The sequence below is a fragment of the Paenibacillus sp. P4_E11 genome (genome assembly GCF_056401635.1).
Genome location: NZ_JBFUIX010000032.1, coordinates 1 through 57671, shown reverse-complemented (window position 1 = coordinate 57671; position 57671 = coordinate 1). Strand labels below are relative to the sequence as shown.

Sequence of the window (57671 nt, the reverse complement as noted above, 5' to 3'; positions counted from 1 at the left end):
AGGAGCTCAAGAACCGGATGAAGCAGTACGGCTGGGAAACCGATGGCAGGCAATATATTGTAGTCAATGTGCAACTAGCCGGATTTTCTCAACCGGACGGCAAGTTTACTCATGATGAAAGAGAACTTGCAACGTTTGCGGCGGCCAATATGATTCAGGAACTGGCGGCATCACGCTTGAAGGAATCCAGTGTCATTAACCTTCACGATTCGTTCGGCCTGCTCGTATTCGCCTCCGATGCGGTGACGGAGAGAAGTGAACTACTCGGTATGAGCAGAGAGCTGACGCAACTGATCAACCTGATTCTTCATGTCCGTGTGACGATTACGATTTGCAAGCCGACGGACGTGGTGCGGGATATCCCGCTTATGTTCGAAGAGGCCAATCAGGTTTCATGGGCACGGATGATGAAAGACGCGAATCAGATCATCGACATGGAGCAGCCGGATGTTCAGCTTGAACCGGGTGCGTTCCAATACCCTTATGCATTGGAAAGGGACATTTTGCAAGCGTTACGAATGGGACAAAAGAAGGAAGTCGATCATCTGATCGCTGAGTTTCTGGACGAAGTGGCGGACAGGGGCAGTAAAGAAGCCGATGTGAAACAAAGCCTTCTTCTACTGGTGGGCAGTATGCAGCATATGATTATGCTATCGGGTATTCAATTGAAACCTCCGTTAGAGGGCTCTGGTGTAATCGGCAACCTGCTGCAAATTCGTGATCGAGATCGGATCGTTCAACTAATCTGCACAAAAGTTGTCCATCCGTTTATCGAGGCGATGATGGAGAGATCGAATTCGCAGGTGCAGAAGATCATCGAACAAGCTATAATCTATATAGAAACAAACTATACCAAAGATATTTCGCTGGACAGTTGTGCTGACCACTTAGGTACGACTCCGATTACCTTGAGCAAATCTTTTAAACAAGTAACGGGAATCAATTTTATTGACTATGTGACCGACTTGCGGTTGAACAAGGCCAAGGAACTGCTGCGGGAAACGGATAGGAAAATGAATGACATCGCAGAAGCGGTGGGGTACCAACAAACGTATTTCAATCGCATCTTTAAAAAGCAGGTAGGAGTCACGCCAAGTCAGTATCGTGACCGGTATTTGTCAGACTAGTTGTCGCGAAACTCTCCAAACTTGATAACAGCCCTCGACGCCTATTAAATTGGGTGGTTGAGGGCTTTTTGTATAGAAATTAAAAGTCTAATCACGGTGAAAAAGTGCAAAGCCGGCTATTGCAGAGGCGTTCGTACCTTCGGAAAAAATGTATAATTGCCTGCAAAGTTAGGCTGCCTTATGCTTCAGATAGAAATGTTGCAATTCAAACCACGGTTAAAGGGGGAAGATCCGAAAGGAGGTCACAATGGATAAAATGTCTGTACACACGAAGCCGATCGGCCAAGTCGAGTCCAAGTGGATCCGTCAGGTGAAGAGAGACAAATGGTTGTATGTGCTGCTGCTGCCGGGGGTTTTGTATTTTCTTGTTTTCAAGTATGTCCCTATGTGGGGCTTGCTTATTGCGTTTCAGAATTATCAGCCGTTTTTAGGTTTCTGGCATAGCAAGTGGGTCGGGATGGAACAGTTCACGATTTTTTTTCAAAACCCCGATTTCATGAAGCTGCTTCGCAACACGCTGCTGCTTTCGTTATACAATATCGTCTTCTATTTTCCTGTCCCTATTATTCTTGCGCTTATGCTAAATGAGGTTCGAGTTGCCGTTTTCAAACGATCGGTCCAAACCCTGATTTACGTACCGCACTTCATTTCGATGGTTATCGTAGTAAGCATTACCTACGTGTTCCTGACGACCGAAAGCGGGATCGTTAATGAACTGCTGCAGAAATATGCGGGCCATAAGATTGCTTTCTTGACCGATCCCGATTGGTTCAGGCCGTTGATCATTTTGCAAACGATCTGGAAAGAAGCCGGCTGGGGGACGATTATCATTTTGGCTGCGCTGGCGGGTGTCAGCCTGGAGCAGTACGAAGCCGCGATCGTCGACGGTGCAGGAAGATGGCGTCAATTATGGCACGTTACCCTTCCAGCCATCCGAAGCACAATTGTCATTTTGCTCATTCTTAGGATGGGGCACGTTCTAGATATCGGATTCGAGCAAATTTATTTGATGATGAATGCGCTGAATCGGGACGTGGCGGATGTATTCGATACCTATGTGTATGACGTGGGAATCAGACAAGGCGCGTTCAGCTACAGCACGGCCGTCGGTTTGTTTAAATCCGTTGTGGGCGTCATACTCGTATTATCCACCAATTACCTGGCGAAGAAGTTCGGGGAAGAGGGCATTTATTGATTTTGATTTAGGGTTGGAGGAAAAAACATGGAAAAACGGCACAATACCATATCCGTCAAAGTGTTCGACGTATTCAATTACTTCTTGCTGGCGTTGTTCGCCCTTTGCTCCATCGTACCTTTTCTGTACATTATTGGCGGATCGTTCGCTACAGAGGCGGAATTGACCGCGAGAGGATTTTTTCTGATTCCGACGGAGTATTCCTTGAATGCATATAAGTATATTTTCACATCCAATACCTTACTTCGCAGCATTATGGTTTCGGTCTATATAACGGCAGCAGGCACCTTGGTAAACTTGTTTTTTACGATCACGATGGCGTACCCACTAGCGCGCAAAACGCTGAATGGAAGGAAAACGGTTCTTAACCTGGTGATCTTCTCCATGCTGTTCAGCGGCGGAATCATCCCCACCTTCCTCTTAGTGAAAAACTTGGGTTTGCTGGACTCCTATTGGGCTTTAATGCTACCGGGGGCGATCAGCGCCTTCAACTTGATCATCGTAAAAAATTTCTTCCAAGAGCTTCCTCCGGGGCTGGAGGAATCCGCCAGGATAGACGGCTGTACGGAAGTAGGCGTATTGTGGAAAATTGTTCTGCCGCTATCCAAACCGGTGCTGGCTACATTCGGCATGTTTTACGCGGTAGGGCACTGGAACAACTTCTTCACAGCGCTGCTTTATATGAACGATTCCGAGAAGTGGCCCTTGCAAGTATTGCTGCGCCAAATCATCTTACTGTCGCAGGGGAGCCTCGGGGATTCGGGTCAATTAGACCCCATGTTCGTTCAGCCCCCTGAGCAGGCGGTTAAAATGGCGGCCATCGTGGTTGGCACGATTCCGATTTTGCTCGTGTACCCGTTCCTGCAAAAGCATTTTGCCAAAGGGGTCCTGCTTGGTTCCGTCAAAGGCTAAAGGTCCAAAATCTAATTATGAGGAGAATGAATCCAATATGGTAAAAAGAATGAAAACCTTACAACGCGGTTCCGCTCTGTTAATCGTTTCGGCATTAGGTTTCACGGGGTTGATAGGATGTTCAAGCGATTCGGATAGCAAGGAGCCTGCGGTAAGCAGCTCCGAGCCAACCGCGCAGCCGCCGCTTGCTCTCGATATTATGCTTCCTTCCTTTGCAACCGAGACCCCGAAGGATGACAGCCCGGTCGTTCAGGCCATCGAAAAGGCGACCAATACCAAAATCCATCTGGAGTGGGCGCCCAACTCGTCTTATTCGGATAAGTACAATATTACCTTAGCATCCGGCAAAATGCCTGCGATTATGGTCGTGCAGAGCAAAACGGCAAGCTTCGTGAATGCAGCGAGAACGGGCGCTTTCTGGGAGCTTGGGCCTTACCTGAAGGACTATCCGAACTTGAGCAAAGCCAACCCAATCGTTCTGAAGAACTCTTCCGTGGACGGGAAGGTGTATGGTCTTTATCGCACGCGGGCACTGGCCAGAAACGGGATGATTATCCGCAAGGACTGGCTTGAAAACCTAGGTCTGCAGGCTCCCAAAACGATTGACGAATTTTACAATATGCTGAAAGCATTTTCAACGCAAGATCCGGATAAGAATGGGAAGGCCGATACGTACGGCATGGTCATTTCCAAATACAATCTTCCTTGGGAAATGATGCAAACCTGGTTTGGGGCTCCAAACAAATGGGGTACGGATGCCGGCGGTAAACTGATTCCGGTACACACTACCCCCGAATATATGGAAGCGCTTCGCTTTTTCAAAAAGCTGTATGACGAGAAGTTGATTAATCAGGATTTTGCCGTCTTGGATTCGGCGAAATGGGGAGATCCCGTCGTCAACAATCAATCCGGTGTCTTGCTTGCCGAAGGGGACACTGTCTCTGGCTTCGATAGCCGAACACTGGAAGCGATGAAAAAGCTTGGCAAGGAAGAACGGCAATATCTCGATGTATTCGGCGACGTTTCCGGGCCTAAGGGGGTCAGGAACTTGCCGACAGAGGGCTATGCAGGGATGGTCCATATTTCCAAGGCGACCGTAAAAACGGAAGCGGAGTTGAAACGTGTATTGGCGTTCCTGGATAAGCTGAGCGATGCCGATATGCAAAACTTGTTGAACTATGGGATTGAAGGCAGACAGTATACGAAAACGCCGAATGGGACCGAAGTTACGAAGGATACGGCGCTGCTCGCGGAAAAAAATGATTTGGCCCAAATCATGACGTATATTCCGGAAAATCGGATTCTGCCTACTGTGATAACACCGCTTAGAACTAAAGTGGCTCAGCTGCAGAAGGAGAGCGAAAAGTTCGTCGTTCCGAATCCGGCTACTCCGCTGGTATCGACCGTTTATGCACAAAAAGGTTCTCAATTGGATAATATTGTGAACGACGCCAGAACCAAATTCATTGTAGGGCAAATTGACGAAGCCGGCTTGAAAGCGGCCAACGAGCTGTGGATGAAGAGCGGCGGCGAAGACTTAATTAAAGAAATGAGTGAGTTGTACGCGGCGAATGGGAAGTAACCATTGAAGTGGCTGAGGCCGTTCAGCTTAAGATCGAGAAGTAGAAGATATACTAAATCCTTGATATTGGACATACAGGAAAAGCAGCAAGCGCATAATGGACTCGAAGAACTTGATATAAACGTATGCGTAACCAAGGCCCTCCGGCACCCGGAGGGCCCTCTATCTTTCTTATGCTTTTCTTCAATAATTTATTGAGTCTAGTGATCGAAGGGTATTACGGAAGCCCTGACGCAGGAGGGAACAAGGAAGGCAAGTTGTGGGAAATGCTTGGTTTTCGCCCCGGATCGGTATCCGGCGGCCAAGAGTCGGCTCCTGAAACCGATTTACCGCATAAAACCTTCGATCAGCTGCGGGATCGGTACGATGTGATCATCGTAGGAGCGGGGGCGGGCGGTTCGGTTGCGGCAGAAGTATTGGCGAAGCCGGCCTCCAAGTGCTAGCACCGATCAACGATCGTTTGGCGGACTGTTTTATTTGCTTTGCGATGGAGTCGGTACCATCGACTGGGCGGATGCCCTGCAGCAACTGGTCGATTTAATCACGGAAATCGCTACGAAAACCGGAAAGAAGATTTCAACTCTCATTCAGCGTCAACTCCAGCATGGTTTACTGGTCTGCCCAACTATATCAAGGCCTACCTGCCGATTTCATACTGCGAAAGTTGAGTTAATAAGACATGTCGGATAAATCCTAGAATTTATTCGTTCTATTTCTGGCAAGTCTTTGCTTGAAAAAATAATTTCCGGCAATGTTTTGCTTGAATTAAGATAACATTATAATGAAATCACTCTCATATTGGCCTGTTTCCGGCATAGAGATGGTTGAATAAGCGGCAAAGTTTTGGTTTAAATGATAGTGTCCTTTTTGTATTGGGTGGTGAATTAGGGGAGGCGAACCMCTGCAAGGGGTTCAGTCCCGCGCGCAGGTAGCGAAGTGGACGAGCACGGCATCGAAATCCACCGCTAAGAACGTCATCCGCGAATAGGCTTCGTCAGCAAGTTAAATCGAGATATCGATACTCCCCTCGCCTCCACCATCAGAAACCCGACCGCATGAGGTCGGGTTTTTGCATGTGGGCGAACTTGGGGAGGCGAACCCCTGAAAGGGGTTCAGTCCCGCGCGCAGGGAACGAAGTGGACGAGCACGGCATCGAAATCCACCGCTAAGAACGTCATCCGCGAGTAGGCTTCGTTAGCAAGTTAAATCAAGATATCGATACTCCCCTCGCCTCCAACATGTAAATCCACAACCGCATGAGGTTGTGGATTTTTGCATTTTCCTCGACTCTGTAGAGCTTTTTATTGTTTCATTGTAAGATTAGCAATAATGACATTTATATTCGAGAATTCGATATTTGAAATTGGAGTATGGTATTATGATGAGGTGTTTCGTAAATTTCAAGGAGGTTTCATCATGACAATTGAAAACAGAGAGTTGTCAGCAGAACAATGTAAAGAACTACTTAGAGTATTGAAAGCCCGTTTTGATAAAAACATGAACCGCCACATAGGTTTTGAATGGACTAAAGTACAAGCAAGGCTTGAAGCTAATATTGAAAAACTGTGGTCACTCCATGAAATGGAAAGAACCGGCGGTGAACCGGATGTTGTTGGTTATGATGAAAAGACGGGTGAATACATTTATTATGACTGTTCAGCGGAAAGTCCTAAAGGCCGCAGAAGTGTTTGTTACGACGGTGAAGCTCTGGAGTCTAGGAAAGCACATAGACCGGAAAATAGCGCTATTGATATGGCGGGTGCCATGGGTATTGAACTTTTAACGGAAGAACAGTATCGGGAACTTCAAAAACTTGGAAATTTCGATACGAAAACATCGAGTTGGGTGAAAACACCTTCTGATATTAGAAAACTTGGTGGTGCTATCTTTTCTGATTTCCGCTACGGCAATGTCTTCGTGTATCATAACGGTGCGGAATCTTATTATGGTGCTAGGGGATTCCGTGGCTCGCTCAGGGTCTAAATTTTGCACAGACAGTGAAGTGCATTAACTGATATTAGTTAGTGGAAAAATCGCTGTGTGTCGGGCGGTTTTATTCTTAGTTATTTCGCCACACTCGGCACTCAACACATGTGGAGTGTGTAATATAGATGGTTCGAAATATGCAGATCCCATTCTCAATTGGTGTGTAGGTTTAACTAGATGAGGAGCATGAATGATATAGCAACGGACAAAAATAGCCGGCCGATAAGTGACGATTTCACTTCGGCCGGCTTTTTTTCGTATACCTGATAAAGTTTTAGTAGCAAACCCGTTAAAACAAATCCCGGATGCTCTTGGCTCAAGGATAATAATTGAAGCGTACGCAGTTTGTAGAGCATGGGGTGGGGCTTTGCCCCATGCTTTACTTATTTTCGATACGAGGCAATCCCCAGCGCACAATTGACGGAACGGAGAGACGCAAGGGAATCATGGATGCGAGGGGCAGTTCATTGCAAGAACGAGCGGCTCCGGCGAATTGTGGTTTTGCACTGCCACGGTTGGCCTCCATCATGAAAAACCCGACCGCATGAGGTCGGGTTTTTGCATGTGTGGCGAACATGGGGAGGCGAACCCCTGCAAGGGGTTCAGTCCCGCGCGCAGGGAACGATTAGTTGGGGTAGAACAACGAGAACGGCATCGAAATCAATCGCTAAGGTAGTCATCCGCGAGTAGGCTTCGTTAGAAAGATGTCTTGCATCCTTTTGCAATATATGGATCCTGCGTTCAGGCTTATATGTTACAATAAAAGTAACTGTAAATCGTTATTCGGAGGTGACGAGGATGCGATGGGAAGAGGTTCGTGAGCAGTTTCCTGATGAGTGGGTGGTCTGTGAGGCGTTAAAGTCCCGTTCAGAGGGAGGGTTCTGGCTCATTGATGAAGTAGCTCTCATTGATCGTTTTGACGATTCCGCTGTTGCCATGAAACGATATTATGAATTGCATCGGGAGCAACCTTATCGAGAGTATGGTTTTTTTCACACATCCCGTGAAACGCTTAAGCTTTGTGAAAAATGGGCGGGGGTTCGAGGACCCAGATGAACATTGACGTGAGGTACGGACTACCTTTTATCGAAGTTACTATTTGTTACCATTGTAATGAAGTTGTGGTGATGGGGTTTAAATTCATGTTAAAGCTCTAAAGCTTCTTTTGTAATCCTTTTGATGTCAATAGGACAATTGGAGCTTTCCTTAACAATGTCAGGTAAAATGTTATTTAAAAAATAGTCTACGCAATGTAGCTTTATTTTTTTGATTTTAATGAGTGCATCGCGATACATAATCACAAATTCCTTCTCTGTGTTGCCTCTTTGCAATTCAGTAAGGGCCTCATAGACTTGATCAAGTTTATCGGCCAATTCAAGAATTAGACCTTCGACGGAATAGTCCTTGCCCTCGCGCAGTTGTCTGCGGAAAATAGGCTTGAACTCCTCTGGAATATTCTCCTCTATAAAAAGAGCAATCATTCCTTCCTCTACCTGCTGCAGCATGCCGCGCAGTTCTAGTGAGTAATGCTTAACGGGTGTTTTAATATCTCCAATAAATATTTCACCATAATCATGGCTGCTAGTTATCTCGTAAAGCTTCTTCCAATCTATCGTGACGCCATTACTTTCCTCAATGTCTGCCAATGTTTTTGCGTATTGTACAACCTTCCATGAATGAGCGGATACGCTGTGCTCTTCAAATTTAAATTTTCCAGGACAACGGATAATACGTTCGAGATCGTTAAGTGATTGAAAGTACTTATGAATTCCCATAACATGCAATTCCTTTCTATATTTAATGTATAATGTGAATCGTTATAGTTAGTTTAATGCTTATTTGTTAATGGACGATTAAATCAAATGGGCAATATATGGAAACAAAATAGTCAGGATATATCATTACCTTTATTCTGCTATTAGTAATATATGTACAAGGGGTTTCTTCTATTTACTGGGTTTAACTGAGAATGGCTCTTTATTAACATCTTAGGTCTATTCCTTTGCCAAGGTGAACTCAACTCAATGGCTCTCCAGCATTAAATATTGCAGGGAACGAAGTGGACGAGCACGGCATCGAAATCAACCGCTAGATAAAGTTTCTTTAATTGTAACGAGGAAAGGGTTTTGAAAGCGGGTAGAGGGATATTATGGTAATGAGACGAAATCAGGAATTTTCAACCGGGATTAAGCCGTGGTTACACTTATGCTATAATTTAAATAAAGCGCATCAGTGCTTTCAGAAAAAATTGGACAAAGGGTGCATCGACCAATCATGAATGAGTATCAGACTTCCATGCATCACAAGCTGTTTATTATCGGCGCAGGCGCTGCAGGACTAATGGCCGCCGTTACCGCGCGAGATCTGGGTATCGATACCGCCATTCTGGAGAGCAACGATCGGATTGGAAAGAAGATATTAATGACAGGCGATGGCCGCTGCAACATTACGAATGAATCTACTGCGACAGGTACGGATGAAGCGCTCGCCTTATCGCACAAGTATCACAGCAATCAGGCTGGATTTCCGCTGACTGTGCTGCAGCAATTTGGTATCCGTCAAACTATCGATTTCTTCTCCATGCTCGGGCTTCCGCTTACAAGATTGAAGGATGGCTTGATGTATCCGATGTCGCTGCAGGCTGCTGCGGTGTTGGATATTTTTCAGCTTGCTCTGGAGGACCGGAATGTTCCCGTATACTTCAAGAACAAAGTGCTGGATGTTACCGTTTCGACGGATCATCCGCGCTTCACGATCATATGCCAAACGGAGACAGAGGAGCAGGTTGTTTATACCAGCGAATACCTATTTCTATGTGCGGGTGGCCTTACCGGTCCGAATACGGGAAAAGATGATCCAGGTTATACGCTTGCCCAACGTCTGGGGCACACCCTGATCGAACCTGTGCCGGCCATTGTGCAATTGAAGCTGCAATATCCGCATATGAAGGCGCTGTCCACCATCAAACTCCAGGGACAGGCCCATATCATCGTGAACGGTGAAGTCATCCGCAGCGAATATGGTGAAATTCATTTCACGGACTATGGCATCGCCGGCCCGACAGTTCTCCAGATAAGCAGGATGGCTGCGTATCATCTCGCAAGAGGAGAATCTGTGACTGTAGCGGTTGATCTGATGCCGGGCCGCACGAAGGAAGAGGTAGTTGAGTTTCTGGAAATGCAATGGGGGATCTTTGGATACCGGACTGTTGCGGATTCCCTCGTCGGCATCTTCAACAAGAGGTTGGTTCCCGTCCTGCTGAAGGAGGCAAACATCGATAATCAGCCGGACCTGCTTTGCCAGGATCTATCGTGGAAAACCAAGGAAATATTTTATCGCATATTGAAGCGTTGGGAATTTAAAGTGACCGATACCAATGGCTTCGCGAATGCGCAAGTGACAGCTGGCGGCATCGATACAACTGAGTTAATCGAAGGAACGCTGGAATCCAAGCTAGTACCTGGGCTTTATTTGGCCGGCGAGGTGACGGATGTGGACGGGGATTACGGCGGCTATAACCTGCAATGGGCCTGGAGTTCCGGCTATGTGGCCGCGATGGCGCTTGCTAAGCAACTATAATGAATCCATTGGAAAAAGGATGCATCGACCAAACATGTATGAGTATCAGAATTCTAAGCACCACGAACTGTTCATTATCGGTGCAGGCGCTGCAGGACTAATGGCTGCCGTTACTGCGCGGGATCTAGGTATCGATACCGCTATTATTGAAAGCAACGACCGAGTGGGGAAGAAGATATTAACGACGGGCAATGGGCGCTGCAACATTACGAACGAATCCACTGCGACGGGTGCGGATGAAGCCGTCGCTTTATCACGCAAGTATCACAGCAATCAGGCTGGATTTCCACTGCCTGTGCTGCAGCAATTTGGTATCCGTCAAACCATCGATTTCTTCTTCACGCTTGGGCTACCGCTTATAAGCTTGGAGGATGGCCGGATGTATCCGATGTCGTTGCAAGCTGCATCCGTGTTGGATATTTTTCGGCTTGCGCTGGAGGATCGAAATGTTCCGGTATACTTCAAGAACAAAGTGCTGGATGTTACCGTTTCGACGGATCATCCGCGCTTCACAATTATATGCCAGACGGAGACAGAGGAGCAGGTTGTTTATACCAGCGAATACCTATTTCTATGTGCGGGTGGTCTTACCGCTCCCAAAACGGGAACGGATGGCTCCGGTTATACGCTTGCCCAACGTCTGGGACATACCCTGGTCGATCCCGTGCCGGGCATTGTGCAATTAAAGCTAGACTATCCGCATTTGAAGGAACTGTCCGGCATCAAATTCGAGGGACAGGCCCATATTATCGTAAACAATGAAGTCATCCGCAGCGAATATGGCGAAATTCTTTTTACGGACTATGGTATGTCTGGCCCGCCAATACTCCAGCTAAGCAGGAAGGCTGCGTATAATCTCGGAAGAGGAGAATCTGTGACACTATCGGTTGAATTGATGCCGGGTCGCACGGAGGAAGAGGTAGTTGAATTTCTGGAAATACACTGGGCGATCTTCGGACACCGGACTGTTGCGGATTCCCTTATCGGTATTATCAACAAGAAGCTGATTCCCATCCTACTGAAAGAGGCAGGAATTGATCAACAGCTTCACCTGCTTTGTCAGGATCTATCGTGGAAAACCAAAAAAATATTGTATCGCATTATGAAGCGTTGGGAATTTAAAGTGACCGATACTAATAGCTTCACGAACGCGCAAACAACAGCCGGCGGTATCGATACGACTGAATTAATAGAAGGGACGCTTGAATCCAAGCTAGTACCTGGGCTCTATTTGGCCGGCGAGGTGATGGATGTGGATGGAGATTGCGGCGGCTATAACCTGCAATGGGCCTGGAGCTCCGGCTATGCCGCCGCGATGGCGCTTGCTAATCGACGTACCGGCACCACATAAGGTGATTGATGGTTGTTGACTCCTGGCATGCAGAGAACACATGTGCGATTTTTTGATCCCATTCCAGAATCTGAATGATCTGCCGCACGCTCCGTTTCGGTACTTCCCGGCGCAGCAGAATGGCTTCCTCCAGCACCTCGGCCGGGATGGTGTCCAGCAGCGGCTTTCGGCCTTTAGGTTTGGGCTTTAGCCCCTCAAAACCTCCCTCGCGGTACTGGGCCTTCGGCAAAAAACGGACAAGAGGGAGCTACGGTACAGCGCCTTGATTTATTCGACAAGATGGTCATTCTGTGATATGGTAAAAGCATCCCATAGGCATTCTACTCTTCGGAGTGGAGTGCCTTCGTATATTATTACGGAGATTTTACATTAAATGTATGCTATTGCATTCATCCGGACTTCGGGGTTTGCGCAAATCCGGGCGTCTGTCTGGCATTGTTTGCGTTAGAGGTTACGGTCATTTCAGAGGATAATGAGGGCACGATATTTTGTCCAGCTTGGCTCATAGCCGGCATTATTCCTATGCGCTTTAAGTGGTTTCTTTGTTTACATATTTAATAAATGATGGGGGTAATTAACTTGGACAAGATTAAAGTAGGTATAGTGGGTTACGGAAATTTGGGCCGTGGCGTTGAATCGGCCATTCGGCAAAATCCGGATATGGAGCTTGCAGCCATTTTTACTAGACGTCAACCCGAAAGCATGCCTTCAACTGCAAAAATGGTACACATGTCTGAAATCGATCATTATATAGGGAAAATCGATGTGATGATATTATGCGGTGGTTCGGCAACGGATTTACCGGAGCAAGGCCCATATATCGCCTCCATGTTCCATACCGTGGACAGCTTTGACAGGCACGCTAAAATTAATGAATATTTTGATTCGGTAGATGCTTCGGCAAAGAAAAGCGGACATGCCAGTGTAATTTCAACAGGTTGGGATCCGGGACTGTTTTCGCTAAACCGTTTGCTGGCTGAAGCCGTATTGCCTGAAGGAAAGGAATATACGTTCTGGGGCAAAGGGGTCAGTCAAGGGCATTCGGATGCGATTCGTCGAATTCAAGGCGTGAAGAACGCGGTGCAGTATACGGTTCCAAATGAGGAAGCGGTTAACCTGGTAAGAAAGGGAGAGAATCCGGTATTATCCGCAAGAGATAAGCACCTGAGAGAATGCTTCGTTGTAGCGGAGCCTGGTGAAGATCTGTCTCGCATCGAAAAAGAGATTACAACGATGCCGGACTATTTTGCCGATTACGAAACTCAAGTCCATTTTATTAGTGCCGAAGAATTGCAGGAGAACCATTCTTTAATGCCTCACGGAGGACTTGTTCTTAGAAGCGGGATAACAGGAGCCGATAGCAAGCAAATTATAGAATTTGGACTTAATCTGGCCAGCAACCCTGAATTTACCGGCAGTGTACTGGTCGCTTATGCTAGAGCAATCAGTAGATTTGCGAAGGAAGGCTTTGTAGGGGCGAAAACGGTATTCGACATTCCTTTTGGGTACTTGTCTCCCAAATCGGCCGAACAGCTTAGAAGAGAGTTGTTATAACGTTCTCAAGTCTCGTAAAAAAGGGAATTATCCACAGGGTTATACACAATGCTCACAAGCAAAAGGACCTTGGTGTGCATAACTCTTTGGCAACATATAAACATATCCACAGCATCGCATATTCACACAGCTGTTCCAATGACATAAGAAAGGAGCTGGAACCTTCGGTAAACGGGTCCGGCTCCTTTTTAAATGGTTGGAATTTCCGGGCCTGTTGACGAGCCCAATCGACGATCACCGTAAAAATTCCCCGCAGTTCAAGAAGCGTACTTTTGAAAACCTTGCTAAAGTCCACTAACGCTTCGGCCGATAATGTAGAAGAAGTTTCACAATTACATTACTATAACTGAGGGTGACACTATGAAATGGTTCATGAACTTAAAGACGTCGGTAAAGTTAATATCTTCTTTTGTATTAGTTGCGATTATCGTGGCAATTGTCGGATTGTATGCAATTTCCAATCTTAGCATGATGGATAAAAATATTACTAATATGTACAACAACAATCTTTTATCGATTCAAAGATTGTCGGAAGGGCTTAACAGCTACCAAAATGTGCGGGTCGCCGTACGCGACATTGGCTTGAGCACTACGAAGGCGAGTAGGGACGAGCTGGCTGCCGATATTCAAATGTACTTGAAAGAAATGCAGGAAAAGATCGGACTTTATCGCGGTGTCGCCTTTACCCAGCCGGAGAAGGATCAACTCAAAGCTTTTGATACGATCTTGCCGACGTACATTAAAACTCTCGAGCAGGCGCTGGGATTGGCACAAAAAGATGATAAGGCCGAATATTTTAATTTTCAGCAAAATGAATTGGTTCCGGTGGGAAGCAAGATCAGAGAATCCTTGGGTAAGCTGATCGATATTAATGTGGAAATTGCTGAAAAGTCAGATACAGAGTCTTCTGAAGCCTATACGACTGCCCGCAACACGACCATAGTTATAGTGGTAATTGCTTTAGCTTTCAGCATTTTGTTAGGTTATGGAATCGCTCGAACGATATCGAATCCATTAACGAGTATGGTCGAATTGGTGGCGAAGGTGGCGCATGGCGATTTGCGGGAGAAGGCGGCTATTAACAGCAAGGACGAGGTAGGGCAGCTGGCAGCATCAATCAATCAGATGATTGAAAGCCTACAGCGGACCATAGGCGGGGTTATCCTATCTTCGCAAAGCGTGGCTGCGGCATCGGAACAAATTTCCGCGAGTACACAAGAAATTGCCGGTAGCAGTTCAGATCAAGCACACGCGGCTCAAAAAATTACGGAATTGTTTAAAGAGTTAAGCGTAGCGATTGATTCTGTGGCCGTAAGTGCAGAGCAGGCTGCTGAATTATCGAACAGGACTGTAGAAACGGCCAGTGAAGGTGAAAAAGTGGTTCGGGCTTCTGTAGAAGGGATGCAGGCCGTAAATAAAATGATGTCCCGTTTGGAGGAGGATTCCTTGAAAATTGGCAACATCATCGAAGTTATAGGTGATATAGCCGATCAAACGAATCTTCTTGCATTAAATGCCGCGATCGAGGCAGCCAGAGCAGGCGACCAGGGTAGAGGTTTTGCGGTAGTAGCCGATGAAGTCCGTAAGCTTGCAGAGAGAAGCAGTGAGGCGACTAAGGAGATTTCATCGATTATTCAAGTGATGCAAGCGAATACCAAACAAAGTGTAGATGCGGTCACAGATAGTGTGTCCCAATCCTCTCAAACCGGGAAGGCGTTCCAAAGCATCATTCGCATGGTCAATGACTCTTCTCAGAAAGTCAATGAGATCGCGGTGGCCTGCGAGGAAGAAGCGGCTCAAGCATCGGAAGTGATGCAATCCGTTGAAGCCATATCCTCTTCCAGTGGGGAATCGGCAGCGGCATCGGAAGAAACGGCGGCAACTTGCCAGTCTCTTGCGCAGCTGGCCGATGGACTTAATACTTCCGTCGCTGTTTTCAAAATTTAGCCGTCCTCGCTCGTGGAATTGGTCTGCAATCACAACTCCGGATTCCACTTCCTGCATAACCTTGGCGATCGTATTTCGACTGATCTGGAAGGTTCGCGCGACGAGCGTTGTTCCACCTCTGCCCACCTTTCTGTATGTAAGACTTACGGATCGGCGATTATATAGCAGGGGATTCGATTTCCTTTATTTTCATTGTACCCTATCGGTGACGAAAACCTGTGACGAGGGAGGAAAATGCACCAACCCAGCCGATGGGCTGGGTTGGTGTGCCATGTATGCTGCTTTTTACCGGTGCTGCACGATCGTCAAGGCTGTTTTTGGGCTTCGCGAATTTTTTCTTCGTAATATCGGATGATGGATTCGCCACCATAGACGGACAGCACTTCGTTCCGATACTCCGGCCAGCGGTATCCCGATCGATCGGAAAAAATCATCCTCACCTGAAGCTCGGTTTGGCGCGCCCGCATTTTCTCCACACTAACCCCGAGAGGCGGTGTCAAGGTCGCGCCCAATCCGGGATGCACTGGGATGGACGTCAACATGCGCTCGATCTTCTGATCTCGCTCCGTCACTCGTGCATCCAGGACGGAAAGCCCCAGGATCCCAGGTGTCTCGGGAGTGAAAAAGCTCCATATTTTCAAAAAGTCGCCCTTCGCCTGAATGTCTCTCTCTACGACGTCCGGCTTCAACGTAATCGTATGGCCCGCTCGCGTATAGTGCTTGCCCTCCACGCCGTAATGCGTGAGCAAAAAACCTTCCTCCCCGGCCAACCAATCCAATATTTGTGCGGTTTTTTTCAGCTTCTCGGGCCGCAAGCCCGCCGCATTGTTCGAGAAAACAAACGGATAGCTCGGTGAAACCGCGGTACGAAGAGCCTGACGCCCAAACGGATTGAACGGAACCCAGTCGGCGAGCGGGTTAATCGCTTTGCTCCTCGACTGCAGGCTGTCCGGATTGGAGTCGAAGGCAAAATCGCGCGTCTCGCCTAGCAGCACCCCAGCCTTGCCCTGCACCGCTTTGTCCATATGCTGATTCCCCTGATTCAAAAACCAATCGGGGTCGACCCATCCAACCTGCATAAGCTGTACGATCCGATCGGCGACTTGCCCGACCCGCACATCCATCTGCATGTCGATCAATTTCCCATTCTCCAGGTATGCCGGGTAGATCAACCCGGCATGGACATACTCCGGCCAGTCCAAGGAAATGCTAGTCCCGTTGCCGGAGGCGGTGAAGCCGTATGTGTCCGGTTTCCCATTGCCATCCGGATCCCGAATCGTAAACGCTTTGAGAACTTGAAGATACTCTTCATAGTTCCCCGGTATTTCCAGGCCAAGGCGCGTCAGCCAGTCTTTCCGGATGTAGTAGGCCCGGTACGATTGCGGGTCATAGGGAATCGGAGCGCGGGCGAACTTATTGTGAACCTGGTATCCGCGAAGCTCCTTTTCATTCATCCAGTATGTAAAATAGTTGGGCATCGTCTCCTTCGTCACAAAATAGGTCATATCGGCCAACACGTTGTCGAGCGTATATTTTGCCCCACCGTCGGGACTTATATTGAGCCACATGTCCGGCGGATCATTGGCGGCGAGCATGGCGGCGATCGTCTCGTTATATTCGTCCCCAGGCGGCATAGCCGTTACTTTCAATTTGACGTTGAACTTCCGCTCGATCGTCAGCTTGACGAAATCGTCCTTCGCCTCGGGCAATCGGGCGGTTGGAGGACCGCTAATCAAAAAATGCAAGGAAAGAGGTTCGGCAGAGCCGTCCCGCGCTGAGACTGACGGGTCGGGGCGATCCCTACCGGTCGTGCTCATCCAGTCGTACCCGATTCCTGCGATCGCAAAGAGCACGAAGCTCGCTATCCCGATTTTGATCCATTTCACTTGGCGCCTCACCTCGGCATGTACCCGTTTTCTTCCCATCATACTGGATCGGATCGGCAAAGGGAAGATGTTTGTCCGATCCCGCATCCCATAGTGGAAGTAATAAAATATCGTCTATCCACGTACAAAATCGATGATTTACATACCGCCCCCCGTTCCCGTATATGTGGGATAAGGAGGCTGATCGTCATGGACTATGAGCGCTTCGTCTTGCAAGACGTGGTGTCCGTTCGCAATCTCATCTCGATGCTATACAAGGAGACGTCGAGCCAGCACTATTTTGAGGGAGAGAGCCACAATTACTGGGAAGTGCTCTATATGGACAAGGGGGAGTGGGAAGTCACGACCGACGGACGGGTGTTTTCACTCGAGCAGGGAGACCTGCTCGTCTTCCCACCGAATGTGTTTCACTCGGGGAGGGCCCTGCACGGAACGTCGCCCAACCTGCTCTTGATCTCTTTCGATTGCGATTCTCCGGCGTTGGAGGCGTTTGCCACGATGCCTAAATTCCGCTTGAGCGAGCTCGAAAAAAGCATCCTCTCGCGGTTGATAAAGGAAGGGGGAGAGGCGTTTGCCCCCCCCATCCATTCTGTACATACCCGAACACTGGTGCCCAGCAAGCTGGCCAGATTCGGCAGCGGGCAATGGATCAAAAATGACTTGGAGCTTTTTCTGATCACCTTAATCCGAAGAATGGCCGATGCGTCTGCGATGGAAGCAACCGTCTCCGTTCAGAGGAAAAGCCGGGATACCGCAACCGTGACTCGCATCATCCGTTACCTGGAGCGTAGTCTATCGAGCCCTGTCGCGATCGAGGAGATCTGCAAAAGGTTCTGCATCGGCAGAACCGCGCTCAAGACTTCCTTCAAGCATTCGACGGGCTGTAGTGTAATCGAATATGTCACTCGCATGAGAGTGGAAAAAGCCAAGACCTTGATTTGCGAAGATCGGCATACCTATACGGAAATTTCGGTAATGCTGGGCTTCAGCAGCATTCATTACTTCTCCAAAACGTTCAAGAGAATAACCCGGATGACGCCAACCGAATATGCAAGGTCGGTGCAGTCGGTGCAGCTAGCCGCGATCCGAGATCGCACATACTGCTACGGGTTCACTTAATTGCGATCAAGCTGTAACATCCTGAAGCCCCAGGCCGCGCAGATCGGCCATCGTATGGTTGCGCTCTGCCTCATACAGCCGCCATATGACACGGAGTCCCTGCAGACTGGTCCGTCCGTCGGTCAAGGGATGGGTGCCGCCGATTATGCAATCTATAAAGTGCGAGATCTCAAAATGGGTAAATTTTCCGATGGTGTCGATGTCCATCAGCACTTCCACATGGGACTCGGTATCCAGATTCGATTTTTCTTCTTTGATATTCGTGCGGGCGTAGAGCTTCTTTTCCCCTAGGTGGATCTCCAGCATGCCCTCCGTGCAATGGGCTTGCAGACTCCAGCCCAATCGAGTTCCCCGCGCGCCCCAGGTGCCGAAGTGATAGCCCAGCGCGCCGTTTTCGAACTCGATCGTCACGTTGCTGGTGCCTTCCTGTTCCATCCAGGGGGTTCCGAAGGAAGTGCCGATATGCGTCCCTCTCACGGGCCGTCCCATCAACCATAGCAGCAGGTCCACATAGTGGCACCCATGGCTGAAAAATTGACCGCCGCCCAGCCGTTCAGCCGACAGCCCCCAGTGGCCGGCCTTGTAATGGGTGTATTGCTCGGTCCAGATCGACATTTGGAAGCATTCCCCGTAAGCTTTGGAATCGAGCAGCTCCTTCAACTTCAAAATGACCGGCCAAAATCGCACGGGATATGCCGTCATCAGCACTTTCCCGCTCTTCTCGGCCTGCGCGATCAGCTCCAGGCATTCTTGTTCGGTATTGGCCATTGGTTTTTCCATCAGCACATGTTTGCCTGCCTGCAAGCAAGTCATGCCTACTTCGTAATGAAGATCGTGCGGCAGTACGATCAATACCGCGTCGACGGCGTCCAGCAAGTCCCGATAGTCGGCTACCGCCAGCTTGGCGCCAATGTTCTGGGCAGCCTGCTCCGCGCGCTCCAGTACAATATCGCAGGTGGCCGTCACCTCCAAGCGGTCAGCCAGTTCTTGGAACCCGGCCGCGTGGCTGCCGGCCATGTTTCCGCATCCGATGATGCCTAGGCGAATGATATTCATTGTTGACGTTCTCCTTTTCCTCTCGCTTAGCGATTATGATTTTTATACAATTGTATTGTATAGGCAAAACCCGCTGCAATCTTTGTAGGATTGGGCTATTATTTTGTTAATACTGACCGCTCTATCGTTTCGTGGGAGGACTATCATGCGCAAAAATGGATTTTATCGGCTGTTATTTTCTTACTTGCCTGTTTTTTTCGTAGTCAGCCTCAGTTTGCTGCTCATCACGTATTTGACGCTGAACGAAATGTCCAAAAAGTCTTCCATCCGCGCAAACGAGCTGCTGTCGCAAAGCATCGCCCAATCGATTGATAGCGTTCTCAAAAGCATAGACGACCGGATGATCAAGGATATTTTGGGGAACGAGCAATTGAAAACCTTCTTCCAGCCGACCAACCCCGAGGACACTCGATATATGGACTACCAGACTACGGCGGCGCTCCGAGACATGCTCAGCAGCAACCGGTCTATCCACTCCGTGTATCTGTACCGAGTCACAGGTCGGATGGTATTGACTCCGTCGATGTTTTCCGGGATCGACCAATTCGGGGACAAGGAGTTCGTCGGCAAGCACCTCACCAGTCTGACCCCCCACCGCTGGATCGGGACAAGAGTGTATCGGGAGCAGCCGTATATGCCGCCTGTCCGTGTGATCAGCCTTGTGAAATTCGCCAATCTGGCGGACAGGAGTATGATGGTAGTCAATGTAAGGACCGACAGCCTAAGCGAGCTGATCCGCACCATGTCGGATTCGAAGCTGAACTTCGTCGACCTCATAGATGCGCAGGGAGGAAGGATCGCTTCCAAGGACAGTGAGACGGACTCGACCGGGATCGGCAAACCGTTGTCCACCGCATACTCGGACTATACAGGGTGGACGGTGCGCAGCGGCATCTATCAAGAACATATAGTCGATTGGGTCTCTTCCCTGTTCTATGTGTGGATCGCAATCGGCTTTCTCGTCATCGTACTGGGGATCGTCTGGCTGATCTACGTCACCCGGCGCAACTACATGCCTATCCGCAGCATCACCGAACGAATCGAAGCCTATGCCCGGCAAAAGCAGCAAGTCCTGCAGTTGGAACGGAAATCCGACGAATACAAGTATATCGAGATGGCGATCGAAAATTTGCTCCATCAATCGAGCCTGCTGCTGGAGGAAAACAAAGAGAACTTGACCTATCGGAGCCGTCATGCGTTTCTTACCATGCTCGAAGGGGGCGCTCCGGGTCAGACCGATGTTTGGAGAGACGAGCTTCTTCGCCGGGCCCCAGGCCTCTTTGGCGGACTCGTCGCGGTTCTGATCGAGATCGATCGATACTCCGACTTCACGGATCGATATAGCCGCAGGGATCAGATCTTGCTGAAGCACGTTCTCAGTAGCGGGATTCAGGACGCAGCCGCTCAAGGGCCGGCGCAGCTCTGGTCGGAGTGGGTGGACCATCGGCGTATGGCGGTGGTGCATATCCTGTCCGCGTCTGCCTTGGACGGCGACGGGGATGTGATCTCGATTGCAGAGCGGTTCCGCGAATGGGTGGAGGTCAATCTGACCTTTACGATTACGATCGGGATCGGCACCTTCGAGCTCGAGCCCGAGCGTGTGTCCGACTCCTATCGGAGCGCTCTGTACGGGCTCGCCTGCAAAGCATCGCTGGGCTCCAACCGTCTGATCGTCCCTGTCGATCTTGCGTCGAGACCCCGGGACGAGATGTTCCGGCATCTGCAGCACATCCGCGCGATCTGTCAATCCTACCGGTCCGGCGACACGGAATGGGAGCAGTTGCTGCAAGACCTGCACCATCTGTTGCTCGGCTATCTGCTCACCCGTGACGAGCTGGCCAGTCTGCTGAACTACCTCGTCCAGCATTTGCACAAGGACATGCTCGAGCTCCCCGACGAGCTGCTCGCCATTTGGAATAACGGCGTGATCGGCCGCCTGCAGGCGCTGATCGAAACGTCGGAGAGCCTGGACGAAGTTTGGCCTCAGATCCACCAAGTCTTATCGGAAGCCGCCGAGCGCATGCGGGATGTCCGCGCCGGCCGTCATCACCATTCGTTGATCCATCAGGTTAAAAAGTATATCTCCGAAAATTATACGAATGCCGAGCTGTCGCTTGCGCATCTGAGCGACGCCTTCAACGTCAACGCCAGCTACCTCAGCCGCCTGTTCAAAGAGGAGTTCGGCGAAAAATTCAACGACTACGTCGCCCAAGTCCGAATAGAAAAAGCGGTCGAGCTCCTAAAGGAAACGGAGGGCACCGTCAACGAGATCGCCGCCGCCGTCGGCTACACGCATACCCTGACCTTTATCCGTGTATTCAAAAAAAGGACCGGCTATACACCAGGCCATTACCGCAAAGAAATGGCCTGAGGCGGTCGAGAAAAAATATGGATATCCCCTGATAAAATCGTCGATAGGCAGACATTCGTCGGTCATGATAAGGTACACATCGAACCGGTTATCTAAACCGTCAATCCAATATGTAGGAGGGTTAGCATTGCCAAGCAAACGGAAGTCAAGCTTGAGAGCAGTCGCAGCGATCGCCAGCTGCATGATGTTGTCTGTCTCGTTGCTGGGATGTACGAAAGAAGGAGGGAACCAGCCTGCCGTAACCGCCAAGCCTGCCGCCAGTCCCGCGGCGGAATCAAACGCATATGCGGAGAACGGGCTGCCCAAGGATCAGAAAGTGACGCTGAAAATCGGGTTTCACGAAGCGGGAATGGGTCGGGAATGGGTCGACTACGCCATGGACAGCTTCAAGAAAAAATTCCCGAACGTCAACTTCGAGGTCGTCTACTCACCGAAGATCGCGGACATCACCGGCACCAAAATCTCGGCAGGCAATGATAGCGATATGTTCGATATGTTCTCGACGGCGCTGCCCGGCGGGAACGCCGCCCAAATCCCGTTGGTCGAGAGCGGCAAACTCGAATCGCAAGAGGACCTGTGGGACCGTAAAGGCTACGACGGCAATGGCAAGACGATTAAGGAGCTGGCGATCGCGGGCGAATATGAAGGCGCCCCGCGTATTTTGGGCAAAATGTACGCGCTGCCGAATGCAGGCACGACGGCGGGCCTGTTTTTCAACAAAAACCTGTTTGAGAAAAACGGCTGGAATCAAAATCCCCAAACTTGGGGCGAATTTGTCAAGCTAGGCGAAACGATCAAGGCAGCCGGCTTGATTCCCATCTCGACCCCCGGCATGGTTCCGGACTATATCGGACATGCCTTCGGTCCTTGGAAGCGCTTCGAATTGGCCGAGATCAAGGGGGATTTGAAGCCATTCGACGATGACTTCCGGCAATTCCGCAAGGAGTACACGAGTCCGGAAAGCATAGAGCTCTGGACCCGCATCTACGAGCTAGGCAAAAAAGGCTTTTTCCCGGAGGGCCTCGCCGCCCTCAATCATACTCAATCCCAGATGCAAGTCCTGCAAGGTAAAGCGGCTATGGTCTCCACAGGAGCTTGGGTGCAAAACGAGATGAAGGATTCCACGCCGCCCGACTTCAAATGGGGCTTCATGGCTGTCCCGATGGGAGATAAGCCGGACAGTGTCAAGTATATCCGCGGCTCCGTCAGCAATGGGTTTTTCATCTGGGCGGCCAAGCCGGAGCTGAACAAGAAGTGGGCCAAAGAATTTGCCGTCTGGCTGTGGAATCTGGACGTCCAGACCGTCATCGCCGACAAAGGCGGGCAGCTGTCGGTCCGCAAGGATTTCGCTGACGATCCGGCTCGCGCGAATAAAATCCAGGATGCGTCCAAGGCGGTCGCCGAGTATATCAAGCGCAATCCGGTCAAGATGGAGAGCGCCTTCCGCAACGTCACCCTGACCGATCCCGCCTATGCGCAGGCGATCAAGCTGATCAACGAAGCGACCAGCCAAATCGCGGCCGGCAAGCAAGACCCTATCCCCAAGCTGCAAGAAGCCCAGGAGCTGATCGATAAAGCGATTGCCGCACAAAAGAAATAAGCTCATAGCTCATCTACATAGGGAGGAAGGCGGCCTCCTCCCTTTTCCGAGAAAGGAGCCGCAAATTGAAATCGAACATAAGAAGAGCTGCGCAGCCTGGCACCCCGACTTCTAAAGGGTGGATGCAAAAATCGCGAACCCAGAAGCGGCTGTTCCTGATTTTCTCCATCACGCCGGCATTTGGCGGGTATTTATTGTTCACGCTGTACCCCAATCTGCTATCAGTCTATTACTCTCTGCTCAATTGGAACGGGATCTCCAAGCCTCAATTCGTAGGCTTGCAAAATTATGTCACTTTGATCCAGGATCGCTACGTCTGGCGGGCACTCTCTCACAATCTGATTTACATGATTTTCGTTCCGGCGCTGGTCATTCTGATCTCCTTGCTGCTGGCCCATCTGTTAACCCATAAGCAGTACAAGGGTACTCCGCTTTTCAAAGTGCTCTATTTCTTCCCGAATGTGCTCTCCAGCGTCGTCGTCGCGCTGCTGTGGGCGTTCGTCTACGATGGCAGCTTCGGTCTGCTCAACGCCGCGCTTCGCCTGATCGGCATCGACATCGGCGATTATTATTGGCTGGGCGAGACTCGGACTGCGCTGTGGGCGATCATGCCCCCCTATATCTGGGCGGGCGTCGGATTTTACGTCATTATTTTCATGAACGCAATGATCACGATTCCGAAGTCGCTCTACGAGTCGGCTATCTTGGATGGAGCCTCTCCCTCGACCCGACTGTTTCGCATCACGATTCCGCTTATTATGCCGATCATTCGCGTTGGCGCCCTATTCCTCGTACTCGGCTCCCTGAAGGGCTTCGAACATGTGTTGATTTTGACAAACGGAGGCCCATCCGGCTCTACCGACGTCATCGGATTGTACATGTTCAACTTGGCGTTCGGCGCGGAATACCACAATTACGGCTATGCTTCCGCCGTAGGCATGTTTTTGTTCGTCGTGCTGGTCGCGGCCAAATTCATAACAGACAAGTACATGCCGAACCGCTCTGTCGAGTATTAGGCTGGAGAAAGGATGAACACCTATGACGGAAAGACGATCGGGGATAGACGTATTCTGGTGGCTCGTGCTAGCGGCCTGTGCTTTGGCGGTCTTGTTTCCGCTGATCTGGATTGTATACCAATCTCTGAAAACGAATCGGGAATTTTTCCAAGATGTGTGGTCCCTGCCGGAAACGATCCGATGGATCAACTACAAGTCGGCCTGGGAGAAGTACCGATTGGGCTCCGCGTTGCTGAACACGCTGTATTACGTAGGCGTCAGCCTCGTGATCGGCACATTCCTGACTACTGTGAACGCCTACGCGTTGACCAGACTGGAATTCAAAGGCCGATCCCTCATCTGGGGCACCATCATGCTCTCCTTGTTTTTACCGGGGATCAATGCGCTGATCCCCCAGTATGTGCTGATGCGGGAATTGCATCTGACGAACAGCTTGACCGGGCTGATTATTTTGGACAGCTTCGGCGAAAACGTCTTTTTCCTGCTCTTGTTAGGCGGATTCATGCAATCGCTGCCAAAGGAAGTGGAGGAAAGCGCGTTTCTGGATGGGGCCTCCCTTTTTCAGCTGTTTCTGCGCATCATCGTCCCCTTGGCTATGCCGGGGATCGTGACGGTGGCCATTTTCAAATTTCTTAGCTTGTACAACAACTTCCTAGGTCCGTTCATCTACCTAAGCGATCAGTCCAAGTACACGATCGGGGTAAATATGTACCAGGCCAACCAACTGATGCAGTATACCTCGGACTGGGTGACATTATTCGCAGGCGTGACCATAGCCATGATTCCGTCCGTCTTCATATTCATCTTCTTCCAGCGATGGATCATGGAAGGCGCCACACTAGGAGCCGTCAAGGGATAAACCATATATCAGGAGGAGATCCAAATGAGTCAAGATTCCCGCGAATACGAAACGGACGTAAATGAGACCCTGGAGGCGCCAATAAGCAGAAGGAAGCTGCTCTCGACCCTCGGCGTTGCCGGAGCCGCCCTCGCGGCAGGCGGCCTCTGGAGCGGCCCCTTGCATGCCGCTTTTGGAGAAGGAACAACTGTCACGGGAGCGGTCTATGGAGGGGGCCCAGGTACCGGGGAAGTCCCCTGTGTCACGGTCGTCACCCTGGCTGAAATGCGTACTTCGCTTACACCCGACCCGGCACAAGTGATCTTCGTAAAAGACCGCGGGCAGGAAGGCATCTTTTACTACGACTCGACGGACACCACGACGCCAGACGACAACGGCCTTACCATCGTATCGACGGGAGGGGCGAGGTTCAAGCGGTCGGTCGCGGAAGCGTTGAACGTAAAGTGGTTCGGCGCCAAAGGAGACGATAGCGCGGACGATACGCTAGCGGTGCAGACCGCGGTCACGGTTGCGCAGCATACGGGCAAGTCCGTCTACGCACCAGCCGGCATCTATTTGATCTCCTCTCCCATCGTCTTGGACTCCGGTGCTCGGCCGATCCGTCTCTCCGGAGACGGCTTGTATACGACTTTCTTCAAGCCTCACCCGACGTTTACAGAGTCCAATCCGCTCGAAGCGATATTCAAATTCAACGATACGTCCGTAGGCGCTCGATATGAATTTGCGGAGTTCGGCATCGTAAGCGGTCAACGGCTCGATCCGAAACGGCTGCGGTACGGGATCTACACCACAAAGCTGGCGCATTCGGCTTTCCGAAGGTTATGTATTCAGGGCACGCAGACGGCGGCGCTCGGGATCGGCTATGGCTGGTGCAACGATATCGAGACTTGTGAATTTTCGTTCAATAGCGGCGACGGACTGCTGTTCACCGCCGGCCAGCTGAACGCTTTGAATGTGGTAAACACCAAAATTTTTGCCAATACCGGCATCGGCATTCATATGGCTTACGAGAGTCTGGAGGTTCGGATCCAGGGCTGTACGATTGAGAAAAACGCCGCATGCGGCATTTATGTCAAAAAGGGCATCTTCAACATGAGCGTCTGCAACTGCTATTTCGAAGGAAACGCCGATACAGGCATTACACTCACGAATCCGGCGATGACTGTCAAAGCCTCTATTGTCCTAAACGGCAATGTGTCAGCCGCCGAGCCCCAAGCCATTCAGAGCAGCTATCCGTCCCGGAACGTTACGATTGCGGATAATTTCGTTTCGGTCGGCAACGAAGACTATTTGGTGGCGGGCTATGCTGTGGAGATCGGCTTGGAAATCCGGAAAAACACCCTCCTCCATTCGGGTACGAGCCGGGAATACACCTTGCTGCGGACCGGGACGAATAAAACCGGCCTGGGCTCGATCTGCCGGGGGATCGTGATCCGCGACAACGATGTGCCCGCCGCCTACAAGCCTTATTTGACCGTCAAGACATTAGCCGTAGACAACATACCGCTATCTGACAACACCGCTTTTCACACTGCCCAGATCCGCCATATTCCACGCGTCAATTATTGCCCGGACTTCAGCTCCTTTGTAAAAATACGCGATTTCGGCAGACCTGGATCATTCGCAAGCGCCGCACAGCAGTACCGCAAAAAAGAAGTATACGCCTACACCGGCGAAAGCGTGCCTGACCAATGGGGATTTTCTATCGATCTGGCCCAATATCCGGAGCTTGCCGGCGCTTACATGTACTTTGGGCTATATGTCAAGCAATCCGCGTCCAATATGAATGCGCAGCTGTTCATCACCGGCACCGGTGCGAATACACAGGGCTATACCGGCAATACGACTTGGAGGATCGTATCCAGCATCGCTAAGCTGCCGGATACCGGGATCGTGAATTTTAGTGTGGGCATGATCTCGGACAGCGCAGCCAAAACCCTCTATCTCGCGCATCCTGTCCTAAGCGAAATAGGCGTGCCGTACGATTATTACTTCTAAACCCCTTCCGCTAGTCTGATATGCGGAATATGGGTCCTAAATAACAGCGAACCGCTCGATTCCTGCTAGGCTGAGCAGGATCGGGCGGTTCGCTGTTAGTCGGGATTACAACGTAGCTTGGCCGGGCTTCCCGGTCAGGCGCATGGGAGGGTAGACAGATGGGTTCTGAACATCATTAATTGAAAAGTGCGCTGATTTCAGCGGCGCTCAAGGCTCGCTGATGAATTTGCACATCATCTATGCTCCCGGTAGAGTAGGTGGTTAAATAAGTATAGTTGGTGAATTTGCATATCGTTAACGGCTGTGTATTACTGTCATTGTAGCTCCATGTGATTGCGCCCGTTTCTACCAGTTGGCCATCCACATACAACTTATGACTGGACGCCCCTTCATTGACGAAGGCAACAAAATGCCATGTATTGTCATTGATGCTGACTCCGTCTGAATCATAAACGAGATCATTCTGATCGGGGGACTGATGCCATCGCCTAAATTGCAACTTTCCGGCAATAAGTTCAAGTGTATAGTCCATGGGTCTGTTGCGTAAGCCGACTCTTCGAGACAATGGGGCCTGAAGCGGCTGAGGTCTTGATCCAGGCTGTAATCGTTAATGGATTCCCGGGAGCGCCGAAATTCAAACTTGCCGCATGCGGAATATTCACATAAGCATTGATCCCGTTTAAGCTGATGGCTTGGCCGTCTATCCCCGTTACGTACGTACCGTTATTGTTGGTCCCCTGATTATTCTGGCCTGATGAATCATTTGCATTGCCTTCAAGATTCCAAGTGCGGATTCCAGAGTGGCTGCAAGGGCCGGATTGCTCTCACTCGAAAGATTGTCAGCGGCATCGTAGGCGATAATCGTGTAGCTGTAGATGGTGGATACCGTCAATCCCGTATCGCTGTATGAAGTCGTCGCTGACGTACCCACTTCCACATCATCCCGGTAGATCTTGTAACAGGCACCCCCAACGTTATCCGTGGATGCCGTCCAGCTTAAGTCAATCCGCGAACTGGATACGCCGATTCCCATAAGATTTGTTGGCGCGCTTGGATCCTCATGGCAGAATGGCTGTTCCAGGGAGATCTGCTTATCCTGTTCCCGAGCATAGTGTCTATGTACAAATTGAATATTTGCAACCGTCCTCAGCGGAATCCAGAAGAATCCAGCACGGAAATTTCCATTAAAGGACCTAAGGATGGCTTTGTGGAGGATCTGGTCGGTAATGTGGCCTTGATTCGCAAACGAATCCGAAGCAACTCCTTATGTTATGAAACTTCTACGCTGGGGAGGAGGACGAAAGCGAGTGTAGGGCTGCTGTATATCGATGACCTGATTGCTTCCGATATATTGGCCGAAGTGAGGAAACGATTGAAGCGGATCGATGTGGATGGTGTCTTCAGCATTGGCCAACTGGAGGAGATGCTCTCCGACAGCAAGTATTCCTTGTTACCTCTGCTTGATTCTACAGGGCGCCCGGACTACGTTGTGAACAGTCTATTGTCCGAACCTCAGCTCGCCTCCACCAAGAAAAACCCGACCGCATGCCGCATGAGGTCGGGTTTTTGTGTGAGTTAAACCATATCTTTGCCGCAACGGCAAGCATTTGCTTTAATATACTCGCGGCAAACACTTGCTTTAAATATAGATTTTTCTGACTCGGGGCCGTTATGGATTCGACGGGAATAGTTTGATCATGAGTAGCGAGTAGTTGTGCCCCATGGGGGCATGGGTGGCTAACAGGCACGATAGTGAAGGAGCTGCTGCCGAGCCTCATTCGGGAATCAAGGGCATTAAACATTTTGAAATCACAATCGAATGCGGTAAAGTAGTACTAACTAGTGGAATTCAAAAGGGTGGATGAAGATGGATTTTTCAAAACACATTAGAACATTGAATATAGAGCATGCGATTAAAAGCGAAGTGAAAACGAAGCTAAACGATATCCTTCAGCTTCTTTCCAAGACTCGCTTGCTTGCGTTAGCAACGAACTTCAATCTTCCAGGGCGATCCAAGATGAATAAGCAGGAGCTTGTGAATGTGCTGTACGAACAGATTCCAGATGTTCGTGAATTAGAAATGGCGCTAGTCATTATGGATGCAATAGGGTGGGGTTTATTTCTTAAGCTAATCAAAGTCCCGTATGTCCAAGAGGAGACGTTTAATCCAGGGATGTACTTGTTTTTGATGGATCGAGGTTTGCTGTTTTCTTTTTATCATGAGGACAAGCTGTACTATGCCATTCCTGAGGAAATCAAGAGAGCGTACAGGCAATTGCCGCAGAAATCGTTTCTTGAAGCTCGTGACCGCTATCAATTAGTGAATCAGTATATAAAAGCATTGGCGAATTTGTATGGGGTTTGTAAGCTGGACAAAGTAATCGAAATCTTTAACGCTCAGAATGAAAGGGAATTAGACGAGAACGAGATTGTTGATGTTTACGATTTGACTTCCAACAGAGAGAAAGAATGGTATTTGAATCATGGGTACATCATCAGCAGTTATTTTGACTCGGAGGATCAAGGTGAGGAGTTCGAAGCGCTTCTAGAGAAGTCCAAGCACAAACCGTATTATATTCCACATCAAACGGAATTGTTGAATTACGCGGATTCCGGATATTTCGAAGAAACTCCGCAATTGGCCAGCTTGCAAGCCTTTATTTTGCAGCACTTGTGCAAGGATAAACAGCTCGTAGAAGACCTTATGGATGATATACAGCTTGCTTGCTCATTGGAAGAGCCGATCAGTGAAGTTATGGTTGAGTTCGAGAGGAGAGGCCTATTTTTCGAAAATATGGCGCATGTGCAGGCGATCATGCCGTTGATCGTAGACGTCTGTAATCATACGAGAATTTGGTCTAATCGCGGTCATACACCTGCTGAGTTAGGGTTAGGATCCAGTCAGGCCAGACCGATATCGAATAAGATCGGGCGAAACGATCCTTGTCCGTGCGGGAGTGGGAAAAAGTACAAAAAATGCTGCGGCCAATGAGATGGAGTACCAATACTCGTATTCTCGATCCCTTTCCATGCGAATCTACATTCACACGAGGTTGTGGATGATTAGTGCTAGAAGCAGTTGTTCCAGAGCACACTCTGGGAACGCTGCTGTTTTTATATTGTGCATGGTGCTGATCCAAGCCCTCCAACTAGCTATGAATCCGCTGTTATGTTCTTAAGATACTTATTGGGCACGTATTTCGTCGAGTTTCGGATCGGGTGAGGAAGTATCTATAAACAAAAAAATGTGAAAATATGGATGTAAATATAGTATATTTAATCTTAGGACTATGGCTCAGGCCTCTATCGTTCCGGAGGAATATGTACAGCTACTCGATTAGATGTGACGGTACTTCCGATTTCATGATTACTTGAAATGAGAGGGTATCTCAGAAAGGAATGAAGCAAATTGACAAAAACGATTCTCGAAAGCGTTTCATATCTTCAAGTTCCAGTTAAAAATCTTGAGGAATCAACCGAATGGTACATGGGTAATCTGGGATTCAAGATACATTGGAAACGACCTGACAATAAAATGACTATTCTCGGGCTTCCTTCAGGCCCGTCCATTTTTCTGTGTGAAACGGAAGTGCACCAAGGAACAATGTCAGTCGTAATCGGTTTTGAAGCTGCGGATATTAGGAAACTGCTATCCGATTTGCAGAGTAATGGGGTGCAGATTGGCGAGATCAGACAAAACGGTGGGGTCATCGAAGGAGAGATCCTTGGAATGGATTTTGACTTTTTTGATCCCAGCGGAAATATGTTAGTGGCACATGGCACTCCAAAGTTCGTGGAGTAGAGCCAGATCAGCGATCAAGTAGTTAAGGAGTGTGTGACGGTGGACTTCAAGAAATTGAAAGAGATGGTTGCTTCAAGCTCTAACATTGTATTCTTCGGTGGGGCGGGCGTCTCGACGGAGAGCAATATCCCGGATTTCAAATCGGCATCAGGGTTATACAAGACAAAAAGTGAATCCGAATATCCGCCCGAAGTCATGCTGAGCCATAGCTTCTTCAAGAAACATACGGAGGAGTTCTATGAGTTCTACAGGAATAAAATGATCTACAAAGATGCCGAACCGAATAGAGCTCACATTGCTTTAACAGAGATGGAGCGTGACGGTAGATTAATAGCCGTGATAACTCAAAATATTGATGGATTGCATCAGATGGCCGGTAGCCGTAATGTGATTGAATTGCACGGTTCTGTTCATCGTAATTATTGTATGGGTTGCTCGAAGTTTTTTGACCTTGGCTATATTTTGACGTGTGAGACGAACATACCCAGGTGTGATAGCTGTGATGGCATAGTGAAGCCCGATGTTGTGCTGTACGAGGAGAGTTTGAATTCAAAATCATTAATGCAGGCTAAAGAGTACATAGAAGGGGCTGATATTTTAATCGTTGGGGGCACATCCTTAACAGTTAACCCGGCTGCAGGGCTTATTCAAGAATATGGCGGTAACAAGTTAATCTTAATTAATGAGATGCCAACTCCATTTGACGGCAGGGCAGACTTTTTAATTAATGATAGTGTAGGAAAGGTTCTTCGAGCGTTGATATCCTGAAGCCCGTATAAACACTTACCTTTAACACGTAAATACTTATAACGCTGGCTGTCGGGATCGATAAGATGACCACATTTTTGACGAAAGAAGAAGTAAAAGCTGCACACTACTATATGATGAAAAACATGGTAGACACAGAGCAAGCCGGTGTTAATGATCATGCATTGCTTGACTCTACCATACATAGATCGTAACAAAGTGTGTTTGATGAGGATGCCTATCCATCATTATTTGCGAAAGGGGACTGCTCTTTCGAAGATATAGCTCATGTCCTTAATAAATATTCAGTAGAAAAGTAACTCACGGGGAACCGGGGTTCAGTCCCGCTCACCATCTCCAATCGGAAGACATCTCCAGAGTCGTTCTGTTCCTGGCAAGTCCAGAATCGCAGTGGGTTACCGGGCAGACTCTTCGCGTTAATGGCGGATTGTATAAGAAGCGAAGTAGACTAATAAAAACTGTGCTAATCTACGAAATATAAACTAGGATCCATAAGAATAGCTATGAATGCATTTGAAGATTTCACATCCAGGAAGGAGATTCAGCATGACGATAGGTTACAGGCGCTGCGCTAGTGATGAGGATTTTGCGAAAGTCAGCTTATTCGCTCTTGCCAACAAACGCGACATGCATCTTGCTTTTGGGACCTTGGACATGGTCACTCTGTTATGCACTTATATGACACAGGGTCATTTGCTGTACATCACCGATGCCGACAACCGGGTGATCGGGATACTGGCTTATTACCACGGAACACCGGAGGAACAATTCAAGGATAGGGAGGTCGCCTTCGCGGACATGGCCATAATGGATAAAGCCTATCGAGGAACGCGCCTCTTCCTCAATGGGCTTCATTACATGGTTGAACAGATGGTCGAAGCCCATCCAGAAGTACAGGAATTGAGGTTTATGGCTTTTTCTGAAAATACATATTTATGTAGACTTTATTCAAAATTTATGACTTCCAACTACACTCGAGAGGGCTTGCTTGGAGAAGAGACGGTTTTTTGTGTGAAAATTCACCGTTTAAGGACTACCTTAAACGAGGTATACAAGGTATAATTGGAAATAAATATACATTTATATGAATACAAAAGGAGGAAGCGCTCATGATCATAATACCCCCAAGTTTAAAAAGTGACAAGTCGGGCAGCCGCATCACCAGAATTATTATCCAAAATGATACCTTAAGAGTACAACCTGCTAAGTAATGTCTTTTCTATTTCGACCGTGTAATTTTGAAATGGACCACGAGGCTTATGTTCCATTTCTGCTCGAGCATCACGATGAACTGAATCTACCCTATTCCTTTGCAGTCAAGCTTAGCTTTATCAGCAGTCCCTTGGTGTTCGGCAAAGCTATGCTGATTATCTCAGAGGAGTCCTATCAGATCGTTGGGGCAGCCAGTTTCGCCTATGGAACAGGTCCTAACCAGTTTGAGGATCGGCATATCTGTCAAGTGGAAGTGGCCTTTCTGCTTCGTGAGTATCGACGTACGTCCTTGTTCACGCAAGGGCTTCAGAGGCTCCTAGCTGAGATGAAGGCCGGTAACCCGGATGTCGAGAAGGTTCAATTTTGGGTAGCTGAGGGTCAGATGGGATTGGAGAGGCTCTTCTCCAAGTTTGACGCTTTACCCGGTTCGAACCGCTTCACTGTAAATAACCTGGTTTGTCATCAGATATCGTTTCATGAACTGGAGACCTATTGTCGCCGATTCGAGAAACGTTTCCAGGTATAGGTAATAGGAAGAAGGACACCTCAGCGGTGTCCTTTTTCAATTGGTGTGCAAGGGGAGTAATCGAGAAGCGCCCAGCATGTAAGAAGGAAAAGGAGAAACGATTGTCGAAACTGTAGGGAAAATAGGGGGATTTGTGGAAATCATCGCAACCTAGGCCAGAGGAGCAAGGACATCATGTTTATGTTTAGGAGCCGTTTGGTAGTTAAGATATCAGTTACTCTATTATTTATACTCGTCATCCTGTCTTCCAGCTTGATCTACATCCAGATCCAGAACACGAAGAAGGCAAGTGAAGAGGCGATAGGCAATTTCAGTATCCATACCGCTGAGGCCTATGCAGGACAATTCGATTGGAAGTCCTATGAAACCTACATGAAAGATGCCCAAGAGAACGATGAATATTGGAGACTTCGAGAAGAGCTGAATCGCTACCGCTTGCAAATAGGTGCCTTGTACGTATATACAGTGAAGATCGATGAAAAAGGGCAGCCCCTCATTCTTATCGACGGTCAACCGAAAGGTTCAGATGCTGCCTCTCCGATCGGTGAAGTGACCGACATGCCGAAGGAAGCGATCCAAGCGATATTGAAGGGACAGTCGGCCAAATCCGGCATCATTGAGAATGAGGAGTATGGCGAGTATCTTTCCTCGTATGCCCCTCTTCGCAATTCGGCGGGTGCGGTCATCGGGGCGCTCGGCATCGATACGGATGTATCGGTTGCCCAGACGGTGTACCGGGAGGTCATGAGGCAAAACACGCCGTTGTTTGTCATGATGGGGGTAATCACTCTTATTGTGTTCATGCTCATCTCGTTGTTTATGTCCCGTGCCTTGCGGCCTTTAGGCATTATAGTAAAAGGTGCGGAGGCCATTGCCCGAGGAGATCTTGTAGAAGCGAAAGCCCATCTGAGCACTACAAACGTAAAATCGAGGGATGAAATAGGACAAGCTTACGCAGCCATGCTCCAGATGAGCGATAGACTGGGTGTCACATTGGGCGATGTAGTTCACGATATGACGACAACCACGCAGAGTCTCGTGCATTCGACCGATCAGTTCAGCTCAGAGGCAGACCAGATGGTGGCTTTGAATGTACAGCTCCAGCAATCTATCACGCAATTGGCGGATGGAGCGCAGCACCAACGGATAGGGGCTGAGGAGAGTGCCAAATCGATGGAGGATATTACATTAGCCATTCAACGGGTATCTGAGGCTTCAACTAGCGTCTCGAGGGCTTCGGGGGATGCACTGGAGACGGCGGAGCAAGGCAGGAATTCCATCCATTGGTTGAAGGAACAGGTGGCTTCTATCTCGAATGTGGCCCAACAGACGACGAATTCGGTCCAGGTCCTCCATACATACATGCATGAGATTGAGCCTGTCCTCCAATCGATTACGAGCATTGCCGATCAAACCAAGCTGCTGGCTCTGAATGCATCCATAGAGGCGGCGCGAGCTGGTGAGCAAGGAGCGGGTTTTGCGATCGTAGCAGGCGAAGTGCGCAAGCTCGCTGAGACTTCTTCGGCTTCTGCGATGCATATTACCTCCCTACTTCAGCAAATTCAACAGGAGTCCGCACATATTGGCGAGAGGATGCGGGAGGGCGGCCAAGAAATGACCAAAGGGACCGAGCTGTCCCATCAAGTGGAGCAGCTGTTCACCCATGCGATGGAGCGGTTCGTGCTCGTAAACAATCAGATTCAGGAGATTTCCGCGGCTGCAGAAGAGGTTCTGGCTGGATCGGAGGAGGTTACCGTATCGGTAGAGCAGATCGCTCAGATCTCCAAAGCAACGGCCGATCATACCGCTTCCATTCAACAGATGGCCACGCATCAGGTGGAAGCAGCGAAACGGATTGCCGACACCACGGAGCTGTTGAAGGAGAGAAGCGCGGGTCTAGAAGCTGCGGTAGAAAAGTTCAAACTATAGTAGCGGATGATAGTGCTATGAATAAACAAACCGTAGGTTTCATTTTTCGAGGCTTACGGTTTTCTGTATATAATTGTGGAGTGGTGTCGTTATTTAATATTTATACTAAATGATAATTATTATAAAAAACAGTTGATTTTTTCATGATAGTCGTTATCATTAGGTATAGAATACTAATAACTTTTACGAGGTGAAGCTAGCATGACTGAGAAAAAACTTACAACTAGTTCGGGTGCTCCAGTCGGTGATAACCAAAACTCTTTGACAGCTGGACAACGTGGCCCGGTATTAATTCAAGATGTCCATTTACTCGAAAAGCTAGCGCATTTCAATAGAGAACGTGTTCCAGAGCGTGTAGTTCACGCGAAAGGTGCGGGGGCACACGGTTATTTCCAGGTCACCCATGATGTGACTCCGTATACGAAAGCTGCTTTCTTATCCGAGGTAGGCAAGAAGACTCCATTATTCATTCGCTTCTCCACCGTTGCTGGTGAGCTTGGTTCTGCCGATACGGTTCGTGATCCGCGTGGATTCGCAGTGAAGTTCTACACAGAAGAAGGGAATTATGATCTTGTTGGTAACAATACCCCTGTATTCTTCATTCGTGATGCTATCAAGTTCCCTGACTTCATTCATACGCAAAAGCGCCACCCGCAGACGCATCTGAAAAACCCGAACGCCGTTTGGGATTTCTGGTCGCTTTCTCCTGAAGCCCTGCACCAAGTTACCATTCTCATGTCTGATCGCGGCATTCCGGCAACACTTCGTCATATGCATGGATTTGGCAGTCATACGTTCAAATGGGTGAATGCAGAAGGGCAAGGCGTTTGGGTGAAATATCACTTCAAAACCGAGCAAGGCATACAAAATATGGACCCGAAAGTGGCTGCGCAAATCGCGGGTGAGCATCCGGATTACCATACCGAAGATCTCTTTAATGCTATTGCGAACGGTGATTTCCCGGCTTGGAAAGTATATGTTCAAATCATGCCTTTCGAAGATGCGGATACGTACCGCTTCGACCCTTTCGATGTAACGAAAGTATGGTCGCAGAAAGACTATCCTTTAATTGAAGTCGGCCGCATGGTACTGGACCGCAATCCAGAGAACTACTTCGCTGAGGTGGAGCAAGTTACGCTGTCACCGGGTAATTTCGTTCCTGGTATCGAAGCTTCTCCAGATAAAATGCTGCAAGGCCGCCTGTTCGCCTACGCCGATGCCCATCGGTACCGCGTAGGGACTAACCATAATACATTGCCGATTAACCGTCCGCTTGCTGAGGTGAACAACAACCAGCGTGATGGCGCTATGCGCTCTGATAACAATGGGGGTTCTGGCACCTACTACGAGCCGAATAGCTTCGGCGGTGCGACACAAACCCCGGCCAACAAAATCGCCCCATTCCCCGTGTCTGGGGATGCGGACAGTGTCGCTTACGATCATGATGATCATTACACACAAGCCGGCGACTTGTACCGTCTGCTGAGCGATGAAGAGCGTATTCGTCTAGTTGCTAACATTGTTGGGGCTATGAAGCCTGTTGAGCGAGACGATATCAAATTGCGTCAAATCGGTCACTTCTATAAGGCAGATCCAGAATACGGACAACGTATTGCTGAAGGTCTTGGTCTATCTGTACCGCTGGGTCATTAAAAATTAAAAACTAGAAGCCCCTCAGCACCGCCGTTGCATAGCAACAATGGTGCTGAGGGGTTTCCTGCATTAAGGAATCAGCGCCTTAGCCGCAGCGTGAATATCGCGGACCTTAGTCTCCAGTGTGACGATCTTTTGCTTCTCATCGTTGATTTGTCCCGAGAGGGAGACTAGCGAGGAGAGCGTATCGAGCGTACTGTGGACATCGCCCTGTTTGGCCACCTGCTTGAAGGTGCTCCATAGAGGGGAGAGGCCGCGCTCAGCGATTTGGATAGCGCCTTGCTTGGCTTTGATCTGCTCCTTGATCGGGTCGGCGTCGTCCAGCTTGCCCTTGATCTTCTTGACCAGCTTGGCGTTGTTAGCCTTGGCCGTCTGCCACGGCTCCTCCTTGGCCTTGATCTCGGCGCGTGCCGCTTGGACGGCTAGCTTCACAATGCTAGCTTGGAAGCGCAGCATCTCGGTCAAGGGTTTGTTCTTCAGTTGCCGTGCCTGCTCAATCTGCTTGTTCAGGTCGGTATAGCTGGCGAATAGCGGCTTGTACTTCTCCTTCCTCTCTTCGAGGTCGGCTTTCAGCTTGTTCAGCTTCTCGCTGTCGATCAGCTTGATCTGCTTGGCGATAGCGGCTGCCTGCTCTGTGTTGATCGTGTGCTGGTTCTTGATCTGGGTGTCGAGCTCGTCATCCTGCTGCAGGAGCCTCAGCAGCTCGTCGTACCGAGCGTTAAGTTTGTCCGCTTGCCCGCTGTCCGCTTTCGCGATCGTCTTATCCAGCGACGACTTGACGGTAGCGGTGAACTCGATAGAAGCGGCGGATGCGGATAGGGGGACGGCGGTGAAGGCAAGCAGTACGGCGGCGAGCAGAGCGGCAAGCATTTTCCTGGTGAGCATGTGTCTTTTCCTCCTTCAATTAGGTGAAATGAATGTCGGCGGCATACAAAAAGAAGCACCCACAAGATAGGCCTAAGGCCTTCTCTTACGGGTGCTTCCGTCGTAAGCGGTTATTTAACCCACATTTCGCACATCACGCGAAATGTGGGTTTTAAGTAGTTCTCACTCTACCGGAAGTTCTGCGAGCTGTCAAGCAGGCAATACGGCCTAATGCTTGGCCCGCACCTTCCGTTTCCGGAATGGCAGCCACCAGTTCCAGTCCCCCAGCAGCTTCATGAGGCTCGGGACGAGCATGAGGCGGATGATGGTCGCGTCGATGGCTACCGCGATGGCGATCCCGACACCGATCTGCTTGACCGGTACGACGTCTGTGAAGGCAAATGCACCGGTGATGACGATCATGATCAGCGCAGCCGAGGTAATGATTTTACTCGTAGAAGTAAGTCCATTAATCGTCGCTTGCGTATTGTCGCTGCCCTTCTCATACTCCTCCTGAATACGCGAGATGAGGAATACCTCATAGTCCATGCTGAGTCCGAAGACGAGGCAGAAGACGATCACCGGAATGATCAGGGCGAGCGACGTCGCTTCAATGCCGAAGTGCCCGTATTGGAAAATATAGACCAGAATCCCGAATGTGGAGCCGAGACCGATGACGTTCATCAGGATCGCTTTCAGCGGAATCAGCAGGGAACGGAAAGCCAGCATCAAGATGAAGAAGGTCGCGACCATGATGATCGCGATGGCGATCCCAATCTTGTTGAACGTCTCGTCGAATATTTCCTGATTGAACTTGGGATCCCCCCCTAGCCGGAAGGGAACCCCTAGATCTCGGTCCATCCAGGTATGCAGGAATTCCTTCGCTTCGGTTGAAGTGCTGTTCGCTTGCAGGGTGACGGGAATGAACAGCTGATTGCCCTGGATGAAGGCTTCCTGCAAGGGCGTTAGTTTGGCTGCGGCCTGCGGCGAAGCCGAGGCGAGCTTCCACGCTTCTACAGAATCGATCTTCGATTCCGTGAAGATGGTAGAGACGCTCTTCACTCGTAAGTCAGCCGTAAGCTGGTGCTGCATGTCCAGGATCTTCGCTAGGCCCGTGTCATCCTTCCAGCCCGCTGGACGCTCGGCCAGCATATAGACGACGGCATGTTGGCCTAAGTCGAACTGCGCTCGTAGATCCTCGAAAGCAACCCGCGATTCATAAGAGTGTGGCAGCGACTCCAGCTGAGGGATCGCTAGCTTCATATCCTTCGCTGGAATAAGCCCTACCCCGAGCAGCACCAGAGCTGTACAGGCGATCAGGACCGGATATCGCATGACGAACTTAGCCAGTCGATTCCACGCACTACCACTGGTCGATTTCACCCGAATGAGGGTCCACTTGTTCAGGTTATCCTTCAGGACGCAGATCAGCGCAGGCAATAAGGTGAGTGCGGCGAGCACGGCCATCGCGACGACAAGTGTGCCGCCCAGCGCGATGTTTTCGAAAATTTTGACCCGGATGACGACCATGGCCCCCAGTCCGATCATGACACATAGTGCAGAGAACAGGATCGAACGTCCGGCAGTCCCAATCGTCGTCTGGATCGCATCCACGACCGAAGACTGTTGGCGCTCTTCCCGGTAGCGATTGATGAACAGCAGGGCAAAATCAATACTGAGGGCTAGTCCCAGCATAGGCACAATGTTCATCACGAAGATGGACAGATCCACATGGTCCCCTAGTAGAGTCATAATGCCGAAAGTCGCGACGATTGTGAATGCCCCAATGATGATCGGTAAGATCGAGGCCACTACGGATCCGAATGCAAAGAGCAGGACGATCAGGGCTATAGGCAGGCCGATCGCTTCGGCGCTGGCTAAGTCTTTCTGGCTCGCGGTATTGATGTCATTTGACACCACCGGCCCGCCCGTAACCGCTACATTCTTCTCATCAGCCAGCAGCCCGCGAAGGGATTTGACCACCTGTGACATATCCTGGACCTGATCATCGAAATGTAGAGCCGCGTAGGAGATATTCGCCTTGTGCTGCTCAGGTGAGGTGAGAGGAGAGACCACCGTTTGTACGACGTTGGAGTTCTTCAGCTTGTCCATAATGGCCGCAATCTCTGGATCGCTTTTCCCATGAAACACAATAAAGATAGAATGGCTGGGCAGCTTGAAGGTGCTCGTCAGCTCCGCCATCACCTTCGTATGCTCCCCTTGAATGGAAAAGCCATCACCCTTAAGCTTATCAGGTAATCGTATAGCGAAGATGGACAGGACGACAAAGATGAGGATCCAAGCAGCAATGATGACTTTCGGGTGTTTCGTGACGAGTTGTCCTAGGAGCCGCAAGAGAGAACCGCCTTTCAATACTTGTGGGATGTATGCTGTATAAGTGCCGTGCGTTGGAGAAATGTCTACTCTAGAAGTATAGAATGAAAATAGAAGCAGAAGCAAATAGAGGTGTGTAGGATCAGGGGATAGAGATGGCGAGCACGAAATCGAATTTTATGGAGAATGGTATCTGAAAAAAATGAATATACTACAGAGTGTACATTATGTACATAATTATATACAATGGAGGTGAGGAGGGTTGATTATGCAAACTATTCTTAACGCGACTGATGTTAGAGCAAACTTTGGTGAGTTTATCGATACGATCGTACGAGAGAAGCCTCAAGCGGTTAAACGAAATAGAGATGTCATTATGGCTATTTCTAAACAGCAGATGAAGGAACTGCTCTCGGTATATGAATTGACATTCGAATATGAGCAAGATGAGGATGGGCGATATGCAGGATCCATTGAGCAAATAGAGGATATTGTTGCTGACGGGCAGACACTCGAAGAGCTTAGATATGAATTGGCAAGAAATTTGATTGAATATGCGGTGGATTATGAGAATAATTATTCCCGGTACTACAATACACCCAATCGCCATAAACATGCACCCTATGTCTTACGTGTCTTATTAGAAGACAATGTTGAATCGGTTGCAGGGATGTTCCATGCCTAGTTGGGGCGATTTAGAGAATTTCCTAAGACGTGATGGCTGGGTAATGGTTCGTCAAAATGGCAACGATAAAATCTATGAAAAGACTTTGCATGACGGGCAACTATTGCGAACAGCAGTTTCGAAAGGAACAGGCGAAATCGGAAAAGGATTATTCAATCGAATTCTAAAGCAACAACTACGTATAGATAAGCAATATTATAATTCAAGGAAATAAAGGCACGACTCACTGAGAGCGTGCCTTTTTAGTATGAATTATAGGAAAGCCCCTACGTGATTATTGCATACCCATTAATTTTTTCACATCACGGAAGTTATCGAAATTTTTGTCTTCGGAGGCAATGTAGCCCTTATGCGCAAAAGCATTGTTGATAACCTGCTGACCCCACGGGTCTTGACCAACAGTGATGAATGCATCCTGGATTTTCTTCTTCCAAGTGAGGTCCATATCGGATCGTACGGAAATCGTGTCGTTAGGGATTTCGTCCGAGAATGCAAGAATGCGAGTATCGCTCATAATATTGGGCATATCCTTCATTACGGTACGAATGTCCTGGAACACGCCAACTGCATCGACCTGATCGTTTAGTAAGGCGAGGACGGCTCTGTCATGGCCCTGAAAAGAGCTTCCCTGCACATCGGTTTGCGGGTCAATGCCGTTCTGCTTCAGCAGTGCACCGGGATAAACGTAACCGGAAGCGGAAGAGGTTGCTTGCCAACCGACTCTTTTACCCTTCAGGTCTACGATGGTTTGAAAGGGGGAGTCGGCTTTGACGAGAATCATTGATTTATAGAAATTGACAAGGTCTGTGGTCGGTTGACCCGTAACATCGTCAATTCCGTATCGAAGCGCTTGTAGAAGCACATCAACAGACTTACCTGTGTCATGTGCGGCGACGTAAGCATTGAGTGACAGGAAGCTGATATCTACTTTCTTGGAAGCCATCGCTTCAATAACGGTGTTGTAGTCAGTGGATACAGAGATTTTAACAGGAATGCCGATACGGTCACCCAGTAACTTCTCCAAGGGCTTCATTAGGATTGCCATGACTTCAGGGTTTTGCGATGGCACGACTTGTACGATCAGAGACGTCGGGATATAGCTTGCCGGAACAGACCCGTCAAGAATAACGGAAACTGTTTTTGTTGTTTGATCCCAGCCTACGTCAGCTCCGAAAGTTTCGGCTATGAAGCGAACTGGAACTAACGTACGATCATTGATGATCACGGGTGGTGAATCTAATTGGATATACTCTCCATTTACTATTGCAACTTGATTATCTATGGTTAGTTTTGCCGTAGTGCTTCCTTTGGATGCTTGGACAGTGGAAGTCGATGGATCCCATGTAATATCAATTCCCATAGATTCGAATATTTTGCGCAATGGAACCATAGTTCTCCCGTTAATCGTCATTGGAGGTTGGTCAAAATACAATCCCTGGCCATTGGCCTTAACTAGTATGGGATCCGTATCAAGCACTTCAGAGTCATTGCTTTTGATCCAATTAGGCGTGGTGCTCCACCATTCTGTTCCATCTCCTGTAAAGCCGCTCCCCCATGAGAATAGAACACCATCTTGTCGAATAGCCATAGCTCGAGAATTTATTCCCGTGGCAGTAATTTTTTTGATTTTGACTAGATCCTTTACCTGTACGGGAACATTCTTATCCTCATACGATCCGATGCCCAATTGACCGCCAGAGTTATGTCCATTTCCCCAGACCGTGCCATCTCGTTTTAAGTAAAGAGGTCCGCCAGCTGTAGCCTGAATATCAATCACATCATAGATCCCATTAATCTTGGCAGGTTGAGAACGGTCTGTATAGGTTCCATCACCTAATTGACCTTTACGGTTAATCCCCCATGACCATACGCTACCATCGTTCTGAAGCGCGAAGTAACATCCTGCACCGTTTGCAATGGCGATAATATTGGATAAGCCTTGAACCTGCTGAGGACTCTTCTTTGGTTGAATCTTTTGACCATTGTACACGGTGCCGTCGATTGTCCCCAGCTGCCATACTGTCCCATCTTGTTTTAAGACAAGAAGATCTGAAGCGAAGCCAACTGAAATAGAGGCCACTTGCTTCCATTGTGTTAATTGAATAGGTTTGGCGCCATAAAACTCTCCCCATGCCCATAGAGTACCATCTTGTGTTACAGCGTAACTGTTAACCCAATCCAGTACAATTTGTTTGACATGAGTTAACCCTGGAACTTGAACCGGGGTGTGCTTATCGTTATTAGCAAGGATGGCTCCTGATTTATCATATGTAGATATCGTGCCGTCTCCGATATTTCCGTAACGATTGCTGCCCCATGCCCAGACTGTCCCGTCTTTTTTAAGGGCCAATGAATTACCCTGACCCGCGGCAACTGCAATCACATCGATCAGACCTTTAACTTGAACAGGTGAAGTAGCTTTCTTGCCAGATCCGAACTCACCGTTACCAAGTTGGCCGTAAGTATTGCCTCCCCAACCCCAAACGGTTCCGTCCTCTTTTACTGCAAGGCTAATCCCATCACCGAGGCCGATATCCGACCAGCCAACAGGGCTTTTAGTAGATTCTGCTGCATAAACTAGTGAATTTGATACTAGCCATAAAACCATAAACGAAATCAAAAAGTTCGGGGCAAACCTAATAAACTTCACCATAGATTGCGCTCACTCATTCCTTTTTTTAATATTATCTTCATGATTTTACCATGGGGGAGGGGCGTTGTAAGCTAAAACCTAATATATTCCAGATGCTAGGGAAGTACAGCATACAAAGTGGCGAGGAGTGGGAATTGTCAGTGGATATGAAGATGGCAGTTTCCGTTCGGGATCGAGCATCTCGCGTACAACAGTCGTATACGAAATGGGCAGTCTCGGAATGTGCGGAATAGCTAATATAAAGTCAAATTTATCGAATTTAAATCGCTTACATTTTTCCTTAGAATGAAACTGAATATAGCCAAGTTTAACCATGTTGCAAAGGAAATCGGCACAATAGCGGCCTCATATTATCCAAAGGAGAGGGTAACGATGAACAGCGCAATAAAATTGGTACGAGATTGGGAGAACGTAAGGGCTAAAATCGGCAAAGAGGCATGGGCAGGGCAAATTGCGGCTAAAGCGAAGGCAGATACCGACCGCTGGATCGCTGCATATGAAGATGATGCGGCCCGGGTAGCTGGCTGGGGTCACCATTACTTCTGCGCGCACTGCTTCGCTTCGCTCGTGTTCGATCCGCAAAAGCCGGAAGAGCATGTATGCAGCAGCTGCGGTAAGATTCGGAACGACCAGGAGGCTAACGACGCCTGGTGCTACATATTCCGCACGTCGGCTTGTTCGCACGTGTTCCAGGCGGCTGCTCTGTACAACATCTACTTCGAACAATCGTATCTTACATACATTCGTAAGGTTGTTAACTTCCTCAGCGACCACTACGGCACGTTCGGCGTTCGGACACCTCCCAACCAGGAGGGACGCTTCAGCGGCACGGATCTGACCGACGGGGTTGCCGTCATCTGGCTGCTTAATGGACTGGAGCTGGTGAAGAGCGAATTAACAGCGGCGGAGCTGGGGAAATGGAAGGAACGGTTCTTCATTCCGGAAGCGGCGTTTCTGATTGAAAAGGTCGGCGTGACACCCAATATCATCATCTGGATGAAAGCGGCGGCGGGCATGATCGGCCTGTTCTTCGACGAACCCGTCTGGTGCGAACGTGCAGCAGAAGGCGAATACGGCATCAAGAAGAAGCTGAACGACGGGTTGCTCAAGTCCGGTGTCTGGTACGAGGGCTCGTTCCATTATCATTTCTATTGCGCGGAGGGAATGACTTACTACCTCGCGTTCTGCCGAATATACGGATACGAATTCCCAGAGATGGAAGATGCGCTGCTAAGGATGTACCGGTATCCGGTGCCTTTCTCGTTCGCGAATGGGCAGTTTCCTAGCCCGAACGACGGCTGGCCGCTGCTTGGCTTCCGCAACTATGCCCAGCAGTATGAATGGATTCGCAACGTCTACGACGAGGCGCCATTCCGCTATGCACTGGCGCAGTGCTATGAGGAATCGGGCCCAGCCAAAGGCTCGGACCCTGCGCCGAATGTCGGCGGGATGGCGCGGCTCTTGTTCGGAAGCAGCTGGCGGCAGGAATGGGAAGCGGCCCCGGTGACTGGCGAAGGGCTCCCAGATGGGCGGTCGGTGTGCGATCCGAACATGCATTTTGCCATGCTGCGCAGCGGGGAAGCTTCGGTGTTCTTGAAGTACGGCTTTATTCTTCGCGGCCATTCTCATGCGGATATTATGAACTTCGAATTGTTCCTAAAGGACGGGCTGCTGTCACGGGACATATCGAACAGCGGCTACGGCTCAGACTTGTTCCGCGAATGGCAGCGCAAGACGATCGCGCACAATTCGCTTATGATCGATCGGTTGAATCAGCCGAACCGGCCGACTGGCCAACTGCTCGAGTTCGACCGGGACAACAATGCGATTCGTGCCGCAGCTGACGATGTGTATCCGGGCTACCGATTCGAGCGCTCCCTGAGGCTGGAGCCGGATCGGCTGCATGACGAGTTCACGGTGAAGGCGGCGCCAGAAAAAGCAGGCGAACAGCATGTCTTCGACTGGTTCTTCCATTGCTCCGGCGAGCTTCGGCATGAGCTGCAGATGGAGCCGACAGAGCAGCCAGGCGACGCGGACGGCTACCAGCTCATGCTGGACACGGCAAGCTGCCAGGTCGACGGCGACTGGGAGATCAGCTGGGAGCTGCCAGACAAGACGCTAACGCTTCATATGGAAGGCAGCCCGGGCACGACCGTGTATATTTTCCGCGGCTATGAGCATCGGCTCGACTGGACACGCTGGGGCGTCATGGTCCGCCGCGAAGGTGCCGAGGCTGTGTTCAAGGCGAAGTATCGGTTCACTGTGCGTTAATGGTGTGATGGGTATCTTACTTAACGACATAAAGGAATGTGATCATCATGGGAGAAAAACAAGTTTATCACGTAACCTGTTCGGATGAGTTGCTATCAGCTCTTGCCGCGTGTCGAGGGGCAGATGGCCAATCGGAGATTGTGCTTGCTGAGGGCAACTACTATATAGCGTCAACCTTGGAGCTTAATGACGAGTACCAGGATCTGGTTGTACGTGGAGAAGGGCGTGTTCGTCTAATTGGAGGCAAGCGTATCACGCAATGGCACTTGGTTGAAGATCCGAGCATTCTGAATCGGCTTGAGCCGGAAGCGAGGGAGCATGTGCGGGTATGCGATCTGGCGTCCAATGAGATTGATGATACTGGACGTATAGTCTCACGTGGGTTCGGACGCGAGCCAGCTCCTTCTCATGCGGAGCCATTCTGGAATGGAGCACCGCTGTATCTCTCGCAATATCCGAAGCGGGGCAATCATCTCAACATCACTGGATTTGAGGAAGGCCGCGTTAATGAATTGGAAGAAATGGCAGGAGTGCCGGAGAAGGGCTTTTATTACCAAGATGAACGTCCGGCTGCTTGGGCGGAAGCTGAAGATCTTTGGATCCATGGGTATTGGAGCTTTGATTGGAAGGCATCCTACGAGCACGTTCAGTCTATCGACTTGCGCAGCAAGCATATATTGACGCATTCGCCTTATGCGGTTTCACCTTTTCGATTGAAGCAGCGCTTTTATTTCCTCAATATTCTCGAGGAGGTCCGTTATCCACGGGATTATTATATCGATCGCAAGAACAACAAGCTGTACTTCTACCCGGATACGATGGGCGGGGACGATGAGCTTCTCTTATCGATGCTGGAGACGCCGATCTGCAAGCTGGACGGCTGCAAGCGCGTGTCGTTCATTGGCTTAACCTTCGAATGTACCCGCAGCAATGCGCTGCACGCGGACGAGGTGACCGATCTGATGATTGATCGGTGTGTATTCCGTCATATTGGGAATACGGCTATTCATATCGAAGGCGGCGCGCGCAATACAGTTCGTAATAGTACGATTCACGATTGCGGCGACGGGGGGATCATTGCGTACGGCGGAGATCGTGTAACCCTTACGTCCAGTGAATTCGAGATTACGAACAATCATATCTATCGTATTGGCAGATGGAGCCGCTGCTATTACCCGGCTATCCATATGAAGGGTGTCGGGATTCATGCGACGCATAATCTAATACATGACTTGCCACATATCGCGATTCTGTATTGGGGCAATGACATCGTCATGGAACATAATGAGATTTATAGTGTGTGCATGGAGACAGGCGATGCCGGTGCCATCTACAGTGGACGTGACCTGACCTATCGCGGTAATCGGGTATGCCACAACTTCATCCATCATCTCGGCGGAGTCGGTATTGGAACGATGGGGATTTACAATGATGACGGGTTATCAGGAACTGTGATGGAAGACAACTTCTTCCTGGAGGTCGGCCGCGCGGTTTTCCTGGGTGGCGGTGTAGATTTTGTCGTGAAGAACAATGTATTCGTCAAGTGCTATCCTGCGGTTACCGTGGACAGCCGTATCGCGCATACCAAGTTTTTCTGGGGACGTGCGTATGAAGGACTGAAGCAGAGTTTCTACAAGGCTGCAACGTCCTGGCGCCAAGACCGGGATATGAGCATTACACTGAATGCAAGTGAGAGTCCTTACGTGGATCGGTATCCAGAGCTGCGCCACATTGATAAGATGTTCAAGGACAATCGCCCGATGGTTGGCGCAGCCCACATCTCGCAAAATGTATTTTGTGCCAAGGTGTGGTTTCGTTACTATTACGACATGCGAGATGAGAACCAAAAGAAAATGTATGATGACGGCGTACTCATCCATCCGACGAACGAAGCGTTAAGTGCTATTCTCGATTCGCGGCGGGATATCGCCTTGGAATGGTCGGCTGGCAAAGGAGCGTGGCTATTCGACAAGAACTTCACCGCCCAGCCGAGTGACTTCGAGGATGCCAAGTGGGGGAAAATCACTGTTCAAGAACATTCGGAAGCGTACGAATATGGATATAAGCGGAGAGAAATGAGTACGATTGGCTTGATCGATGCCGACAGAGATGTGAATCCACCCAAGATCCTCACAAGCTTAACCTATCCGTATAGAGGGGAGAAGAGGCTCACGCTGGGGATTCGCAATGAAGGCAGGAACGTGGAGAACGGGGTTATTCAGCTGCATACGAGCAGCAACGTCAAGCTGGCCGTGCAACAGGTGCCCTTCACGCTTGCTCCTGGAGAAGAATATGAGATCGAAGTTGGCACCATTATAGCGAACGAGGAATTTACAGTCGAAGCCAGGAGTGACCTAGCGGGAGTTAGGCCTTCAAGGGCGTAACGAAGGAGGGGACTCTCTAACCAGTGTTCCTGGTTGTGAGGCCTCTATGCTGGTTCTTGAAGCAGCATATGAGGCCTATATGTTTACAGATTGGATAAGGTGAAAGATCCGGACCGCGTTTGATGTAGAGAAGGATATTCATCGGATGAGCTCTGGACATCAATCAAGGTTAATGGTTGATTTTGTAGTCGCTCGGCTTAACGCCTATTTTTTTCTCGAATATTTTGCTGAAATATTTGGGATCCTTATATCCGACCTGACTGCTGATTTCATACACCTTGAGATCGGTTTCCTGCAATAAGCTCTTGGCCTTTTCCAGACGTGTATTTGTTACATAATTTAGAAACGTATCGTCTGTTTTTTTCTTGAAGAGCTGGCTTAAGTAGCTCGGATTAAGATAAAAATGCTCGGCAGCAGAAACAATGGTGATATTTTCAGTATAATGCTCGTCAATGTACTTTTTAATGTCCTGGATCATGCCTGACTGCTGCTGAGGTTTTACGGAGGTATCGCTCATAGCTTGCTTATTGAATAGTGCCGTATACAGAATGGATTGAGCTTGCAGAGCTGCGAGTTTCTCCTGCTCGTTCCTCCTAGCTTCAATTCTAGTTATTGTTGTTAGAATGCTGTTCTCCAACTCTTGTTCGTTCACCGGTTTAAGAATGAAATTGCTAATCCCTAACTGGATGCCTTTTTGTGCATATTGAAAATCGGAATACCCGCTAAGGACGATAAAGTGAATAGGCGATGCCTTTTGATTCAGCACCTCGATCATTTCCAGTCCATCCATGTAGGGCATCTTAATGTCTGTAATGACAATATCGGGCTGCGTGTCTTCGACTAGTTGCAAGCCCATTTGGCCATTATAAGCGACCCCGGCAACGGTGCAGTTCAGCCGCGTCCAATCGATGATCATCTTCAATCCTTGCGTGATCTTGTTCTCGTCATCGATCAATATTACTTTGTACATGATGGACCCACACCTCCAGCACTTATTGTTAGTTAATGGGGAAAATAGAATGAGATCGTTGTTCCTTGGCCTGGTTCCGATTCGATCGTTATACGAAGGTTTTCACCATAATGAAGAAGCAGGCGGGTACTTATGTTTTTTAATCCTAATGATTCCGATGGCGTGTGATCAATCTCGCGATTTTGTATCAAATTACGAATTAGCTGCACTTGCTGTTCCGTCATTCCTTCCCCATCATCCCGAATCCTAACTACGCATTCACTGCCGCGACAGCTGCCTTCGATATAAATATGGTAATTCCGATCATGCTTGAGAAAACCGTGAATGATGCTGTTTTCAATCAAGGGCTGGAACACAAGCCTGGGGAAGCGGACATCGTAAAGCTGCTCATCCAGTGCAACGTGAAGCTGGAAACGATTATCGAAGCGTATATTTTGCAAAGCAATATAAGTTTCGATATATTCGATTTCGTCACGTATTCGATTCGGTTGTTTCGATTTGTTCAACGCGAGTTGAAATAGCTTTCCGAGCTTTTTGATCATTTCAGCGACTTCAGGAGATTGCTTCAGTTGCGCTTCCATGCGGATCGATTCTAAGGTATTGTTCAGCCAATGCGGATTAATCTGGTTTTGCAAGGCTAAATATTGGGCTTCATTCTGTTTGATTTTGGACGTATATACATCCTCGATCAGATGCTTGATTTTCAGAATCATATCGTTGTAATGACGGGTCAACACGCCGAATTCGTCTCTCCTGGTCGAAGGTGAAATGAGGGGGTAACGGCCTTGCTCTACGTGCTTCATACTTGAGATCAGTCGATGTATCGGTTTCGTCATATGATAGCTGATCCAGATAGAAGCAGGAGCAATAAGCATCAAAACGACCAGAGTGACAAGAAGTGAAAGGTTTTTATAGCGTTCCAGCCTTTTGTACAGATTGTTCTCCGGTATATGAATGGTGACGCTGATGCCTGTTGCCGGGGAACGATTCGTAGTGCTTAATATCGAGCCGCCCGAGTTAGAAGACGCAGTATGTATTGGCACATCGGGTCCCGCATACTCCGGAATAATATCGAATAGGAGCTCCCCGTTTTTGTTGTGTACAAGTACTTGGGCTTCATACTGCTGGCTGAGGTTGAATAAATGAGCGTCCAGGGATATGAGACTGCGAGAGGAAAGCTCGAATAAAATAATGCCCGCTTGCTCGCCTTGTTGCGTTTTAATAAGACGTCCTGCTGTAAATACGTCAAACTCCCGTTCCTTGAGCGTTGTTTGACCATAGTGGGGGGTCAACGTAAGCTGTCCGCCCGCTTGAATCACTTCCTGGTACCAACGTTGGTTGGACAGCAAAGCGATATCGGATTCTATCTTCATATTTCCTGTGGAATAGGCGTTGCCTTCATTACTAATGATCATGACGCCTTCGACAAAAGGCAGTTGGTCGGCAAACCGCAGCAATTGGCGAGAAATGGACAAGTTGTGGTCGATGCGAGCTCCGGTTGAATATGTGGACTCTTTCTGCAAATAGGCAAGCATAGCATAGTCGCTGAACAAAGTACGGGACGTATAATCGACCTGCAAAACGTAGTTGTTGATCGTCGTGTTCAGCTGGGACACGTATAGTTGAATGAAATCGGTAGAAGCGTTTTGTATGGTGCTCTTCCCCTGCGAATACAAGAGCTGGATCACAATGAGGATCGGAATGACACATAGGAATAAGAAGGATAAGAACAGTTTTTTTGAAAAACCGATGTATAGCACGTTTTTCCATAAACGACGCAGCATGTGCACTCCTCATTTCTTGCCTCATTATAGAAGATAATGTTCTGGGCGACAAGATTATTGAAAGCGCATACTAACAAGTGTCCTACTAAATGCTAAAGAATGTCTCATTACGCATGGAAAACACGGGTGATAAGATAAATGACGTRGTGGAAATGGAGTAAGACAACAACTAGAAAGCAGGGTGAACGATATTGCTGACCGCAAATAAGGCATATGGAGGTAAGGAAGGGTGGTCAAAAAATTTTCGTAAATATTGGCAGCTCTATTTGATGGTCCTTCCGGGTGTAGTCTTTATGATTATGTTTCGGTATATCCCGCTGGCGGGGATTATTATAGCKTTTCAGGACTATATGGTGTTTAAGGGGATAGTGGCCAGTCCATTCGTAGGTTTTAAACATTTCGAATCGCTGTTCGCCTATTCGCAATTTTGGAGAGTGTTGAAAAATACAGCGATCATCGGTTTGTACAACATCCTCTTCGTATTTCCTGTTCCGATCGTATTGGCGTTAATGTTTAATGAACTTAAAAACTTGATTTACAAAAGAACCTTGCAAACGATTTATTACGTACCTCACTTTTTCTCATGGGTCATTATTTCAGCGCTTACCTTTGATTTTCTTTCCACATCGGGGGTTGTCAATTCGATTCGCGGAATATTCGGATTCGAGCCCTTCTTGTTTATGCAGAGTGAGGCGTTTTTTCGTCCCATCGTGATTATAACAAGCATTTGGAGAGAGGCCGGCTGGGGAACGATCGTCTTGCTTGCTGCAATCAGTGGCATCAATCCCGAGCTGTACGAGGCGGCGATGGTGGACGGAGCGGGCAGACTGAGGCAGATGGTTAAGATTACCTTGCCTTTGCTTGTTCCTACCATCATCGTACTGCTCTTGCTCAATATAGGCGGCTTCTTGGATTTAAGCTTCGAGCAAATTTATAACCTGCTGACACCTTTGACTTTTCCGGTGGGAGACGTAATCGATACATACGTATACCGAGTCGGTATCACGCAAGGGCAATACAGCTCAACAACCGCGATCGGTCTTTTTCAATCGTTGATTGGATTTATGTTGGTGTTCAGCTTCAACAGCTTGGCGAGAAAATACCAGGAGGAAGGGAGTATGTGGTAGTGAGCAGAGTACATGAATACAAAGGCGATGTTATCTTCCGGTATGTAAACGCAATCGTTCTCGGACTTTTTTCCATCCTGATGCTTATGCCATTCGTGAAAGTATTGGCTACGAGCTTAAGCGGACCCACACCCGTCGATCAAGGAAAAGTTTACTTTTGGCCTGTACAGTTTACGCTGGAATCCTGGCACTATGTTCTGAAGCAGGGGCCCTTGTGGAACTCGTTTCTTATTAYGGTTATCGTCACGGCAGCAGGCACCGGTTTGTGTTTGCTGGTTACATCATTGTTCGCTTACCCGTTAGCGAAAACCGAATTTAAATTAGCCAAAATATTGATGATTATGATCGTGATTACGATGATTTTTCGCTACCCGATTATTCCTTATTTTTTGGCGCTTCGTTCTTACGGCTTGTACAACTCATTCTGGGTGCTTATTGTTCCTTATACGGTCTCGGCTTTTAACCTTATTATTATGAGGACATTTTTCAAGGGGCTGCCCAAAGAATTGGAAGAGGCTGCGCAAATAGAAGGCTGCAATTATTTTCAGTTATTATTTAAAATTGTACTTCCATCGTCGAAAGCGGTATTGGCTACACTTGGCATTTTTTATGCGGTAGGCATCTGGAATCAATTCCTGCATCCCTTATTGTTCATAGAGGATCCATCCTTATATCCGCTGCAATTAAAGCTTAGAGAATACGTGGTCAATGTAGATCTGGTGTCCGGGGGACTAGGAATGGTGTTACCGTACAATAATCATACCTTGCAGGCGGCAACTATTATTTTTGCCACATTGCCGATCTTGCTTGTTTATCCGTTCATGCAGAAGCATTTTGTGAAAGGCGCTATGTTAGGCTCTGTGAAATGATAGGACCGGTGTACGCAGTTACTGCAACTGTTTACCATATACCAAGAAGGGCGGGACAATGTAATGCACACTTATCTAAAAAGCAGCACCGGTAAGCTGTTCCTCGGCTTGCTATTAACCGTATCGACTCTCGCAGGTTGCTCCAATTCTGGAAGCCAATCTTCCGGAGAGACGCCGAAAGCTACTGCAATGGAAAAGCCCAAGGAAACACCTTACATCGAAATATGGGGCAATTCCGGGAATTTCAAGAATGCGATCAAGAAAGATTCCCCTTACTCCAAGTGGATGATTGAGAAGGTGGGGGTCGGCTATACGTCACCATTAGTACCCTGGGAGGGGGGGACGGCTTACATGCAGCGCTTGAACACGCGTATCGCCAGTAACGAACTGCCGGACGTGTTCCTGCCCTGGCAAGGGATTGAGGGGACGTTGATCAAACAAGGCGCTTTGGCGGATTTGACTGACTATTTGCCCAAATACGCGCCTAATATTTGGAAGCGTATACCCGAGGAGATTTGGAACGTTGTGAGAACGGCAGATCCGTCAGGAAAAGGAAGAATATACTACATCCCACGTGTGGAGCTTTACGAGAGTTATGGTGCCTTCATACGAAAAGATTGGCTGGATCGCGTGGGCAAGCAGGTTCCTACAACGAAGGAACAATTCGACGATGTTTTACAGGCATTTCTTACGCAAGACGCTAATGGCAATGGCAATCCGAATGATGAAATACCGATTTCCGGTAGAGAGTTCGGTCGTTGGATGGATGTATTGTTCGGTATGTATGGTGTAGCTATGTGGGAAGGGTTCCCCATGTGGGACATGTATGATGGGCAGATCACCTATTCAGGAGTAAGCTCGAATATGAAAGCAGCCATTGCTAATTTGAGAGAGATGTACAAGAAAAAATGGCTGGACAACGAAACCTTTTTGAACAAAGCGGCGGACTGGACGGCCAAACTGAATTCAGACCGGGTAGGGGCTTGGTTCCATATCAATAAGAATACTCCCGGGCAAATCGATAGTATTCTAAAGCTCAACAAAGACGCTAACTTAGTAGCTTTGCCGGTACCCAAAGTCGCCGGGTACAATGGCTTCATCACGCAAACGCGGATTAATCGTCCAGAATTTGTAATCGCTAACAAAGGAGAAGGGACGGTTATCAACGCTCTGAAAATATTGGACTGGTACAACAATCCGGCTAACCAGGAAGAGATCGTATATGGCGTAGAGGGTGTAGATCATACCGTAGTCGATGGCAAGAAGAAGCTCTTACCTCTTAATCTCGATACGAATACGGCCAAAATTCCACATACGTTCATATTCAGCCTGGACGATATAAAGCTGCAGCTTAAGATTGAGGCGGCTAGCGGACTCGATGAACGGACTACGAAAATCTTAAAACAGCGTGATCAAATTGTAATCGATAATCAACCGTATGCAAAATCGATTGCCGGCGACGGACTTCCTGCGAGTGTATACGCTGGTTATGCTGATATTCAAAACCATACCTTATTCCAGGAAGTCATGACGAAAATCGTAATTGGTGAATACCCAATCGAAAAGTTCGACGATTTTGTAAAGGAATGGTATCGAAGCGGAGGCGAAGAAGTGACCAAACGCGTTCGCGAATGGTATGCGAAGGTACAAGGGAAGCACTAATTATCGGGAGGATGTAACATGCCACAGTCCAGTATTGTGAAGCGGTCGCTAGGTGCCCGGCTTCGAGTTATAATGACTCTCTGTTTGTTCATACTGCTGCTGCGGGCTGCAAGTGGGACCAATAGAGCAGCCGCTCAAGTTATCGGCGACCAATTAATCCTAAACGGCGGGTTCGAGCAGTTCGAGGCCGGAGTACCTGCGAACTGGAATGCGATGAACGGCTGGACAAACCCGGAAATTACCCCATCTATCCATGCCGCACACACCGGGTCGAATGGGATCGTGATCCAGACGACACAAAACACAAAACCATGGATCGTTCAGATCGTGGCGTATGAAGAAGGAGCGACCTACGAACTATCGACATGGTTAAAGGCTGCCGGGGTACAAGGAGCTGGTGTAGGCTTCAAGCTGGAGTATTACAAGGGTCAGGAGATCACCTCACCTAATCATTTAGTCGAATATGACAAGACGCTCTCCATTGCAAATGATGATCTGACAGGCGATTGGCAAAAGATCAGTATGCAGATCGACACACCGCCGGAAGCAGGAAACGTAAAAATATATCTGCGATTGTATGGCACAGGGACCCTTCATTTGGATGACGCCTCGTTTGTGCTGAAACAGCATAAGCCCATGATCGAATTGAAGACGGACGAACTTATTTATTATCCTAGCGTGACCGAAGGCCAGGTCAGCGCTGTCTTCAACTCCCTGGAGAGCCCATTGAATACGATGCACGCCGAAGGCCGCATTTATCGTGAATCGACAGGCGTTACTATCGCTACTTATTCGACGGTTGACGCTTCCTACCCGATGACGTTTACCTTYAACCCTACCATGATGGTCATGAATGAGCCTTATCGCGTTCAGGTGAAGCTGCTCGACACCTCGGGTGCGTGGCTGGAATCCGCGGAAGAGACCATTTATCGATTCGATCGACCGACGATGCTTCAAGAGGATGGTACCCTCATGGTGAACGGAGACCCGTTCTTCCCGGTAGGAGCTTACCATGTTGGCCTAAGTGATTATCCATTTGTCACCCAAGCCGGGGTGAATGTAGTACAGGGGGTGGCGACGAATAATGCCGCTGTGCAGCAGGCGGCGCTTGATAGCGCCCAACTGAACGGGCTTAAGGTCATGGTTCCCCTGTATTACAACATGAAAGTGCAGGAAAATGCAGCGACGACGCAACAATTTGTCACCATGTTCAAAGATCACCCGGCCATTCTGGCATGGATGATCATGGATGAGCCCATTCTTAATAAGAAGTCGAAAGGTGAGCTCCTCGATGCTTACCGCATCATTCGTACGATTGACAAAAAGCATCCAGTCTATATGGTAGAAGCCCCCATTCCTTGGGCGTATGAGACTACAGGCAGAATAGCGGATATTTTCGCGACGGACGCCTATCCGCTTCCTAATAACCCGATTTCCTTAATCGGCGAGCATACCGTGTTGGGCAAGCAAGCTGCTGGGGCCAACAAGCCGGTATGGACTGTACTTCAATCGATGTACAATCAGAACCACCCTTACTTGCCGACGATTGATGAAGTACGCAATATGGCGTATCAGTCGCTGGTGAATGGAGCGCAAGGATTGGCTTACTACTCCTTCAATGAGACGAACTTTCAATTGCGGAATTCCACCTTATGGCCTGGGTTAATTGGTATCAAGGATGAGCTGGCTTTGCTTGGCCGAGTTGTCTCCAGAGCGGAACGGATCGGGGAAGGCCAGCAGGCAGATAGTCGCTGGACGTTATGGAAGGATGGAGGTGTTCTGTATGCCGCAGCGGTCAATACGAGTGATGAAATTCAACAGGTGACGGTGCCGCTAGGCACAACGGGATATAGCGCTGAGCTCCTGTATGGAGGGTCTCAAGCTTCTATGGATAGGAAAACCGCTGGATTGAGTATCGAATTAGGGCCAGAACAAGCGCTGCTATACCGCATTGTTCCGTTCCAAACGATGATTATGCAAACAAAAGATGCCACGAGTACAGCGAAAGCGCTTTCTGACAAAAAGAAATGGGAGAAGAATTTAGATAAGCTTAGCAGGGGGTTAACTGCTATTCAGAATGAATTGGTCACGACGCAACCAAAGATGAGCCACGTGATCAAAGACGCAATCAAAGCGTTGGAAATCATCGATGATTTGACGAATGAGGTTAGCGATGTAACCAATGTAGAGAACCAACAGCAGATGCGGTCTGCGCTTGATCGAATCAGACGGGATTTAGGGCATATCGTCGGTTCCGATCTGCAAATTGAATTCAACCTTTCAGGTAATCGAGTCATAGGGCAGATTCAACCGAACGAATTGACTGTTACACTTCATAATGAAACGGAGGGTGAAATAGACCATTTACAGTTTTCATTAGCATACCCGAGTTCTTTTGCCTTAGACCCGGCGCTGCATTCTTTAGCCTTACTTCCGAAAGGTCAAGCGGCGGTAAAGGCATTTGCGTTCCAGATCGCCGCGCCTGTCGCGGAAGGTCGGTACCCATTTGAACTAAAGATCGATTTCGAGTACAAGGGTACGCCAGTAACGGTAACTAGGTCTGTGTATTACCCATACATGAACCTGCTAAGCGCGGAAGTTGAACCGGCAGCAATTTCTATGGACAAGGGAGGCAGCTATCCCTTTTCCGTAATGATTGCGAATAACGATTCTCAAGCCCTGCAAATATCGTTAAGTGCAAGCCAGCTTCCCTCTGGCATATGGATACAGCTTCCAGGTTCAGTCTTACTTACAGGAAACCAGAAAACGACCGTAACCGGTTCCGTTTACTTGCCCGCCGGTGCCGCGGAAGGCGACTTACTAGCAAACCTCTTCATCGGGGTGAACGGGAGCATTGTCCGTTCGGTACCTCTGTCCCTGAGCATTAACCATAACTTACTTGAGAATCCGGGCTTCGAGCAAGCTGCAGGAGTCACGCCCGCCGGATGGAGCATGCTCCAAGGAAGCTGGAGTCAAAGTAAGTTCCATAGTGGGCAATATGCGGTCGCCCTGCTGCCGGACAGCAGCAATGTGTTTAATG

The 57671-nt window shown here is 48.9% G+C and carries 43 protein-coding genes and 3 pseudogenes (1 of these 46 running past the window's edge); 35 read left to right on the top strand and 11 right to left on the bottom strand.

Features of this window, described 5'->3' with window-relative positions; genetic code table 11:
• From AC1DWB_RS14510 to AC1DWB_RS14475, 8 genes and pseudogenes are all read left to right on the top strand, one after another.
• Positions 1-1127 carry the 3' end of a helix-turn-helix domain-containing protein gene (locus AC1DWB_RS14510; RefSeq protein WP_477541786.1) on the top strand. It extends 1198 nt beyond the left edge of the window, so the window shows 1127 of its 2325 coding nt (coding positions 1199-2325); its start codon lies off the left edge, out of view; the stop codon is at positions 1125-1127.
• A gap of 256 nt (positions 1128-1383) precedes the next feature.
• Entirely contained in the window at positions 1384-2322 is a 939-nt protein-coding gene (locus AC1DWB_RS14505; RefSeq protein WP_477541791.1) for an ABC transporter permease, read from the top strand.
• Positions 2323-2349: 27 nt separating this feature from the next.
• Positions 2350-3234 (top strand): carbohydrate ABC transporter permease, encoded by an 885-nt coding sequence (locus AC1DWB_RS14500; protein ID WP_477541785.1) that lies wholly within the window; start codon positions 2350-2352, stop codon positions 3232-3234.
• A 37-nt stretch (positions 3235-3271) separates the two neighbouring features.
• Positions 3272-4816 (top strand): extracellular solute-binding protein, encoded by a 1545-nt coding sequence (locus AC1DWB_RS14495; protein ID WP_477541784.1) that lies wholly within the window; start codon positions 3272-3274, stop codon positions 4814-4816.
• A gap of 125 nt (positions 4817-4941) precedes the next feature.
• Positions 4942-5259 carry a gluconate 2-dehydrogenase subunit 3 family protein gene (locus tag AC1DWB_RS14490; RefSeq protein ID WP_477541783.1) on the top strand — a complete coding sequence of 106 codons (318 nt, stop codon included), beginning with the start codon at positions 4942-4944 and terminating at the stop codon, positions 5257-5259.
• A pseudogene (locus AC1DWB_RS14485) lies at positions 5255-5484 on the top strand (IS4 family transposase); the annotation flags it as partial. The gene AC1DWB_RS14490 and the pseudogene AC1DWB_RS14485, both read left to right, overlap by 5 nt.
• Before the next feature lie 748 nt (positions 5485-6232).
• Positions 6233-6799 carry a DUF4256 domain-containing protein gene (locus tag AC1DWB_RS14480; protein WP_477541782.1) on the top strand — a complete coding sequence of 189 codons (567 nt, stop codon included), beginning with the start codon at positions 6233-6235 and terminating at the stop codon, positions 6797-6799.
• Between the two features lie 801 nt (positions 6800-7600).
• A complete protein-coding gene (locus AC1DWB_RS14475) occupies positions 7601-7858 on the top strand; it encodes a hypothetical protein (protein WP_477541781.1) in 258 nt (85 codons plus the stop codon).
• Between the two features lie 89 nt (positions 7859-7947).
• On the opposite strand, the gene AC1DWB_RS14470 is transcribed toward AC1DWB_RS14475, so the two are convergent.
• Positions 7948-8577, bottom strand: a complete 630-nt coding sequence (locus AC1DWB_RS14470; protein ID WP_477541780.1) for a YfbR-like 5'-deoxynucleotidase — start codon at positions 8575-8577, stop codon at positions 7948-7950.
• A gap of 499 nt (positions 8578-9076) precedes the next feature.
• Between AC1DWB_RS14470 and AC1DWB_RS14465 the strand changes: the two genes are divergently transcribed.
• On the top strand, positions 9077-10381 hold the full coding sequence (locus AC1DWB_RS14465) for an aminoacetone oxidase family FAD-binding enzyme (RefSeq protein WP_477541779.1): 1305 nt from the start codon (positions 9077-9079) through the stop codon (positions 10379-10381).
• Between the two features lie 34 nt (positions 10382-10415).
• Positions 10416-11732 carry a BaiN/RdsA family NAD(P)/FAD-dependent oxidoreductase gene (locus tag AC1DWB_RS14460; RefSeq protein WP_477541778.1) on the top strand — a complete coding sequence of 439 codons (1317 nt, stop codon included), beginning with the start codon at positions 10416-10418 and terminating at the stop codon, positions 11730-11732.
• 55 nt (positions 11733-11787) lie between these two features.
• Here the strand turns inward: AC1DWB_RS14460 and AC1DWB_RS14455 are convergent.
• A pseudogene (locus AC1DWB_RS14455) lies at positions 11788-11952 on the bottom strand (helix-turn-helix domain-containing protein); the annotation flags it as partial.
• Positions 11953-12311: 359 nt separating this feature from the next.
• Here AC1DWB_RS14455 and AC1DWB_RS14450 point away from each other — a divergent pair.
• Both AC1DWB_RS14450 and AC1DWB_RS14445 read left to right on the top strand, forming a co-directional pair.
• Positions 12312-13286 carry a diaminopimelate dehydrogenase gene (locus AC1DWB_RS14450; protein ID WP_477541777.1) on the top strand — a complete coding sequence of 325 codons (975 nt, stop codon included), beginning with the start codon at positions 12312-12314 and terminating at the stop codon, positions 13284-13286.
• 360 nt (positions 13287-13646) lie between these two features.
• The gene (locus AC1DWB_RS14445) at positions 13647-15233 is read left to right on the top strand and encodes a methyl-accepting chemotaxis protein (protein ID WP_477541776.1); all 1587 of its coding nucleotides are present in this window, start codon (positions 13647-13649) and stop codon (positions 15231-15233) included.
• Positions 15234-15538: 305 nt separating this feature from the next.
• On the opposite strand, the gene AC1DWB_RS14440 is transcribed toward AC1DWB_RS14445, so the two are convergent.
• Positions 15539-17119, bottom strand: a complete 1581-nt coding sequence (locus tag AC1DWB_RS14440) for an extracellular solute-binding protein (RefSeq protein ID WP_477541775.1) — start codon at positions 17117-17119, stop codon at positions 15539-15541.
• 189 nt (positions 17120-17308) lie between these two features.
• Here AC1DWB_RS14440 and AC1DWB_RS14435 point away from each other — a divergent pair, with 189 nt between their 5' ends.
• The gene (locus tag AC1DWB_RS14435) at positions 17309-18238 is read left to right on the top strand and encodes a helix-turn-helix domain-containing protein (protein ID WP_477541774.1); all 930 of its coding nucleotides are present in this window, start codon (positions 17309-17311) and stop codon (positions 18236-18238) included.
• Between the two features lie 6 nt (positions 18239-18244).
• On the opposite strand, the gene AC1DWB_RS14430 is transcribed toward AC1DWB_RS14435, so the two are convergent.
• Positions 18245-19294, bottom strand: a complete 1050-nt coding sequence (locus AC1DWB_RS14430) for a Gfo/Idh/MocA family protein (RefSeq protein WP_477541773.1) — start codon at positions 19292-19294, stop codon at positions 18245-18247.
• Positions 19295-19439: 145 nt separating this feature from the next.
• Between AC1DWB_RS14430 and AC1DWB_RS14425 the strand changes: the two genes are divergently transcribed.
• The 5 genes from AC1DWB_RS14425 to AC1DWB_RS14405 all read left to right on the top strand — a co-directional run bounded on the left by AC1DWB_RS14425 (position 19440) and on the right by AC1DWB_RS14405 (position 27138).
• Positions 19440-21665, top strand: coding sequence for a helix-turn-helix domain-containing protein (locus tag AC1DWB_RS14425; RefSeq protein ID WP_477541772.1), 2226 nt, complete (start codon positions 19440-19442; stop codon positions 21663-21665).
• A gap of 127 nt (positions 21666-21792) precedes the next feature.
• Positions 21793-23265 (top strand): ABC transporter substrate-binding protein, encoded by a 1473-nt coding sequence (locus AC1DWB_RS14420; protein WP_477541771.1) that lies wholly within the window; start codon positions 21793-21795, stop codon positions 23263-23265.
• A 65-nt stretch (positions 23266-23330) separates the two neighbouring features.
• Complete coding sequence (locus tag AC1DWB_RS14415) at positions 23331-24281, top strand: carbohydrate ABC transporter permease (RefSeq protein ID WP_477541770.1); 951 nt, start codon at positions 23331-23333, stop codon at positions 24279-24281.
• A 22-nt stretch (positions 24282-24303) separates the two neighbouring features.
• Complete coding sequence (locus AC1DWB_RS14410; RefSeq protein WP_477541769.1) at positions 24304-25140, top strand: carbohydrate ABC transporter permease; 837 nt, start codon at positions 24304-24306, stop codon at positions 25138-25140.
• 24 nt (positions 25141-25164) lie between these two features.
• Positions 25165-27138 carry a right-handed parallel beta-helix repeat-containing protein gene (locus tag AC1DWB_RS14405; RefSeq protein WP_477541768.1) on the top strand — a complete coding sequence of 658 codons (1974 nt, stop codon included), beginning with the start codon at positions 25165-25167 and terminating at the stop codon, positions 27136-27138.
• A 175-nt stretch (positions 27139-27313) separates the two neighbouring features.
• On the opposite strand, the gene AC1DWB_RS14400 is transcribed toward AC1DWB_RS14405, so the two are convergent.
• Together AC1DWB_RS14400 and AC1DWB_RS14395 are read right to left on the bottom strand one after the other, a co-directional pair.
• Positions 27314-27670 (bottom strand): LamG domain-containing protein, encoded by a 357-nt coding sequence (locus tag AC1DWB_RS14400; RefSeq protein WP_477541767.1) that lies wholly within the window; start codon positions 27668-27670, stop codon positions 27314-27316.
• 177 nt (positions 27671-27847) lie between these two features.
• Positions 27848-28171 (bottom strand): hypothetical protein, encoded by a 324-nt coding sequence (locus AC1DWB_RS14395; protein WP_477541766.1) that lies wholly within the window; start codon positions 28169-28171, stop codon positions 27848-27850.
• A 27-nt stretch (positions 28172-28198) separates the two neighbouring features.
• On the opposite strand from AC1DWB_RS14395, the gene AC1DWB_RS14390 reads away from it, so the two are divergent.
• The 9 genes and pseudogenes from AC1DWB_RS14390 to katA all read left to right on the top strand — a co-directional run bounded on the left by AC1DWB_RS14390 (position 28199) and on the right by katA (position 37028).
• Positions 28199-28717, top strand: a complete 519-nt coding sequence (locus tag AC1DWB_RS14390; protein WP_477541765.1) for a spore germination protein — start codon at positions 28199-28201, stop codon at positions 28715-28717.
• A gap of 288 nt (positions 28718-29005) precedes the next feature.
• Positions 29006-30130, top strand: coding sequence for a YecA family protein (locus AC1DWB_RS14385; protein WP_477541764.1), 1125 nt, complete (start codon positions 29006-29008; stop codon positions 30128-30130).
• A 417-nt stretch (positions 30131-30547) separates the two neighbouring features.
• A complete protein-coding gene (locus AC1DWB_RS14380; RefSeq protein ID WP_477541763.1) occupies positions 30548-30940 on the top strand; it encodes a VOC family protein in 393 nt (130 codons plus the stop codon).
• A gap of 39 nt (positions 30941-30979) precedes the next feature.
• Positions 30980-31708 (top strand): NAD-dependent protein deacylase, encoded by a 729-nt coding sequence (locus tag AC1DWB_RS14375; RefSeq protein WP_477541762.1) that lies wholly within the window; start codon positions 30980-30982, stop codon positions 31706-31708.
• A 337-nt stretch (positions 31709-32045) separates the two neighbouring features.
• Positions 32046-32189, top strand: a pseudogene (locus tag AC1DWB_RS14370) (SDR family oxidoreductase); the annotation flags it as partial.
• 65 nt (positions 32190-32254) lie between these two features.
• A complete protein-coding gene (locus AC1DWB_RS14365) occupies positions 32255-32770 on the top strand; it encodes a hypothetical protein (protein ID WP_477541761.1) in 516 nt (171 codons plus the stop codon).
• Positions 32771-32951: 181 nt separating this feature from the next.
• On the top strand, positions 32952-33446 hold the full coding sequence (locus AC1DWB_RS14360; RefSeq protein ID WP_477541760.1) for a hypothetical protein: 495 nt from the start codon (positions 32952-32954) through the stop codon (positions 33444-33446).
• Positions 33447-33620: 174 nt separating this feature from the next.
• Positions 33621-35375: a methyl-accepting chemotaxis protein gene (locus tag AC1DWB_RS14355; protein WP_477541759.1), complete on the top strand. Its 1755-nt coding sequence runs from the start codon at positions 33621-33623 to the stop codon at positions 35373-35375.
• A gap of 201 nt (positions 35376-35576) precedes the next feature.
• Positions 35577-37028, top strand: coding sequence for a catalase KatA (gene katA / locus AC1DWB_RS14350; protein WP_477541758.1), 1452 nt, complete (start codon positions 35577-35579; stop codon positions 37026-37028).
• Between the two features lie 69 nt (positions 37029-37097).
• On the opposite strand, the gene AC1DWB_RS14345 is transcribed toward katA, so the two are convergent.
• Both AC1DWB_RS14345 and AC1DWB_RS14340 read right to left on the bottom strand, forming a co-directional pair.
• Complete coding sequence (locus tag AC1DWB_RS14345; protein ID WP_477541757.1) at positions 37098-37913, bottom strand: hypothetical protein; 816 nt, start codon at positions 37911-37913, stop codon at positions 37098-37100.
• A 207-nt stretch (positions 37914-38120) separates the two neighbouring features.
• Positions 38121-40247, bottom strand: coding sequence for an MMPL family transporter (locus AC1DWB_RS14340; RefSeq protein WP_477541756.1), 2127 nt, complete (start codon positions 40245-40247; stop codon positions 38121-38123).
• Positions 40248-40494: 247 nt separating this feature from the next.
• Between AC1DWB_RS14340 and AC1DWB_RS14335 the strand changes: the two genes are divergently transcribed.
• Positions 40495-40911, top strand: coding sequence for a hypothetical protein (locus AC1DWB_RS14335; RefSeq protein ID WP_477541755.1), 417 nt, complete (start codon positions 40495-40497; stop codon positions 40909-40911).
• Positions 40877-41125: a type II toxin-antitoxin system HicA family toxin gene (locus tag AC1DWB_RS14330; RefSeq protein WP_477541754.1), complete on the top strand. Its 249-nt coding sequence runs from the start codon at positions 40877-40879 to the stop codon at positions 41123-41125. Before AC1DWB_RS14335 ends, AC1DWB_RS14330 begins: the two co-directional genes overlap by 35 nt.
• A 60-nt stretch (positions 41126-41185) precedes the next feature.
• Here AC1DWB_RS14330 and phnD read toward each other — a convergent pair whose 3' ends face one another.
• Positions 41186-43564 (bottom strand): phosphate/phosphite/phosphonate ABC transporter substrate-binding protein, encoded by a 2379-nt coding sequence (gene phnD / locus AC1DWB_RS14325; protein ID WP_477541753.1) that lies wholly within the window; start codon positions 43562-43564, stop codon positions 41186-41188.
• A 372-nt stretch (positions 43565-43936) separates the two neighbouring features.
• Here phnD and AC1DWB_RS14320 point away from each other — a divergent pair, with 372 nt between their 5' ends.
• Both AC1DWB_RS14320 and AC1DWB_RS14315 read left to right on the top strand, forming a co-directional pair.
• Complete coding sequence (locus AC1DWB_RS14320) at positions 43937-45835, top strand: heparinase II/III domain-containing protein (protein ID WP_477541752.1); 1899 nt, start codon at positions 43937-43939, stop codon at positions 45833-45835.
• A 47-nt stretch (positions 45836-45882) separates the two neighbouring features.
• On the top strand, positions 45883-48219 hold the full coding sequence (locus AC1DWB_RS14315) for a right-handed parallel beta-helix repeat-containing protein (protein ID WP_477541751.1): 2337 nt from the start codon (positions 45883-45885) through the stop codon (positions 48217-48219).
• A gap of 169 nt (positions 48220-48388) precedes the next feature.
• On the opposite strand, the gene AC1DWB_RS14310 is transcribed toward AC1DWB_RS14315, so the two are convergent.
• Both AC1DWB_RS14310 and AC1DWB_RS14305 read right to left on the bottom strand, forming a co-directional pair.
• Positions 48389-49189: a response regulator transcription factor gene (locus tag AC1DWB_RS14310; RefSeq protein WP_477541750.1), complete on the bottom strand. Its 801-nt coding sequence runs from the start codon at positions 49187-49189 to the stop codon at positions 48389-48391.
• Positions 49190-49221: 32 nt separating this feature from the next.
• On the bottom strand, positions 49222-50973 hold the full coding sequence (locus AC1DWB_RS14305; RefSeq protein WP_477541749.1) for a cache domain-containing sensor histidine kinase: 1752 nt from the start codon (positions 50971-50973) through the stop codon (positions 49222-49224).
• Positions 50974-51266: 293 nt separating this feature from the next.
• Between AC1DWB_RS14305 and AC1DWB_RS14300 the strand changes: the two genes are divergently transcribed.
• The 4 genes from AC1DWB_RS14300 to AC1DWB_RS14285 all read left to right on the top strand — a co-directional run.
• A complete protein-coding gene (locus tag AC1DWB_RS14300) occupies positions 51267-52100 on the top strand; it encodes an ABC transporter permease (RefSeq protein WP_477541748.1) in 834 nt (277 codons plus the stop codon).
• A complete protein-coding gene (locus tag AC1DWB_RS14295) occupies positions 52100-52969 on the top strand; it encodes a carbohydrate ABC transporter permease (protein WP_477541747.1) in 870 nt (289 codons plus the stop codon). The genes AC1DWB_RS14300 and AC1DWB_RS14295 overlap by 1 nt, the downstream gene beginning before the upstream one ends.
• A 63-nt stretch (positions 52970-53032) precedes the next feature.
• Positions 53033-54631 carry an extracellular solute-binding protein gene (locus AC1DWB_RS14290; protein WP_477541746.1) on the top strand — a complete coding sequence of 533 codons (1599 nt, stop codon included), beginning with the start codon at positions 53033-53035 and terminating at the stop codon, positions 54629-54631.
• Between the two features lie 18 nt (positions 54632-54649).
• Positions 54650-57671: carbohydrate binding domain-containing protein (locus AC1DWB_RS14285; RefSeq protein WP_477541745.1), on the top strand; the 3022-nt coding region annotated here is incomplete at its 3' end.

What these genes read in the sequence shown, in the direction of transcription:
- AC1DWB_RS14505 (WP_477541791.1), top strand. Translation starts at nt 1,384, where the DNA reads ATGTCTGTACACACGAAGCCGATCGGCCAAGTCGAGTCCAAGTGGATC.
- AC1DWB_RS14500 (WP_477541785.1), top strand. Translation starts at nt 2,350, where the DNA reads ATGGAAAAACGGCACAATACCATATCCGTCAAAGTGTTCGACGTATTC.
- AC1DWB_RS14495 (WP_477541784.1), top strand. Translation starts at nt 3,272, where the DNA reads ATGGTAAAAAGAATGAAAACCTTACAACGCGGTTCCGCTCTGTTAATC.
- AC1DWB_RS14490 (WP_477541783.1), top strand. Translation starts at nt 4,942, where the DNA reads ATGCGTAACCAAGGCCCTCCGGCACCCGGAGGGCCCTCTATCTTTCTT.
- AC1DWB_RS14480 (WP_477541782.1), top strand. Translation starts at nt 6,233, where the DNA reads ATGACAATTGAAAACAGAGAGTTGTCAGCAGAACAATGTAAAGAACTA.
- AC1DWB_RS14475 (WP_477541781.1), top strand. Translation starts at nt 7,601, where the DNA reads ATGCGATGGGAAGAGGTTCGTGAGCAGTTTCCTGATGAGTGGGTGGTC.
- AC1DWB_RS14470 (WP_477541780.1), bottom strand. Translation starts at nt 8,577, where the DNA reads ATGGGAATTCATAAGTACTTTCAATCACTTAACGATCTCGAACGTATT.
- AC1DWB_RS14465 (WP_477541779.1), top strand. Translation starts at nt 9,077, where the DNA reads ATGAATGAGTATCAGACTTCCATGCATCACAAGCTGTTTATTATCGGC.
- AC1DWB_RS14460 (WP_477541778.1), top strand. Translation starts at nt 10,416, where the DNA reads ATGTATGAGTATCAGAATTCTAAGCACCACGAACTGTTCATTATCGGT.
- AC1DWB_RS14445 (WP_477541776.1), top strand. Translation starts at nt 13,647, where the DNA reads ATGAAATGGTTCATGAACTTAAAGACGTCGGTAAAGTTAATATCTTCT.
- AC1DWB_RS14435 (WP_477541774.1), top strand. Translation starts at nt 17,309, where the DNA reads ATGGACTATGAGCGCTTCGTCTTGCAAGACGTGGTGTCCGTTCGCAAT.
- AC1DWB_RS14430 (WP_477541773.1), bottom strand. Translation starts at nt 19,294, where the DNA reads ATGAATATCATTCGCCTAGGCATCATCGGATGCGGAAACATGGCCGGC.
- AC1DWB_RS14425 (WP_477541772.1), top strand. Translation starts at nt 19,440, where the DNA reads ATGCGCAAAAATGGATTTTATCGGCTGTTATTTTCTTACTTGCCTGTT.
- AC1DWB_RS14410 (WP_477541769.1), top strand. Translation starts at nt 24,304, where the DNA reads ATGACGGAAAGACGATCGGGGATAGACGTATTCTGGTGGCTCGTGCTA.
- AC1DWB_RS14405 (WP_477541768.1), top strand. Translation starts at nt 25,165, where the DNA reads ATGAGTCAAGATTCCCGCGAATACGAAACGGACGTAAATGAGACCCTG.
- AC1DWB_RS14400 (WP_477541767.1), bottom strand. Translation starts at nt 27,670, where the DNA reads ATGGACTATACACTTGAACTTATTGCCGGAAAGTTGCAATTTAGGCGA.
- AC1DWB_RS14395 (WP_477541766.1), bottom strand. Translation starts at nt 28,171, where the DNA reads ATGGGAATCGGCGTATCCAGTTCGCGGATTGACTTAAGCTGGACGGCA.
- AC1DWB_RS14390 (WP_477541765.1), top strand. Translation starts at nt 28,199, where the DNA reads ATGGCAGAATGGCTGTTCCAGGGAGATCTGCTTATCCTGTTCCCGAGC.
- AC1DWB_RS14385 (WP_477541764.1), top strand. Translation starts at nt 29,006, where the DNA reads ATGGATTTTTCAAAACACATTAGAACATTGAATATAGAGCATGCGATT.
- AC1DWB_RS14365 (WP_477541761.1), top strand. Translation starts at nt 32,255, where the DNA reads ATGACGATAGGTTACAGGCGCTGCGCTAGTGATGAGGATTTTGCGAAA.
- AC1DWB_RS14360 (WP_477541760.1), top strand. Translation starts at nt 32,952, where the DNA reads ATGGACCACGAGGCTTATGTTCCATTTCTGCTCGAGCATCACGATGAA.
- AC1DWB_RS14355 (WP_477541759.1), top strand. Translation starts at nt 33,621, where the DNA reads ATGTTTATGTTTAGGAGCCGTTTGGTAGTTAAGATATCAGTTACTCTA.
- katA (WP_477541758.1), top strand. Translation starts at nt 35,577, where the DNA reads ATGACTGAGAAAAAACTTACAACTAGTTCGGGTGCTCCAGTCGGTGAT.
- AC1DWB_RS14345 (WP_477541757.1), bottom strand. Translation starts at nt 37,913, where the DNA reads ATGCTCACCAGGAAAATGCTTGCCGCTCTGCTCGCCGCCGTACTGCTT.
- AC1DWB_RS14335 (WP_477541755.1), top strand. Translation starts at nt 40,495, where the DNA reads ATGCAAACTATTCTTAACGCGACTGATGTTAGAGCAAACTTTGGTGAG.
- AC1DWB_RS14330 (WP_477541754.1), top strand. Translation starts at nt 40,877, where the DNA reads ATGTTGAATCGGTTGCAGGGATGTTCCATGCCTAGTTGGGGCGATTTA.
- phnD (WP_477541753.1), bottom strand. Translation starts at nt 43,564, where the DNA reads ATGGTGAAGTTTATTAGGTTTGCCCCGAACTTTTTGATTTCGTTTATG.
- AC1DWB_RS14320 (WP_477541752.1), top strand. Translation starts at nt 43,937, where the DNA reads ATGAACAGCGCAATAAAATTGGTACGAGATTGGGAGAACGTAAGGGCT.
- AC1DWB_RS14315 (WP_477541751.1), top strand. Translation starts at nt 45,883, where the DNA reads ATGGGAGAAAAACAAGTTTATCACGTAACCTGTTCGGATGAGTTGCTA.
- AC1DWB_RS14310 (WP_477541750.1), bottom strand. Translation starts at nt 49,189, where the DNA reads ATGTACAAAGTAATATTGATCGATGACGAGAACAAGATCACGCAAGGA.
- AC1DWB_RS14305 (WP_477541749.1), bottom strand. Translation starts at nt 50,973, where the DNA reads ATGCTGCGTCGTTTATGGAAAAACGTGCTATACATCGGTTTTTCAAAA.
- AC1DWB_RS14290 (WP_477541746.1), top strand. Translation starts at nt 53,033, where the DNA reads ATGCACACTTATCTAAAAAGCAGCACCGGTAAGCTGTTCCTCGGCTTG.